Consider the following 56310-nt stretch of genomic DNA (forward strand, 5'->3'; position numbering starts at 1 on the left):
CGAACTGAGACAGTCACCGCTGGCCACCTCGTGAGACAACCGAGAAACATCCAGGTCACGCCGTCGGCATTCGCCACGAATTTTGAGACCCTACACGCACTCTCGAGGAGGCAGAAGCCATTGCGCGTTACCAAGACAGGTCGCGCGGCCGCGCCCACTGTTAACACGGTCACCGCACAAGCGCCCCGAACCCTAGTGCAACCTGCAGCGGTTCCCGACTTACCGACGGAACTCGAGGAGTCCATACAGAAGGGTCTCAGGCACACCACTCTGGCTGACATACCACATTTATCGACTGGGCGCGAATCCTCCACTCCCTGAGCGTGGGCGCAACTTTCCTGTTCGACCTTTACTGGACCTTTTTGCCCGAATGCAGCCGAATACCAACCTATTTCGACGCATACCCGCAACCTGCATACGTGCTGGTAGAGCTTGGTATCCGAACATGCCCGAAGGTGGACCATAGAGGGATGTCATAACCCAGAGGTCGCAGGTTCAAATCCTGTCCCCGCTACAACGAAGACGGCCCGGAACGCACAGTTCCGGGCCGTTTTCTGTGCCGTCAGTAGTTGTCGGCCGACACCGTGAAGTGGTGGGCGGTGATCGCCAGGTGGTGGCGCATATAGAGGCGATGGGCGGGGGCGCGGTCGGGACCGACTCCGGAGTCGAGGTGGACGGCTTCGCAGTTCAGGCGAAGTGCTTCCTGTTTGGCCCAGGTCATGAGGAGGTCGGCGTGGCCGTGACCGCGTGCGGCGGGCGTGGTGATCAGGTCGTCTACGTACAGGTGATGGCCCCACGCGCTGTGCGATGCCTCGCGGAAGCCCAGTACCGAGACCGCCGCGTCGTCGGCCTCGGTGAACACCCCGACGAGGCGGTAGCCGCGCGGGCGCAGGTCGGTGTCGACGAAGTCGACGAGCGCGTCGACCGTGCCCCAGCGGGGGCGCAGCTCGAGCAGCGCCGCCGCGCCCAACTTGGTCTGATCTGCGCTGATTTCGCGAATCTCGGTCATAGTCAGCGACGTTAGCGGCGCTCCTGGCTCCGAGCCGAGGGCCACTTTGCCGCAACTCCGGCAGGCCACCGCACCCCGGCAGCCCTCAGGGCTGGGCGAGTAGTCCGTCGATGATGACGCGCAGTTTCCATGCCGCCCTAGCGCTGCCCCCGCTGGTCAGCAGGGGAGCGAGTTCGCGGATGGTGGGGTAGCTCTCGGCGGGCAGTGCCTGGTAGATCCCGTCGAGACGAGCCGCGGTGGCGTCCACGGGCTCGGTGCCGGTCCGTGCGGCGGTCTCCAGGGCAGCGGAAGCGATGTACTGGCCGAGCAGGTCGACTGCCCAAGCGCTGGCGGCATCCTGGATCCCGCCGAGCCGGAGCAGGCGCAGCATCTCCTCGATGAGCCGCAGCATGTGCGGGCCGGTGGGTGCCTCGGTGAAGCCGACGGCGGCGAGGTCGCGGTGGGTCGCGAGCGTGGCGACGATCCGGTCGACGAGCAGTTCAAGCCGAGCGCGCCAATCGCCGTCCGCGTCGGTCGGCAGCTCGACGGCCGCCACGGCGAGGTCGTGCGTCGAAAGCATCAGCTCACGACGATCGCTCACATAGACATACAGCGACGCAGACCCCGTATCGAGGGCCTGTGCCACCCGCCGCATGCTCACCGCGTCGCAGCCCAACTCGTCGACCAGGTCGAGGGCTGCCGCCACGATCGCGTCGAGGCTCAGCGGCGCCTTCGCGGGGCTGGTACGGGGATTGGGGCGGGGGCTGCCGGGCATGTGCCGAATCCTATCTTGACAAACAGTGCTCGGAGCGACCATCGTTCTGAACGATCAGTGATCGTTACGATCGATGATCGTCCACGATCTAGATCAAGGAGCGGCCATGAAGGTAATCGTGTTCGGAGCGGCCGGGCTGACGGGCCAAGCCATCGTGGCGGAGGCGCTGAGCGCCGGTCACGATGTCACCGCCGCGGTGCGCACTCCGGCAAAGCTGTCATCGGTCGATCGGGAACGGTTCACCGTGGCGCGTGCCGACGTCCGCGACCCGGACAGCGTGCGTGCCGCGGTGGTGGGCCACGACGCGGTGGTGAGCGCGATCGGCCCCGCGGGCAGACACGCAGCGGGCCTGTATTCCGACGGCGCCCGCGCCATGGTCTCGGCGATGCGATCCACCGGAGTGCATCGCCTGATCGCCATCACCTCCAGCGGTGTCCGCCGGGACGACCCGAATCACGCGCTGTGGTACCGACTCGTCGCGCGAACCCTGATGAACGAGCTCTACGGCGACATGCGCCTGATGGAAGCCATCATCAGCGAATCCGCGGTGGACTGGACCTTCGTCCGGCCCACCCGCCTGACCGATGACCCGCCGACCGGCAGCTACCGCGTCGAGGACGGCGAAACCCCAAGCGGCGGTTGGAAAATACCGGTAGCCGAGCTGGCCCGCTTCATCGTCGGAGAACTCGACGACCACCGCTGGTCACATGCCGCGCCCACCCTCGCGCAATAACACTCACACCTCATCCAGTGCGCGTCGGCCGGTGATCGGCCCCCACACGCCGACGAGGGCGACCATGGCGAGCAACGCGACGGTGATCACCGAGAACACCAGCCCCGGCCCGTTCGCGCGATCGAGCAGCGGCAGCAGCAGGAACGGCAGCAGCGCGGTGCTGACCTTAGACAGCGAATAGGTCGCGCCCGATGCGGTGCCGCGCACCGCGGTGGGGAACGACTCCGGGAGGTAGGCGTGAATCGCGTCGGAGAAGACGTTGCTGGCCAGGGTGAAGAGGCCGCCCGACAACAGGATCAGCGGCACACTGGTGGCGAAACCGAAGATCAGGCCGAACAGTGCCATCAGCGTCGCGGTCGCCATCACTAGATATTTGCGCTCGACCCGCTCCATCAACGGGATCGCCAGCAGCGACCCCAGCGGATAGCCGAGATAGGTGATGGCCAAGTAGCTCAACGAGGTCACCACCTCGAATCCCTTGCGGTCCAACACGAGTACCGCGAGGGTGCCGAACCCGTAGTAGCCGAACACCTGCAGGATCATCACGGCGGAGAACAGCGTCGTCTTGCCGCGGTACGGCGGCCGGACGATCGCGCTGAACGGCGTGGTCTCGGTCTTCTTCGCTTGCCGCGCAAGCCAATGCGGCGACTCCGGCATGTCCCGCCGGGCGAAGACCACCACCGCGGCACCGAGCCCGCCGATGACGAACAGCCAGCGCCAGCCGTCGATCCCGAAGGGCTGCAACGGAACCAGCCACTTAGCCAGGAATCCGACGGTCGGCACCGCGCAGAACCCGATCGTGTACGCCATCGCGATCATCCGCCCGCGCACCTGTGGCGGAACCACTTCCGACAGATAGGTATCGGACACCGTCATCTCGGCACCGATGCCGAGCCCGGCCAGGAACCGGGTGGCCATCAGAAAGACGATGTTCGGGCTGAACGCGCCGAGCAGCGTGAATCCGGAATACAACGCGATATTGATCATGAACATCCGCCGACGGCCGAACACATCCGACAGCCGCCCGATCACCAGCGCACCGAGGAACTGCCCGGCGAACGCCGAAGCCAAGATCCCGCTCAGCTGAAACGTGGACAGGTGCATCTCCTGCTTCAGCACCCCGGTGATGGTCCCCGCGAGGAACAGCTCGTACAGATCGAAGAACAGTCCGGCACCGACCAGCGCGACCAACTTGCGATGAATGGGACGAACCGGAAGCTCGTCCAGCCGTAGCGGTTCCCGCCCGACGTCGGATGTGGTGATCATCCCGCCATACTCCTGATCAACCCCCCTTTCGGCAACAAATCGGCGTGGTGTGTCCGCTTCGCGCAGCTTGTGCCGCCGTTGCCGGAACGTGCCCTGCCGGAACCGCGAATCCGCCATGGCCGCCAGGCCTCGGTGGTTGACTTGGCCGCGTGTCGGCCGCGTCCGGCCGCACGTCAATACACCGAGGTCAGGAGGCCACGGATATGCCAACTCATGACGGAAGCTGGCCACAGGGGACACCGTGCTGGGTCGATAGTCAGGTCGACGACACCACCCGCGCCCGCGAGTTCTACGGAGAGCTGTTCGGCTGGGAAATCATGGATAGCCCGCCGGACGCGGGCGGCTATCTGATGACGCTACGCCATGGCAGGCCGGCCGCGGGGATCGGGCCAAAGCCCGAAGGTATGGCGATGCCGTCGGTATGGACCACCTACTTCGCGGCCGACAGCGCCGACGAGATCGCCGAGAAGGTAACGGCGGCAGGCGGTTCGGTAATGATGCCACCGTTCGACGTGCTCGATGTCGGCCGGATGTTCGTCGCCGCCGACCCGGCCGGCGCGATCTTCGGTGTGTGGGAAGCCAAGGCGCACACCGGGGCGGGCATCTACAACGAGGACGGCGCGTACTGCTGGAACGAACTGCACACCGGTCAGTACAAGCAGGCGCAGGAGTTCTACGCGGCCGTATTCGGTTGGCACTACACCGAAATCGGGGACGGCCAGGACTTCGTCTACTCCACCTTCGGCTTGACGCAGGACAGCGGCCCGGTCGGCGGCGTCAACGACGCGAGCAAGACGCCGGGCGACTCCCCATCGTTCTGGTTGAGCTGGTTCCAGGTCGACAACACCGACGCGGCCGTCGCGAAGGCCACCGAGCTGGGCGCGACGGTCCTGATGGGCGTGCACGACAGCGCGTTCGGCCGGATGGGCGTGCTACAGGGTCCGCAAGGCGAGGCGTTCGGCGTCATCGACCCCGCGACGACGGTGAGTGAGCCGCAGGCAGGGGCGTAATCGGGGGAACGGCCACCTCGGCCCGTCGAGTCGTCGCCTTGACGGCCCGGTTCTCCGCGGCCGCCGCGGCGTTGGCCAGTTCGACGTTCTCAGGAGCGGCGGCGGCTTGGTCGGCGGCCCGCGCGGCCCGATCGGCTTCGAACGCACCGAGGAAGCTGTTGGTGGCGTCCTCGGTGGCGAGGACGGCGGTCAAGGCGGCGTGGGCCGCGTCGGCGGCGGCTTGGGCGGCGGTGGCGGCGGATGAGGCGGCCTCCGCCGCTTTCGTCGCGCTGTCGATCCCGGTGTGGATGGTGTCGCGCGGGCTGCCTGCCTTCCCCTTGCGATCGGTCTTCGTGTTCGGGGTCGCGGCGGTGGCGCGCTCACGAGCGCTCGCCGCTCGCTGTCGCGCCTGGTGGATCAGGGCTTGGTGGGTGGGCTGCTCGACCGAACGAGCGCCGGGCGCCTGGCCGCTGGCGTCCTGAGCGCCCGCGACACCGGCTCCGGAAAGGAGCAGCGCCGAACAGGCGAGGACCAGGACACCGACTCGGGGGCGATCCCTACGCATAGTGCTCCATCCTCGAAGAAGACCAGGCAGTCGGATTTACCGTACGTCGCTGCCGCCGGATTCGCGACGACCTCGGGTGGCGCGCCGTGTCGCATCTGTGCTGGTCACCGCCCTGCCGATCGGCGGTGTCCGGGCGGGGTGCGGGTGACAAGTCCGTGCTCATGGGCGTAGACGACCGCATGGATGCGGTCGCGCACACCGAGTTTGGCGAGTACGCGGGAGACATGCGTCTTCACCGTTTCCTCGCCGACGCCGAGCAGCGCGGCGATCTCGGCATTGCTGCGCGCATCGGCGAGCAGGAGCAACACTTCCAGCTCGCGGGCGGTGAGCTGATCGACCTCGGGCGGCGTCTGCGGCGGGGCGAGGGTGGACGCGAAGCGCGCGGCCAGCCGGCGCGTCATCGACGGATCGATCAGGGCATCGCCACGGGCCGCGATGCGGATGGCGGCGACGAGCTCTTCCGGCGGCAGGCTCTTCAGCAGGAAACCGCTCGCCCCGGCCTGCAGCGCGCGATAGAGGTTGGCATCGCTGTCGTAGGTGGTGAGCACCAAGACATGGGTGCCGCCCGCCGCGGCGATGGCCTCGGTGGCGGCGAGCCCGTCCAGTTTCGGCATACGCACGTCGAGGATCGCGACATCCGGTCGCAGCCTTGTGGTTTCGGCGATGGCCGCGCGACCGTCGCTGACCTCGGCGACGCAGTCGAAGTCGGCTTGGCTGTCGACGACCGCGCGCAATCCGGAGCGGAACATGCTGTGGTCGTCGGCGATCAGCACCCGGATCGGCCGGTTCATGAGCCGCCGATCGGGACGGAAACCGTGGTGTGCCAAGATGTTCCGGCCGAATCCGGCCCGTAGTCGAGTTCGCCGTCGAAAAGCTCGGTGCGACGACGGATTCCGCCGAGGCCGCGCGGCACTGCGGTATCACCGGACATCGGCACGGGCGGAATCGGATTGGTAGCCCGGATCACCACCCGCTTCGGCTGGTACACCACCGCGAGCCGGGCATGCGCGCCGTCACCGTGGCGCAGCGCGTTGGTCAGCATCTCCTGCACGATCCGATACACCGTGACATCCAACGACTCCGGCAACTCGACCACCGGACCACGCACCGCGACTTCGACGGTCAATCCGGCGGCCCGCACATGCTCGATCAGGCCGTCGATATCGACCAGCCCGGGCTGGCGCTGCCCCGCGTCGTCGCGGCCGTGCAGCAGATCGAGCTGCCGCCGCAGATCGACCATCGCCGCCCTGCTGCTCGACTCCACCGCCGCCAGCGAACGGGTCGCCGCGCCATTCGTGGTGTCCGCCATGGCCATTCGCGCCGCGCCCGCGTGGATACCGATGGCACTCACATGATGGGAGATGACATCGTGCAGGTCGCGCGCGATGGCCGCCCGCTCCTCGGTCACCGCGCGCTCCAGCGCGACCTGATGCTCCTGTCGTCGCAGCCGCTCCCGCTGCTCCAGGTCGGCGATGTAAGCGCCACGCGCGGCGGTATACCGGCCGACCAGCCACGGCACGCAACCAGCGGCCGTCGTCGACGCGATCAGCAGGAGCCAATCATGTCCGGCGTTGTCGCGGGACAACAGATGAGCGGACGCGACGCCGCCGCACAACAGCAGCATGGTCAGCACCGATTTCGGTCCGGACAGCCACGCGCCGGTGCGGTACCCCGCGACCAGCAGGCCGACGCCCGCGAATTGACCGCCGAAACCGTGCCGGTGCAGCAGCAAGGCGGCGCCGAGCCGGACCACGACCTGGGTCACCGCGACCACGCCCGCGGTACGTGGGGGCGCGGCCAACGCCAGATCGCCGGCTACGACCGCCGCGATCACCGCGCCGGTCTGCCACGGCGCGACCGCGAACACACCGCACAGTCCGAGTACTACGGCATCGATCATCGCCGCGACCGCCGCGACCAACAGCGACTGCCGGGCCAGCGACCTGCTCACGTCCAACAGTTCGCCACCGCCTTCGGGTCGTCGGAGCCGTCGCGGGCGATCCTAGCGAGATCGGCCACCCGGCCCGCTAACTCTGCCCTTCGTCCGGCGCCGTCGCGTCCCCCGCGCGGGGGACGCGGAATCCCTCGGCGGCGCGATGTTTGCGCAGGCCATCGCCCGTAGCGTCGGGTATCGACGACGGACGATCAAGGAGACCTCGTGGACCGTGTGGAGCTGCTGACCTATGCCCTCCCGGCATTCGCGTTGTTCATGCTGGTGGAGTGGATCGCGTATCGCCGCGACCCCGATCGCCCGAAGAACGGCGGGTCGGGGCGCGACACGATGTCCAACGTGGCGACCTTCACCCTCGGCCGGTTCGGCAAACCGCTGACGCAGTACCTGATTCCGTTCTCCGCGGTGGTCGGCGCCGCCGCGATCACCCCGCTGCACCTGTCGGCGAAGTCGTGGTGGGTGTGGGTACTCGGGCTGGTGGTCACCGATTTCTGCTACTACTGGGCGCATCGCGCCGACCACCGGGTCCGCCTGCTGTGGACGTCGCACAGCGTGCACCACTCCAGCGAGCACTTCAACCTGTCCACCGCGATCCGCCTGCCGTGGGTGCACCCGGTAGCCAACGTCCTGCGCGGAATGGCTTGGGTGCCAGCGGCTTTGCTCGGTTTTCCGGTGTGGATGATCTTTCTGCTGCAGAGCATCGGCCTGCTCTACCAGTTCCCGATCCACACCCAGCGGGTCGGCACGCTGGGGCGCCCGATCGAGTTCCTGTTCAACACCCCGGCGCACCACCGCATCCATCATGGCTCCAACCAGCCCTACATCGACCGGAACTACGGCGGCATCCTCATTATCTGGGACCGCATGTTCGGCAGCTTCGCCGCCGAATCCGAGCCCATCCGCTACGGCCTGACCAAGAACATCGGCACCGACAACCCACTGAAGGTCAACTACCACGAGCTGGCCGGACTGGTCCGCGACGTGCGCGGTGCCACCACCTGGCGCGGCCGCCTCGGCTACGTCTTCGGCCCGCCCGGCTGGACCGAGCAGGTCGCGGCAGCATCGGTGCCGCAGGAAGCCAAATCGGTCCAACTCACCTGATTCGCCTATCCGCCAGTCGATTTCAGGCGTTGTCCAGAAAGAACCGCAGGCTGGCGATGCTTGGCGAGCCAGCGGCGAATTCGACGAACGCGACCCCACGGGTATCTCCGAAACGCACCGACGCCGTCACCGTGCGACCGGCCGCGATCAGCTTGCCCCAGCGCATGTTTCGCGCCCGGTTGGTGAACTCCTCCACCGAAATCGGGGTGCCCGCCGGCAATTCGATAACGGCATAGTGCCCGAGCAGCCCGCGGACGCGCACGATATCCGTGCTGCCCGCCGCGGCGAACAATCGGGAGGTGACCCGCCTACCTGTCCGGCCGACCCCGCCGAGCGCCCGCAGCATGCCGAGCGCGCCCTCGACCCCCAGGTTGCTGATCAACTGCGGCCCGAGCCGCATTGCCGCACCGAGCCCGCTCGGCCCGGTTCGCAAGAGCTGCACGATCATCGGGCCGAGCTCCCAGTGTGCGCCCAGCTGCGCGATCTTCCAGTCGCCGTCTTCCTCGGTGAGCTGATAGCGCAGGTGCATCGGGACGGAGACCCTGGCGCCGGTCGACATGGTGGTCTCGATGGTCAGATCGCGCACCACCGTCGGCGGTGTCACGATGTCGCGCTCGACCCGAAAGACGATGTCGTTCGGGCCGATAAAGGTGTCGTAGAAGCTTTCGATGGCGGCCCGGCCCACGTGCGGGCGGGCGCCGACCGGGTCGTTCACCTCGGCGTCGGTCGTGAAGAGGTCGACCCACGCGGACTTGTCGTGCGCGGCGACCGCGCGTGGTGACGCCTGGACGGCCGCCAGCAGCTCCGCGGCCGAGGGTTCCAGCGGCATGACAAATCCTCCGATGTCGGCGATGACTTCGCCCCCATGGTAGAACAAGTTCCAATTGGCCCAGTGTGGCCCGGGCGGACGCATCGGTGATGAAGCAACTCTCCGGTGTGATGGAAGAGTCGGGCAATAACGATGCATGAACGTTGCATTGTCCTGGCGCCTCGCTAGAGTCGAGGTATGGGCATCGAGTGTTCGAGCGTCGTCGCGGCACCCCGGTCCGAGGTCTTCGACTGGTACGCCCGACCAGGCGCGTTCGCGCGGCTCGCGCCGCCGTGGCAACCGGCCTCGGTGCTCGCCGAGGCCGCTTCGCTGGCCGACGGCAAGGCCGTACTCGGGCTGCCGGGCGGGCTGCGCTGGGTGGCTCAGCACGATCCCGCTCGCTACGACCCGCCGCGGCGATTCGTCGACCGGATCGCCGTCGACGGTCTCGGCTCGCTGCCCGCGGGCCTGCTGCTGCGGTGGCGGCACACGCACGATTTCGAGATGGTCGACGAGGCGCACACCAGGGTGCTGGATCGGGTCGAGTCGCCGGTGCCCGCGTTCGTACTGCGCCCGATGTTCGACTACCGCTATCGGCAGCTGGCCGACGATCTGGCCGCGCACGCGGACGCGGCGCGAGCGGGCTTCGCGGCCAAGACAATCGCGGTGACCGGTGCCTCGGGTCTGGTCGGCTCGGCGCTCACCGCGTTCCTGACGACCGGCGGTCACACCGTGCTCCGCCTGGTCCGGCATTCGCCGAAAGACGGTGAAAGGCAGTGGAACCCGGACGATCCCGCACCCGATCTGCTCGACGGGGTAGACGCGGTGGTGCATCTGGCCGGTGCCTCGATCGCGGGCCGATTCACCGACGAACACAAGCAGGCCGTGCTGGACAGCCGGATCGGACCGACCGAGCGGCTCGCCGCGCTTGCCGCAGGCGCGGGCGTGCCGACCTTCGTCAGCGCGTCCGCCGTCGGCTACTACGGTTACGACCGCGGCGACGAACGGCTTCCCGAAACCGCCTCGCGCGGTGCCGGTTTCCTCGCCGACGTGGTCGACGCGTGGGAGGCGGCGGCCGACGCGGCCGACCGGGTCAGAGTCGTCAAGGTGCGCACCGGCATCGTGCAATCGCCGCGCGGCGGCACCCTGCGCCTGCTGCGGCCGCTGTTCGCGACCGGGCTCGGCGGCCGGATCGGCGACGGCGAGCAGTGGCTGTCCTGGATCGGCATCGACGATCTGGTGGACATCTACCACCGCGCCCTGTGGGACACCACCCTGTCCGGTCCGGTGAATGCCGTTGCCCCACAGCCTGTTCGCAACAGCGAGTACACCCACATCCTGGCCGGCGTGCTGCGCAGGCCCGCGCTGGTTCCGGTGCCCGAGTTCGGCCCGGCGCTGCTACTCGGCGAACAGGGCGCGCGCGAGCTCGCCGCCGCCAGTCAACGGGTGGTGCCCGCCGTGCTGGACAAGGCCGGGCATCGGTTCCGCACACCGGATCTCGCCTCGGCGCTGCGCCATCTGCTCGGTCGCGGCCATCGGATCAGCGGGTGAGCAGGATCTGATGCACATCGAGGTAGCCGCAGCGGAACCCGGCCTCGGCGTGCGCCAGATACAACCGCCACATCCGCCGGAAGATCGGATCGAAGCCCAGTTCCGCGACGCGGTCGGCGCGGGCGTTGAACCGTTGCTGCCACAGCCGCAGCGTGTGCGCGTAGTGCTCGCCCATCGACAGTTGTTCGCGGACAACGAGTTCGGTGCGCCGCCCGGCCACATCGGCGAGCAGCCGGGTAGACGGCAGGAAGCCGCCGGGGAAGATGTATTTCTGCACCCAGGTATAGGTGGAGCGGGTGGCGAGCATGCGGTGGTGCGGCATGGTGATCGCCTGGATCACCGCGCGCCCGTCCGGTGCCAGTACCTGGTCGATGGTCTCGAAAAACGTCTCCAGGTATTCGTAGCCGACCGCCTCGATCATCTCCACCGAGACCACCGCGTCGAATTCGCCGGTCACCCGGCGATAGTCGACCAGGTCGATGGTGACGCGCTCGGATAGTCCCGCGGCGGCGATGCGATCCAGCGCGAGCGCGCGCTGCTCCGTGGACAGTGTCACCGAACGCACCGTCGCGCCGCGGGCGGCCGCGCGCAGCGCCAATTCGCCCCAGCCGGTGCCGATTTCGAGCAGCCTGGTGCCTGGTCCGACGCCCGCGCGATCGAGTATCCGATCGATCTTGGCCTGCTGGGCGGCCGCGAGGTCGGCCCAGCGCGGCGGGGGTGCGGTGGCCGGGAACAACGCACTCGAATAGGTCAGTGTCTCGTCGAGGAACAGCTCGAAGAGATTGTTCGACAGGTCGTAATGCCTGGCGATATTGCTCCGGCTGTTCGATTCGCTGTTGCGTTCGGCGGCGGGGTGTTTCGAGACATAGAGGCGGCGGAGGGCACGTACCGGTGCGGGGACGAGTGTGCCGATGTGCGCGGCGAACACGGTGAGCGTCGCGGCCGGATCGGGTGCCGACCAGTCGCCCGCCATATACGACTCGCCGAAGCCGATCAGCCCGCCGACCCCGAGCCTGGCGGTGAAGTCACCCGGGCGGTGCAGGATCAGCCGTGGCGCATCGGCCGCGCCCGCACCGAGGACCGTCCCGTCCGGGTACTCGACTCGGATCGGGAGCCTGCGCACCGCGCGCCGGAACAGCCGGTCCGCCACGGCCGCGGCGATCGTGGCGCGGGTACCGGTCGGCACCCGCTCGACGTCGGGCCAATACGCCGCGGGCGGCGCGGTGACGTGCGGGTGGATACTCACGACTGCGCCGCACTGACGCTCGGTTCCGTCGTACGTACGGGGTGTCTTCGGTTCGCTCGCTGACGCTCGTTCACTGCGAATACTCCTCGAAGTGCTTGGCCGGTCGGAGGACGACAGGCAGGCCGCGCGCCCGGAGATGCGCGCCGTGCCTGCGAATGAGCGCCGAGACCACAAGTGGGGCAAGGGGTACCGCCACTGTCGCGCGCAGGATGGTACGCACGGTGGCCGAATGGCAACGTCCGGTCGTCGAGGCGGCGAAGATCGGCTGGCGGTGGCCGACCGATGGCTACCGCGCCTCAGGTGAGGTGCTTTCCCGCTGCATCGTGCCGCCTACGCGTTGACTCGATTACGCATCGTTTGCGGCAACGGCCACAAAACGATGCGCCGCGGTCCGGTCCGCGTCAGCTCAGATAATCGATGGCTTCGGCCAGGCTCGCGACACGCTCCGCGGCGTCGGGCAGGATCACCGAATCCCAGCCGGGCCCCCCGACGAGCACCCGTGACCCCGCGTTCAGGCAGAGGCGCACTGCCGAGGTCAACGCGGTCGATTCCTGCTGTGACCACAGCATCACCGCGGCAGGCTGATCGTGTCGCGCGAGGCTGTCGGTCAGCGCGCTGGTTGGCACATCCGCGCCGAGCATGTACGCGCTGACGTCGCGCTCGGCCAGTCCCGCGCGCAGCACCTCGAGCGGAAGTGCGTGCGTCTCTCCGCTGGTGCAGGCCAGCACCACCGGGTGTGGCGCGGGCACATCCGGCGGCGGATTGGTGCGATGCAGGACCGAGGTGATGCACCACGACAGCAGGTGTTCCACATCGATGCACCCCTCGCCCGCGCCCTGACGCGCGACGATGTCGGCGAAGGCGGGACGGCACAGCTGATCCCACGTGTCCACCACCCCGAACGCGCGGAAATGCGCCTCCAGATAGCTGGACACCGCGCGCGTCTCGAGCGTGAATGCAGCGGCGAGCAACGGGAATCGGTCGCCGAGGCGCGGTGCGGGCCCGCGCACCGTCGCCGCCGCGCCCGCTGGGCTCGCGCCGTCCTGGATCAGCCTGAACATCCGTCCGAGCAGCGCGATGTCGGCTTCGGTGTAGAGCCGGTGCTTGCCTGGCCGATGCTGTGGCGGCCCGATGTTGTAGCGGCGATTCCAGCTTCGCAGCGTCGCCGTTGGGATGCCGAGGCGCTCGGCAACCGCGCGGACCGTATATCCGGCCGCGTCGGAAGCGGGAGCGGAACCGGCGGACATCGTCCTATTCTGCCTCTTCCGGCTCGCCCGATTCGCCATGCCCTGGCGGCCACGCGTCGGGCGGGCTGTCCGGTGCCGGTGGCACAGCGATCAGCCCCGCACTGTGCGGGTCGCGGTCGCATCGCAACACGGGCCCGATCCAGCCGCGGCCGCGACGGTCTGTTCCGTCTGCGATTCGGGGCAACCAGGGCGAGGTCGCGGGTTCCTCCTTGAATCAGGGCTTTGAATCAATAGTGCATCGTTATGAGCTACCATGGCCAGTGTCGTCGATTTCCGAGGAGTTCGCGTGACATCTCGAAGGAAGCGTTATCCCGTTCGCCTGTTCGTTGCCATGGCCGCATCGGCCGTCGCGATCTCGGCGATGGGGAGCGCGCAAGCGGCCCCCGTCGCCGCGCCCGCGCCGGTGTCGTCGCTCGACCTGAACCGGTACCTGGGTACCTGGAACCAGCTCGCGTCGGTGCCGCAGTACTTCAACCTCGTCTGCGCGCGCGATACGCGGGCAAATTACGCGCTCGACGCGCAGGGCAACGTCGCGGTCCGCAATACCTGCACCACCTGGTCGAACATGAACAACGAAATCGCGGGCACCGCCACGGTCAACGACCGGGTAACGGGCGCGCAGCTGCACGTCAGCTTTCCCGGCGTGCCCACCCAGGAGCAGATCGACGGGCCGACCAACTACATCGTGACGGCTCTCGGGCCGGACTATTCGTGGGCGGTCGTCACCGATCCCGCCCGCACCTCCGGCTTCGTACTTGCCCGCGCGCCGATGCTGGACGCGGCCGTGTGGCCGCGGGTGCGCGCGGGAATCGTTGCGGCAGGCCAAGATCCGTGCCTTTACCTGACCTCGCCGACGACCGGTGGTCTGGCGAACATCGTTCCGCTCTGCACGCTCTGACAAGTGTTCCCGGCGCCTGTGCGGGTCGCGTCGACGGTGCCGGGCTCGAGCCGCCCACGGCACCGTGGCGCCACCCGCATGGCCGCCGGGACATTGTCACTTCACTCAGCGAAGAGGAGTAGATGACCGTCACCATCGCCTTGTTCACCCGTGATCTGCGGGTGCACGACAACCCCGTACTCACCGCGGCGCATCGCGAAGGTGCCGCGGTGGTACCGCTTTTCGTCATCGACGACGCCATCGCGGCGGGCCGTTTCGCCGCGCCGAATCGCGCACGGTTCCTGGCCGCCGCCCTAGGTGAGCTGGACGCCGAGCTACAGGCGATCGGTGGCCGACTGGTGGTACGGCGCGGCGATGTGGTCGCGGAGGTGGCGCGGGTGGCCGCGGAGGTGCACGCCGACGGCGTGCACATCGCCGCCGACGTGAGCCGGTACTCGCAGCGCCGCGAACAGGCGCTGCGGGAACGACTGGGACAGCGCGGATGCCTGCTGCACGCGCATACTTCGTCGATCACCGCCGCCGATCCCGCGGAGCTCGTACCGTCCACCGGGCGAGACCATTTCGCGGTTTTCACGCCATATTTCCGGCGCTGGGCCGAGACGCATCAGCGCAAACCGCTCGGCAAGCCACGCGAGCTGACCACGCCGCCGGTGGCGAGCGACCCGCTGCCGGAAGCCGAGGAACTCTGCGCGGGCCCGAGCTCGCCACAGCTCGCGGTCGGCGGCGCGACGACGGGGCGAAAGCTGATGCGGGACTGGCTGTCCGGGCCGATCGAGGGGTACGAGGACAGCAACGACGACCTCGCCGCCGACGCCACCTCGCACCTGTCGCCGTATCTGCACTTCGGCTGCGTATCGCCGGTGGATCTGGTGCATCGGGTCGACATGTCGACACCCGGCGGTCATGCCTTCGCCAGGCAGCTGGCGTGGCGCGACTTCCATCACCAACTGCTCGCCGCCCGCCCGGACGCCGCATGGTCGGATTACCGGCCACGTTCGATCAGCTGGCGTGCCGATCCCCAAGCCGTGGCGGCCTGGCAGGACGGCCGCACCGGTTATCCGATCATCGACGCGGCCATGCGGCAATTGCGGGCCGAAGGGTGGATGCCGGGGCGCGCCAGGCTGATTGCCGCCAGCTTCCTGGCCAAGTCGCTGCGCGTGGACTGGCGCGTCGGGGCCGAACACTTCCTGCACTGGCTGGTCGACGCCGATCTGGCGAACAATCAACTCAACTGGCAGTGGGTGGCGGGCACCGGTACCGATACCAGGCCGAATCGGGTGCTCAACCCGCTGCGCCAAGCCAAACGCTACGACCAGGACGGCGCTTACGTCCGTCGCTGGCTACCCGAGCTGGCGCACATTTCCGGTGCCGCGGTGCACACGCCGTGGCGGGAAAACGTCGATCCGGCGGTGTACCCCGCGCCGATCATCGAATGTGTCGGTATGTAGCGCACCGATATTGCCGCAGATATCGCTTTGCCCTTCCTAATCCCGGCCGCCAGGTCTTGAATCGATGCATCGAGGCTTTGTCCTGTTCGCGGAAAGGGGCCTTTGATGATGGGCACCGTCGACATCGTGATCACGATCGGTCGGATATTCGACACATTGCAGAAGGCGCTGTCGTTGCTGATCCTGGGTGGTTGACGGCCACGCAGGTGCCCGCCTGGCCGAGCCGATGGCACGATGCCAGACTGATCCGATGGCAACCATCGTGGCCTTTCATGCGCATCCGGACGACGAAACTCTGCTGACGGGCGGCACGTTGGCCGCCGCGGCCGCGGCCGGGCACCGGACGGTGATCGTCGTGGCCACCGACGGGCACATGGCCGCGCTCGATGGGCGAAAAGCTTTGCGGCTGAACGAATTAGCGGCTAGCGCGGCCGCGCTCGGCGTCGCCAGAGTGGCGCATCTCGGCTACGCCGACAGCGGCCACGGCGCCGTGCTGTTCGCGGATCCGCCGGATCGCGTGCGCTTTCTGCGGGCCGAGGTGGACGAGGCCGCCGAGCGGCTCGCCGCGATCCTGCGCGAAGAGAACGCCGAGATCCTGCTGAGCTACGACCGCAACGGCGGTTATGGGCATCGAGACCACGTGCGGGTGCACGAGGTCGGCACCAGGGCCGCCGAGTTGGCCGGTGTGCCACGGGTACTCGACGCCACCATGCCTCGTGAAAACGTCGCGCGCATAGTGCGTTTCCTTCGATCGCTGCGGGGCCGGATCGGCCCCTCGCTCCTCGGATCGCTGTACAGCGCGGGTTCCGAGATCACCCATCGAATCGATGTGAGCGACTACGCGGCGCAGCGCAAAATGGCTGTCGCCGCGCATCGTTCGATCATCGAGGGATCTGGCAGCTTCGCCACGATCGCCAAAGTCATCCAGCGACTGCCGACGCCGATCCTCGGCCGGGTCATGCACTGGGAGTGGTATATCGAAGAGGGCGCGGTGCCGGGAGACGCCCCGCTCGACGACATCTTCAAGCCTGCCCGACGCTGAATTTCGTCGGCTGCCAACCGGTGTCGGTCAGGGTATGCACGTCGACAGCCGACCGCGGGGCAGCGCGACCGTGAAGGTGGCTCCCGCACCGGGTTCGCTGTGCACCGTGACGCGCCCGCCGTGCGCCGTGACCAGTGCGTGCACGATCGAGAGACCGAGCCCGCTGCCGCCGCTCGCCCTGGTTCGTGAGGTGTCCGTGCGATAGAACCGTTCGAAGACGCGGGCGGCGGCATCGGGCGACAGTCCGGGACCGGAGTCGATCACCTCGATGCGGACTTCGTCGCGAGCAGGGGTGAGCCGCACCATGACCGCGGCCTCGGGCGGGGTGTGGGCGAGGGCGTTGCCGAGCAGGTTGGCGAGTACCTGACGCAGTCGCGGCCCGTCGCCGATCACGTCCATGGTGCCCTCGCCGGTGTTCACCACGACGCCGATGCGCCGCTCGGGCGACGTCTGCTGCCGTGCGGCCATGGCTTGGGCGTTGTGTACGGCATCGCCCGCCAACGCGAGCAGATCCACCGGTTTGCGCTCCAGCGGGCGCTTTTCGTCCAACCGCGCCAGCAGCAGCAGATCCTCGACGAGCAACCCCATCCGCTCCGCCTCGGATTCGATCCGGCCGACCACCATGGCGGCATCGGTGCTCGCGCCCTGCCGATACAGCTCGGCGAAGCCGCGGATGGTGGTCAGCGGCGTGCGCAGCTCGTGGCTGGCATCGGCGACGAACTGGCGCATCTTGGCCTCGGAACGGCGCGCCGCCTCCTCCGAAGCCTCGGTCGCGGCCACGCCGTACTGGATCTGGGCGAGCATCTCGTTCAACGAGCGGGCTAGATGATCGACCTCGGTGTCCACGCCGCGCACCGGGACCCTGCTGTGCAGGTCACCGCCCGCGATGGCCGCCGCGGTGTCCTCCACCTCACGCAGCGGCCGCAGGCTGCGCTGGATCACCAGGTAGCCGACCACGCCCAGCGCGACCAAGGCGATGGTGCCGGTGGCGATCTCGAAGAAGATCAAGCGGGACACCGTCTCTCGATTGTCGGTGAGCGGCAATCCGATGGTGGTCGAGCCGTACTGGTTCGAGGTGGTCAGTACCCGCCAGTGCACCGACGAGTCGTCGGCGGAGCCGACCGTCGTCGGGCTGTCGCCGGTCTGCCCGCTGAGATCCGGTACGCCCGAGGCGTTTCCGCCGCCGGGCACCTCGAAGAACACCTGGCCGTCCGCGCTCTTGTGCAGCTCGAAGAACCGGCGCGGCTGTTCGGCCACCGACCGAGGCTGCGGCGGCGGACCCGGGGAGTCGGACGGAACCCATTGCACAGCACCGTCATTCGTGCGCACCTGCTTCATCGGCCGCGGCTGGGCCCACCCGCGCGACGCGTCATAGAGCTGCTCGTCGGTGCGCTGGGTCAACGATTGACTCAACGCCGACGTCACCGCCGCCCCCGAGGCGATCAGCGCCGACGCCGTCAGCACGAGCAACGCGATCACCAGCCCGATCCGCAGCGGCACCGACGCCACCCGCCGCGACAGCCGTGCGCGCGCGTTCATGCCCGGCTCGACTGTGCTGCACGTGGCAGGTGACCAACGCCGATCCCGATTCGCGCGAGAGGTGTGCCGATCATGCCCACATGATCGCGCCGCTACCGCTGTCGGAGCTGCGAGCGGGCTGGGTATCTGCTGTGAGGATCCGACGAGGGGTGCCCGCACCGCGCCGTTGCGCTGCGGACACCCGGGCCGGTTGGCTCGTGCCGATCAGCGGCGATACGGCGTAAAGACCTAGTACCCATTCGGTGCGCCACCCACCCTCTTCTTCGGTGAGTTCGATCGCGCGGGTGAATTCGCCGAATCCGGCCGGGGAGATCTCGCGCACCTGCTCGGTGCCTGCCCACGCAGGATTGACCTACGGCGTCCTGCGCTGATCAGTCACGGTCGCCGGCATGCCTGCCGATCTCCGGCAGCCAGGTCCGGCCGGGTCGAGTCCAGTTGCGGTCCTTGATCATTCGGCGGGCCGCCCGCTGGTTCCGCCCGATCAGCCGCTCGAGGTAGAGGCGGCCCGCGAGGTGGTCGGTCTCGTGCTGCAGGCAGCGCGCCAGGTATCCGGTGGCTTCGACGGCGACCGGCCGCCCGGTCACGTCCACCCCGGTGACCCTCGACCAGTGCGCACGCCCGGTGGGATACCACTCGCCGGGCACCGACAGGCAGCCCTCGAGGTCGTCGTCGGGGTCGGGCATGGTCTCCGGAATATCGGAGGTCTCGAGGATGGGGTTGACGACGCAGCCGCGGTGCCGAACCTCGTTGTCCACCAGGTCGTAGATGAACACCGCCCGGCCGTCGCCGACCTGATTAGCCGCCAGGCCCGCCCCGTTCGCGGCGGTATTGGTCTCGTAGAGATCGTCGACGAAGGCCGCGAGTTCGTCATCAAAAGTGGTGACAAGTGTTGCCGGAGTAGCCAACCGAGGATCGCCCGCGATCAGTATTGGTCGAACAGCCATGCCCACAGAGTACTCAAATCGATCACCGCCGACCGGGTCGGAACATCGTCGACGACCCGATAGCCGACCACGCCAGAATGCGCGTCCAATCCGAAATAGACTGGCAAAAAACACTTCTCGCCAACATCGATAATCTCGATGCCGCCCACTGACGCCCAGCCCCGAATCTTGCCCGCGGTCGGCCGGCGCCACCGTCATGATGGGCGGATGGCTGAATTCTTGGTGTTGGTCAATGGGTTGCCCGGGGCGGGGAAGTCGACATTGGGGCGGCCGTTGGCGGCGGCACTAGGTGGGACGTTCCTGTCGAAGGACGCGGTCAAGGAGGCTTTGGCGGAGTGTGTGGGCGATGACGCCGTGATTCCCGCGTTGGGTGGCATTGCGATGGATGCGGTGTGGGCGTTGGCCCAGGCGGTCTCGGGGACCGTTGTCGTCGACTCGTGGTGGTTCAGGCCTCGGGATTCAGGGTTTGCCAGGGCGGGGATCGAGAAGGCTGGGGCTGATCGGGTTGTGGAGGTCTGGTGTGACATCCCAGCGGACGTGGCGAGACGTCGCTACGTGAGTAGGCGGCGGGGGGCGTCGTACTGCGACGAGCAGCGTCTCACCGATGAATGGGATACCTGGGCCGCGCAGGCCGTGCCGCTCGGGCTTGCGCCCATCGTGTGGGTCGATACGACGCAGCCGGTTCGACTCGCCGACCTGGCCGCGCAGATAGAACGCCTAGCGTGATCGCGCGGCCAGGTTGAGTTGGGCTGTGGGGCAGGTAGGTTTGCGTTCAGTGGCGGCGGATGCGCAGGACATTGTCCTTGCGGACACCGGGCTGACCCTCGGGGCCCGTGTGCTCGCGTTCGGCTAGGCCGTCGACTTCGACTGTCCATTCGGTGGGGTCGAGGTGCAGGCCCTTCAGGACCTCGGCGGTGGTCGGGAAGTGGACGTCGTGGGGTGGGACCGCTACCCAGGAGGGCCATTCGGCGTGGCCGACGATCAGGAGCTGGCCGCCGGGTGCGACTGCCGCGGCCGCGCGGCGGAGGATCTCCTCGCGTTCGTCTGCCTTGGCGACGGGGGAGTGCAGGTATTGGGCGGTGACGAGGTCGAACTGGCCGGTGGGGAAGGTGTTCGCGAGGTCGTGGCGCTGCCAGTCGATGTCGGGGTAGCCCTGTTCGGCGGCGCGGGCTCGGGCGCGGTCGAGCGCGGTCTCGGAGACGTCGACGGCGGTGACCCGCCAGCCGCGTTCGGCGAGCCAGATCGCGTCGGCGCCCTCGGCGCAGCCGAGATCGAGTGCCGAACCCGCCGGTGTCGCATCGATCTCGCGGACCAGGAGGAAGTTGGGCGAGCCGGACCAGACGCGTTCCCGCTCCTGGTAGAAGTTCTCCCAGAACTCGACCGTGGTGCCGTCGGCGTCGTGGGTGTGTGTCTCGGTCATGGACACCACGATCCCGGTGCGGCGCTATAACGGCAAACTTCTTTGCTGCTTCGGCAAAACTATTCGGGCGTCGGCTCGATATCCGGGCGTTTCGCCAGCGACGGCCCGCTCTTCTCCTCGGCAACCGCACGGTCCTCGATGAGCACGGCCGACCGATGCCCGGATCCCCAGCCCCCGTGCGCCTCGGTCCGCATCCGCTCGACCATGTGCGGGTAGTGCAGCTCGAATGCCGGACGCTCGGACCGGATCCGCGGCAGCTCGTAGAAGTTGTGCCGCGGCGGCGGGCAGGTGGTCGCCCATTCCAGGGAGTTGCCGTAACCCCACGGGTCATCGACCGTGACAACCTCGCCGTACCGGAAGCTCTTGAAGACGTTCCAGATGAACGGCAACATCGAGGCACCCAGGATGAACGCCCCGATGGTGGAAATGGTGTTCAGCGTGGTGAAACCGTCGCTGGGCAGGTAGTCGGCATACCGTCGCGGCATGCCCTCGGCACCCAGCCAGTGCTGCACCAGGAACGTGGTGTGGAAGCCGACGAAGGTGGTCCAGAAGTGCCACTTGCCGAGCCGCTCGTCCATCATCCGCCCGGTCATCTTCGGGAACCAGAAGTAGATGCCCGCGAACGTCGCGAACACGATGGTCCCGAACAGCACGTAATGGAAGTGCGCGACAACGAAATACGAGTCGGTGACATGGAAGTCCAGCGGCGGGCTGGCCAGGATGACACCGGACAGCCCACCGAAGAGGAAGGTGGTCAGGAAGCCGAGAGACCACAGCATCGGCGTCTCGAACGTCAGCTGCCCGCGCCACATGGTGAAGATCCAGTTGAAGAACTTCACGCCGGTCGGCACCGCGATCAAGAACGTCATCAGTGAAAAAAACGGCAGCAGAACCGATCCCGTCGCATACATGTGATGCGCCCACACCGCCACCGACAGCGCGCCGATCGAGATCGTCGCGTACACCAGTGTGCTGTAACCGAACAGCGGCTTACGCGAGAACACCGGGAAGATCTCGGTCACGATGCCGAAGAACGGCAACGCCACGATGTACACCTCGGGATGCCCGAAGAACCAGAACAGATGCTGCCAGAGCAGCACACCGCCGTTGGCCGTGTCGTAGATGTGCCCGCCGAGATGCCGGTCGATCGCCAACGCGAACAGCGCCGCGGTGAGGATCGGAAAGGCAAGCAGCACAAGGATGCTGGTGATCAGGATGTTCCAGGTGAAGATCGGCATCCGGAACATGATCATGCCGGGGGCACGCAGGCAGATGATCGTGGTGATCATGTTGACGCCGCCGAGGATGGTGCCGAGTCCGGACAGGATCAGGCCAACGATCCACAGGTCGGGGCCCGCACCGGGCGAGTGCTCGAAGGTGCTCAGCGGGGTGTAGCCGGTCCAGCCGAAGTCGGCGGCGCCGCCGGGGGTGATGAAGCCCGCGGTCGCGATGGTCGCGCCGAACAGATACAGCCAGTAGCTGAACGCGTTGAGGCGCGGGAACGCGACGTCCGGGGCGCCGATCTGCAAGGGCAGCACAGCATTCGCGAAACCGAATACGATCGGCGTCGCGTAGAACAGCAGCATCAGTGTGCCGTGCATGGTGAACAGCTGGTTGTATTGCTCCGTCGACAGGAACTGCATCCCCGGCCTGGCCAGCTCACCGCGCATCAGCAAGGCCATCAGCCCGCCGATGAAGAAAAAGCTCATCGCGGAGACCAGATACATGATCCCGAGCACCTTGGGATCGGTGGTCGTGATCATCTTCCAGAGGTAGGAACCCTTGGGCCCCAACCGTCGCGGATACGGTCGAACCGCCTGAAGTTGTTCGGTCTGCGTCACACTCACAGCCGTCGCCACCTTCCGAACCGCCGGGCAAGTCGCGGCCGGCGCGACCGGCCTGCATCAACCAAACCATGTGACCGCCGTCTCACGCCACCCCTAGATCGACTTTGCCAAAGGTTTGCCCTATCGGCGCGAATGAGCCTTGTCAACTGGGGTTCTCCGGGCGGAGAGGCGTGCTGCGATCTTCGCTGAGTGATACGCCCTGAGTATCAGGGGTATCTGCGACCGGGGACTGATGCGCACCGGCACGCCGATGCGTACCGTGAGGACCTACCGACCATAGGCGGGGGCCGATATGAAGAGCTGGATTCGCTGGGCCACATTGCACGGTGTACCGAGCATCTACCTCAGCAGGCGTGCCCGCCGCGGTGAGCCGCTGTCGGAGATCCTGACGAACTCTCGAGCCGGACAGAATCCTTACCAGTTCGGCGACCGCATTCGCGAGCAAGGCCGACTGGTCCGCACCCCGATCACCTGGGTCACCGCCGACCACGAGGTGTGTCGAACAATTCTGCGCGACAAGAACTTCGGCGCCACCCCGCCGGACGCGCTGAACCTACCCCGGCCGGTGCTGCGGCTGCTGCGAGCGACCGATCTGAAGCTGGCCAACCCCGTCGAACCGCCGTCGATGCTGGTGGTCGACCCGCCGGAACACACCAGATATCGCAAGCTCGTCGCGCAGGAATTCACCCCGCGCGCGGTCGGCAGGCTGCACGACCGCATCGTCGAGGTGACCGACGAGCTGCTCGACAGGCTGGCGGCGCGCCCACACGCCGACCTGATCACCGACTTCGCCAGGCTGCTTCCGGTGGCGATCATCTGCGAAATCCTAGGTGTGCCAAGGCAAGACCAGGACTACATGCTCGAGCTCGGCCACGCGGGCGCACCGCTGCTCGACATCGGCATCTCGTGGCGCACGTTCCGTACCGCTATCGCCGCTTTACGGGCGAGCGAGGAGTTCGTCGAGGGTCACATCGCCCGGCTGCGCGCCGATCCCGGCGACAACATCCTCAGTGAACTGGCCGTGAGCGGCAGCCTGACCATGCCCGAACTGAAGTCGATCGCCACGCTGGTGGCCGGTGCCGGCTTCGAAACCACCGTCAACTTGCTCGGCAACGGCATGATGGCGCTGCACGACCACCCGGACCAACTCGGCCTGCTGCGCGCCGAGCCGGACCGGTGGCCCGCCGCGATCGAGGAGATCCTGCGGTTCGACAGCCCCGTGCAGTTCACGTCTCGAACCGCGTTGTGCGACACCGAGATTGCCGGACAGTCGATCGCCGGGGGCGAGTCGGTCGCGTTGCTGCTCGGCTCGGCCAACCGCGACCCCGCCGTCTTCGCCGACCCCGGCACCTTCGATGTCACCAGGGCCAACGCGCGCGAGCACTTGGCATTCAGCAGCGGTGTACATGCCTGCCTCGGCGCCAGCCTGGCCAGGATGGAGGGCGCCGTCGCCCTGTCCGCGCTGTATGAACGCTTTCCCGAACTGCGGCTCACCGGCACCCCCGAGCGGCGCGGTCTCGTCAATCTCCGTGGCTATCAACGGATACCGGCCGCGCTGGGACTGCCCGCTGTCAGCCGCACCGCTTGAAGCCGCCTCAGTCGAGCGGATCCTGGATGAGCATGCCCTCGACGGCGCGCAGGCGGTCGCTCATGGTGGACAGCAGGTCGATGGAGTCGTGCGAGAGGCCGACCGCGGTGTGCACGAGTCGGCGCAGCCGCGGGCTGTCGAACGAGCTGGCCACGGTCGCGTCGTAGTCGGTCGGTGTGTTGCCTAAAGGTCGGACGAGCTGGTCGAGATCCACGGCGAAGTACTCACAATCGGTCATCTGGCCCCCTTGGACCATTGTGGGCGCGCTGGGTCGCGCGCCTGCGCGATGTGCCGCCGGCGAGTACTGCCTGATGCTGCGACGCACACCGCATTCACTTCGTCGCTGCGCCGGCCCGGAACGTTTCGTGTGTAGTTCTGGACAATACGAACGTAAACGGCAACTTCACGACATGCACGCGTGAAACGATGGGCTCGGCTGAACAAATACCGATCTGGTGAGGGGCCGACATGGGCAATCTCGACGGCAAGGTAGCGGTGATCACCGGCGGCGCCCGAGGTCAAGGGCGTGCGCACGCGGTGGCGCTGGCGGTGGCCGGCGCGGACATCGTGGTGTGCGATATCGCCGAGAAGGTCGCGAGCGTGCCGTATTCGATGAGTTCGGAGTCCGATCTGGCCGAGACGGCGAAGCTGGTCGAGGAAACCGGGCGCCGCTGCGTGCCGCTGCAGGCCGATGTGCGCAGCCAGATGGAGATGAACGCGGTCGCCAAGCGCGCGATCGATGACTTCGGTCACATCGACATCCTGATCGCCAACGCGGGCATCGCCAGCAACTCCGCGATCGCCGAGATGGCCGACGAGATGTGGCAGGACATGATCGACATCAACCTCACCGGTGTCTTCCACAGCTTCCGCGCGGTGGTGCCGCACATGATCGAACGCCAGTGGGGCCGCGTCGTGGCCACCTCCTCCATCGTGGCCAGGATGGGCGTGCGCAACGCAGGGCACTACGCGGCCGCGAAATGGGGCGTAATCGGGCTGGTGAAGTCGTTGTCGCTGGAGGTGGTCGAATACGGCATCACCGTCAACGCGGTACTGCCCGGCGGCGTGGACACCGACATGATCCAGAATCCGGCCATGTATCGAATGATGCTGCCGGACATGGAGAATCCCACCAAAGAGGACGTGATGGCGATGTTCGCCGCCGGCCCGCCGAACGCCGATCTGATCTCGCCCGCCGAGGTCGCCGACGCGGTGCTGCTGCTGGTGTCCGAGCAAGGACGGCACTTCAACGGCGAGGCATTGACGATCTCCGGCGGGCTCAGCGCCAACACCGTGTAAGTCCTGGCTCCACCACCGAATAGAATGTGACCTGCGTCGCAGTCGCCGCGGCACCGGAACTTTCCCGGCACCGCATCCGACCGGTCAGCGAGACCTGGTTCAGGTGCAAACTTTCGTTCTCGAGGATGGTGGACGTCAACGTGCCGGTGAAACGCTCGACAGTCCACCTCGTCTGGCTGGTCGCGGCGGCGGTTCTGCTTGCCCTTGTCATCGGCTCGGTGGTGGAAGCGGGTGACGCGCCCTACCGAGCCGCCGGTACCGCCTACCCCGGTTTCGCGGACGTGCTCGGTTACGTGCTGCTGCGCGTTGTCGCCGCGCTCGCCGGCGCGACCGCGCTCGGCGCGCTGGTCTACGCGGTGTGCTGTACCGCCGTCACCGGTCGCGGCCGCCTCGACGTCGACGGGTATTCCGGGCTGCGGCTCGCCGAGCGGGCCGGCCTGGTCTGGCTGCTGTCGGCGGTGGCGCTGATCCCGGTGACCGCGGCGAATGTGGGCGGGCTGACGGTCTCCGGGCTCTTCCGGATCGGCGCGCTCGGCGCGCTGATCGATGCCAGCGAGAAGCCGAAGGCGTGGATCGTGGTCGCCGTGCTTGCCGGTGTGGTGACGCTGGGTGCCCGAATGTTGTTGTCCTGGAACGGTGCGGCGGTGCTGCTGCTGGTGGCCGCGATCGGCGTGCTGCCGCCCGCGATGGTCGGCAACGCGGGGGAGGGGCCGAATCACGACTACGGCACCGGCGCGATGATCATTTTCCAGCTCGCGGTGTCGGTGCTGCCCGGACTGCTCTGGTGTGTCGCGGAGCACCTGCGCCGCAACGGATCACACGCGCGCACCGCGGTCCGCCGCGGCGCGGTGATCGCGCTGCTGTGCCTGGCGGCGGCCACCCTCAGCGGCCTCGTGCTCTGGCTGATCCTGCTGCCGTGGTCGGCTGTGTTGACCACGGGGTACGGGCGTCTTGCGCTGGTGGTGGTCGCCGTCGCCGCCGACCTCGGGCTGACGATGCGCGCGGTACTGAGACATCGGGAGCCCGGCGCTCGTACCGCCTTCCTGATCGCCTGCGGCGCAGCGCTTTCCGCGATAGCGCTGGCCGCGACCGTGGCCATGGCGGTACAGCCCGCCCCGGCCTTCGCCGACCGCTCGTTCACCGCGCAGGAGGTCTTCCTCGGTTTCGACCTGTTCGATCGGCCCAACCTGCTGCGCCTGATCACGTTGTGGCGCTTCGACATTGTGCTCGGCACCGCCGCGCTGGCCGCGATCGTGCTGTACACGCTCGGCGTGCTGCGCCTGTGGCGGCGCGGCGACGAATGGTCGCGCTGGCGCACCACCTCGTGGATCGGCGGCTGCGTTGCGCTGCTGATCGCGACCTCCTCGGGCATCGGCACCTACGGTTTCGCGATGTTCAGCATGCACATGATCACGCACATGGCCTTGAACATGTTCGTGCCGGTGCTGCTGGTGCTCGGCGCTCCGGTGACCCTGCTGCTGCGCGCCGTGCCCGCGGCCAAGCGCGGCCAGGTGCACGGTGTACGCGAATGGGTGCTGGCCCTGCTGCATTCGCGGCCGACCGCGGTGATCGCGCATCCGGCGACGGCGCTGTCGTTGTTCGTGATCTCGCTCTACGGACTGTATTTCACGCCGCTGTTCGAAAGCCTGATCCGATATCACTGGGGGCACGTGCTGATGAACGTGCACTTCCTGATCGTCGGCTACCTGTACTACTGGGGCATCATCGGCATCGACCCTGGCCCGCGGCGACTGCCGCACCTGGGCAGGCTCGGCGTCCTGTTCGCGGTCATGCCTTTTCACGCCTTCTTCGGTGTCGCGGTGATGTCGATGAACACCGTCATCGGTGCCCGCTTCTACACCAACCTGCAGCTCCCGTGGAACCTAGATCTGCTCGCCGATCAGCGCGTCGGCGGCGGAATCGCCTGGGTCTCCGGCGAAATCCCGATTTTGCTGGTGGTCGGCGCCCTACTCACCCAGTGGGTAGCCCAAGACCGCCGCACCGCGGTACGCACCGACCGCAAAGACGACGACTACGGCGACTCCGACCTAGCCGCCTACAACGCCATGCTGGAACAGCTGGCCCAATCCCGCCGCTGACCCCTTCGGTGGGTCAGCGGTTGAAGTGGACTCGGCGGAGTCGCAGGCTGTTCGAGACTACGAAGAATGACGAGAAGGCCATGGCCGCGCCGGCGATCAGTGGGTTCAGGAAGCCGAGTGCGGCGATCGGAATGGCGATGACGTTGTAGCCGAACGCCCACACCAGGTTTCCCTTGATGGTGCGCAGGGTGGCGTGCGCGAGCTCGATGGCGTCGGCGACCGCGCCGAGATCCTCGCGGACCAGGATGACGTCGGCGGCCGCGATCGCGACGTCGGTGCCCGCGCCGATCGCCATGCCGAGGTCGGCGGTGGCCAGCGCGGCGCCGTCGTTGATGCCGTCGCCGACCATCACCACGCGATGCCCCTGCTCCTGCATGCGGGCGATCAGTTCGACCTTGCCCTCCGGGAGCAGTTCAGCGACAACCTCATCGATGCCGATCTCGTCAGCCACCGACTGCGCCGCGTAAGCGTTGTCGCCGGTGAACATCATGACCCGCAGCCCCAGCCGGTGCAGCCGGGCAATCGCGGCCGCCGCCGTCTCCTTGACGGTGTCGGCGACCGCGATCACCGCGACGACCGCGCCATCGACGGCGACCAGCACGACGGTGCGTCCGGACCGTTCCTGCTGCCGGACAGCACGATTCATGTCCTGCGGGATGTCGATGCCTTGATCGTCGAACAGCCGGGACCGGCCGACCAGCACCGTGCGGCCGTCTACCAGTCCGCGCGCGCCCAATCCTGGTAGCGCTTCGAAGGATTCGACAGAGGGCAGTTCGCCGACCGTCTCGCGCGCGTGGCGGGTGATCGCCGCGGCCACCGCGTGTTCGGAAGCCGACTCCACCGCACCGGCCAGGCGCAGCACCTGCGCCGCGGTGAACGGCTCGCGCTCGGTCACCGCGACCACGCTCATCGCGCCGTTGGTGACCGTGCCGGTCTTGTCCAGTACCACGGTGTCGACGTCGCGGGTGGCTTCCAACGCCTGATGGCCCTTGATGAAAATGCCCAGCTGCGCACCGCGTCCCGAGGCCACCATCAGCGCGGTCGGAATCGCCAGACCCAGCGCACAGGGGCACGCCACGACCAGTACCGCCAGCGCGGCCGCCGCGGCTCGATCCGTACCGGAGCCGGTGGCCAACCAGATCACGAAGGTCACCGCCGTCACCAGGAAGACGAACGGAACGAACACCGCCGCAACCCGATCGGCGATCCGCTGCATCCGCGCCTTACCGGTCTGCGCCTGCTCGACCAGGCGGATCATCCCGGACAGCTTCGTATCCGCCCCTACCGCGGCGGCTTCCACGATCAGCCGCCCGGTGAGCGCGGTGGTGCCGCCGATCACCGCCATGCCCGTCGTCACGTCGACCGGGATGGATTCACCGGTCATCGCGCTGGCGTCGACACTCGAAACGCCGGACACCACAAGGCCATCGGTGGCAATGGTCTCGCCGGGTCGCACCACGAAGCGCTGCCCCTCCACGAGTTCGCCGATGGGCACCCGCATTTCGCGATCGTCGCGGGTCAGCACGGTGACCTCACGCGCACCGAGCGCGGCGAGCGCCCGCAACGCGCTGCCCGCCGACCGCTTGGCCTTCGCCTCGAAATAACGCCCCGCCAACACGAACGCGGTGACGCCCGCGGCCACTTCGAGGTAGATCGCGTCACTGGCCCAGATCGCCGCCCACACCCCGTCGGGTGCGGGCCCGGAACGATCGGGGTGCAAGAACATGGTGTCCAGCGACCATAGCGTCGCGGTGAGCACGCCGACCGAGACCAGCGTGTCCATGCTCGCCGCACCGACCTTGGCATTGGCAAAAGCCTTGCGGTGGAACGGCGCCGCCGACCAGACCACCACCGGCAGCGCAAGCACGGTGAGAATCAGCTGCCAGCCGGTGATCCTGGTGCTCGGGATGGTGGCGAACATCACCGACAGGTCGGCCAGCGGGAAGAACGCCATCAGCGCCACCACCAGCCTGCGCAGCAGGTCGTTGACCGCCGCGTCCTCCGGCGCCGAACTGATCGGCTCGCTGCGGTCGGTGATCGGCGACGCGCCGAAGCCGGTGGCGTCGACCTCGGCGCACAGCTGCTCGGCGGTGATATCGCTGACCGCGTCGATCGTCGCGATCCCGGTGGCATAGTTCACCGACGCGGTGATCCCATCGATCTTGTTGAGCTTGCGTTCCACCCGGGTGGAGCAGGCCGCGCAGCTCATTCCGGTGACTGCCAGGGAGATGCGGTTCGGTTCGGTGCGAGTGATCGAGTCGAGCTCGATGGTCATGAGAGTCCGTTCAGGCGGCGGGATCTTGGGTGGAGCGGAGGTGGCGGGTGCGCCTGCCGAGTTGGGCGCCCGGTGGCAGCACCAGGTCGGTGGGGACGCGGTCGCTGGTCGGCGGCGAGGTTTCCGGGCGGCGCGTCCGGTGCACGACAACGACCAGCGCCAGAGCGACGACGAGCAGTCCGTGTGAGAGGACGCGGGAGATCGGCACCACACCGGAGTACAGATCGGACACCACGAACGCGCTCAACGCGGCGACCAGTACACCGAGCACCGGCAGCACCCCGGCGGCGGCGTGCGGCCGCAGCGCGCAGTAGCTGAACCCGACGCCGATCGCCAGGCTCCACGCGGTGCTCTCGTTGAGCAGGTGGCGGGTCATCTCGGCGCCATGATGATGGCTCATGCCGAAGTCGAGGCCGGCCAGCTGGGCCAGCGCCAACGCGCATTGCAGGAGGCCGAGCACACCGAGCAGGACGCGGGCCAACGCGATCCGCGAGGTCGGCACTGCGGCGCGCAGCCTGGCCAGCGGCGTCGGCCGCGGCCGCTCCAACTCGGCGGCGGCGAAGATCGCATCGGTCAGGTCCGGCGCGTACGACGCGGCGCCGCGCAATCGCTTCGAGGTCTCCACCGCGGCGACGTACCAGGAGCAGCACTCGGCGCACTGCTCCAGGTGCTCGTCAACCCGGGCGGCGGGCACGGTTTCGCGCTCGCCGTCGATCCGCGCCGACAGCGCCGTCCGGCACACTTTGCACTCCACGTCCAGATTGTCGTCTATCGGGACACCGAAGTTCCCAGGCGGTTATTTTTGGTGGCCGCGCTCACTGAAACGGCCGTGGTGACGCACGTTACGGCCGCCGGGCCGGTCGGCTGGCGCCGTGACAGCTGGGGTTATTGTCGACACCATGCCGACGCCCGCCGAGGATGACGAGACGACCCGCCTGGCACTGGCGGCGGCGCGTGGCGACCGGCGGGCGCTGGAGGGTTTCATCCGGGCCACCCAGAAGGATGTGTGGCGGCTGCTCGCCCATCTGACCGAGGTCGGCCGGGCCGACGACCTGACCCAGGAGACCTACCTGCGGGCACTCGGCAGCATCAAGCGTTTCGAGGGCCGGGCCAGCGCGCGCACCTGGCTGCTGTCCATCGCGCGTCGAGTAGTGGTCGATCAGGTGCGGATGGCGGTGGCCCGGCCGAAGATCGCCCACGGCGTCGACTGGGTCGCGGCGGCCGATCGGCAGGTGCCGCGCCGCGACGGGCTCACCGAGATCGTCGAACTCAACCTGCTGCTGGACGATCTCGCGCCGGAGCGGCGGGAGGCCCTGGTGCTCACCCAGGTGCTCGGCCTGTCCTACGCCGAGGCCGCCACGGTCTGCGGTTGCCCGGTCGGCACCGTCCGTTCCCGGGTGGCCCGCGGTCGCGAAGATCTAGTCGCCGCAACCCGATTCGGCATGCGCCGCAGCGCCAACGGCTGACCTGAGCGCCGAAGGCGGCACCCTCGGGTGGGATCCGGCCTGGCACCTTGGTATCGCAAGACCGCGTACCAGGTGGCTCTCGGGGGTGAGGTGTATCCGGCCAGAGCTTCCTAGCATGAGTCCTGCCAACGGTTGGAGGACCAAATGCGAAGGCACAACTATGTTTTCGGTGCTTTATGCGCCACGGCCGCACTGACGCTATGCGCGTGCGGGACCGGGGACCATGCGAATACGCCGGACTCGCCCAGCTATACCGACGTACAAAACATTCTGCAGCGATTGACCACCACTGACGGTGCGCCGGGAGCGCTGCTCGAAGTGAGCGACGCGCGCGGCCGGACGGTACTGAAGAGCGGTGTCGCGGATATCCGGACCCGTGCGCCGATCGCCGACGACAGCCGGTTCCGGATCGGCAGCATGACCAAGATGTTCGTGGCCACCGTGGTGCTGCAACTCGTGGGTGAGCAGCGGGTGGCACTCGACGCGCCGGTCGAGCAGTACCTGCCCGGCATCGTCGAGGGCAATGGCAATGACGGACACGACATCACGGTGCGTCAGCTGCTCCAGCACATCAGCGGACTGCCCGACTACTTGGACTATCTGACCCCGGAGCAGGTCCTGAACGATCCACTCGCGCACCATGATCCACTGGAACTGGTGCGCATTGCCCTGGACCACCCGCCGTTGTTTCCACCGGGAACCAGCTATGCGTACGCCAACACGAATTACCTGCTGGCCGGCCTGCTCATCGAGAAGGTCACCGGCCGACCGTACGCGGCGGCGATCGACCAGCGCATCGTCGAGCCGCTCGGCCTGCGTGCCACGTCGGTTCCCGGGGACGCACCGACCATCGCGGGCGATCATCCACAGGGTTACGGCAAGCAGGGAAACGCCGATCCCCTCGACCTCACGGAGTTCAATCCATCGGTCGCCGGCTCCGCGGGCGGGATGATCTCCAGCGCAACGGACCTGAACCAGTTTCTGGGCGCCTTGCTGAACGGTCGCCTGTTGGGCCCGCCTGAACTGCGGGAGATGATGGCGACCCGGCCGACCGGCAATTCCTACCACGATGCGTACGGGCTGGGTTTCCAGAGCACACCGTTGCCATGCGGCGGCCTGTACTGGGGACACGACGGAGGCATCATGGGCTTCCAGGTGTTGGGCGCGACCACAACCGACGGCCGCAGTGCGACGGTGATGGTCAACATCTACCCGGGCGGCGGCGAAGCACAGGAGGCCGATATTCGTGCCGCCCTTGCCACGGCGTTGTGTGCGAGCAGCCCCGCGAATTCCTGAACACCACGATCGCGCACCACTTCGACACCGCCTGCGCGGCCTCAGCTGGAGGCGTCCATGCGTTGGGTGCCGATGACCGACAGCAGCTGCATGGCGTGCTCGGTCGGTGAGCCCGGCGTAGCGGTGTAGATCACGACCCGCTGATCTCGGTCGGTGATGTCGAGGACATCGCAATTGACGGCGATCGGGCCGACCAGCGGATGTTCGAAGGTCTTGCACAACGCGGGCTCGGCAGTCACATCGTGGGCGGCCCACAGGCGCGCGAACTCCGGGCTTCCGGCGAGGAGTTCGGACACCAGCTCGGCCACCTCCGGATCGTCGGGGTAGCGGGCGGCGGTGGCGCGCAGATCCTGGGCCGCGCTTCGGGCGAATGTGTCCGCGTCCGACACTCCGTACAACCGTCGCCCGTGCAGGCGCGGGCCGAGAAAGGTGCGCCGCACCAGATTTCGGTCGCGTCGGGACAGCGCGGAGAAGTCCTCCATCAACGCGGCGGCCAGCTCGTTCCAGGCGATGACCTCCCAGGTAGCCGACGTCACGATCGCGGCGGCCTGCGGCAGCCGATGCAGCAGGTCGAGGATGCTCTGCCGCACCTCGTGGGACGGTCCGGCGGGTGGACCGGGTGGTGCGCCGGCGAGGTGGTGCAAATGGCCGCGTTCTGCGTCCGAAAGGCGCAGTGCGCGAGTCAAACCGCTCAATACTTCGCGCGACGGACGCGGACCGCGAGCCTGCTCCAGCCGCGTGTAGTACTCGGTCGAGATGAAAGCCAGCTGTGCTACCTCCTCGCGGCGCAATCCCGGGGTGCGGCGGCGTGGTCCTGCCGGCAGCCCGACGTCGGCCGGGGTGATCCGCTCGCGCCTGCTGCGCAGGAAGCCCGCCAGTTCTCGTCTGTCCACACCTTCAGTGTGCTCGGCGGTCGCGGAACCGAGCCAGGTACAGCCGGTACCTGGCTCGGCTCGGCGTTCGAGCCGAGGCTCGCAACCATGGAAAACACACTGACTACGCAGGCGGGGTTACTTGCGGACAAGGTCGCCTTCATCACCGGTGCCGGCCGCGGTATCGGCGCCGCCGCGGCCCGGCTGTTCGCCACAGAGGGTGCCCGGGTAATGCTCGCCGCACGAACGGAAGCGCAGCTGAAGGGGGTGACCGAGGAGGTAAGGGCGGCGGGCGGCACGGCGGACTACGTGCTGTGTGACCTGGCCGATCCGGATAGCGTGCGCGCTGCCGTCGACCACACCGTCGACCGGTACGGACGCCTCGATATCGCCTTCAACAACGGTGCGGCATTGGTGCCGCCCGGTCCGATGGATCGGGTGCGGGAGGCCGATTTCGACTACGTCTACGCCGTGAACCTCAAGGGCGCGTGGCTGGCCATGGTCGCCGAGATCGCGGCCATCCGGGCGAGCGCGGGCACCGGCGCCATCGTCAACACCTCCAGTGTCGGCAGCCTGATGGGCAACTCGGAACTGCCCGCCTACGGAGCGATGAAGCGGGCGCTCAACAGCCTCACCGAATCGGCCGCTGTCACCTACGGCCCGGAGGGTATCCGGGTGAACGCGATCGCGCCGGGCAGCACGCTGACCGAGATGATCCAGGACTGGGAAGCGGACTCGCCGGGCGTTATCGAGCGACTGAACGCGCGCACACCGCTTGGCCGGGTGGCCGACCCGGACGAAATCGCCCAGGCCGCCGCCTGGCTGCTCAGCGACCGCTCCTCCTATGTGACCGGCACCGTCCTTCGGGTCGACGGCGGCCTGGGCGCGTGAAGTCAGGAATCCGCCAAAGGCTTTGCGGCGTAATGCAACCGGATGATGCAGTCGTCGTGGCGGGTTGCGGTGGCGTGCACACCGAACACCTTGCGGAGTAGTTCGGGCGTCATCACCTCGAGCACCTCGCCCGCCGCGACGACGCTGCCGTGGTCGAGGACCACCAGCCGGTCGCAGCAGCGCACCGCGAGGTCGAGTTCGTGCAGCACCGCGAGGGTGGTGATGCCGGTCGTGCGGATCAGCTCGAGTAGTTCGAAGCGGGCTCGGACGTCGAGATGGTTGGTCAGTTCGTCGAGCACGAGTAGGCGCGGCTGTTGGGCCAGTGCCCTGGCGAGCAGCACGCGCTGGCGTTCGCCGCCGGACAGCGAGCCGATGGTGCGGTCGGCGTAGGCGGTGCTGCCGGTCCGCGCCATGGCGTCGTCGACGGCCTGATGGTCGGTCGCGGAGTCCCGGCCGAACAGGCCGTGGTGCGGATTGCGGCCGAGCCCGACCACCTCGGCGACGGTGAGTTCTGGTGAGCCGGAACCATTCTGGAGAACGGCCGCGGTCGTGCGTGCCGCCGCGCGGATCGACATCCCGGAGATGTCGGCACCATCGATCGCCACGATTCCGGTGGCCGGTTGGAGCGACCGATAGATGGTGCGCAGCAGGGTGGTCTTCCCGCTGCCGTTCGGACCGACGATGCCGACGACCGTGCCCGGCGGTGCGTGCAGGGTCACCTTGTCGAGGACCGGGGCATCGCCGAATGTGACACTGACTCCGGCAACGGACAATTCGGCCGAGGACATCACGTGAGCCCACCGTTTCGGCGCAGCAGCCAAAGGAAGAACGGGGCGCCGAAGGCGGCGGTGAAGATGCCGAGGGGCAGTTCGTTCGGTGCGTCGATGGTGCGCGAAAGCAGGTCGACCGCAACCAGATACGCGGCACCGATCAGCGCGGACAGCGGCAGCACCCGCCGGTGATCCAGGCCGAACGCGAGGCGGACCAGGTGCGGAATCATCAAGCCGACGAAGCCGATGCCACCCGCCACCGCGATCAGCACGCCGGTCAGCAGCGAGGCGAGCACAAGCAGCACGATCCGCAGCGTGCGCACGTCGACGCCGAGCGCGGTGGCCTGTTCATCGCCGGTGCCGAGCACATTGAGGCGACGACCGAAGGCGAGCACCACGGCGACGGTCACCAGCACCACCACGGTGACGGTGCCGAGCCGATCCCAACTCGCCCCGGCGACGCTGCCCATCGTCCAGAACATCACCGCCCGTAGCTCATTCGGGGTCGCGCGCAACTGCAGATAGTTCGTCGCGGCGAGCAGCAGATAGCCCACCGCGACACCGGCCAGTACCAACCGAGTCGGCACCAGGGTGCCGCGTTGCTGCCCGAGCAGGAACACCACCGCGATGGTCGCGATCGCGCCGCAGAAGGCCGCGGCGGTAACCCCGACGCCACCGAGAACGCCACCCGCGGTGACGATCACGGTCACCGCGCCGAGCGAAGCGCCGGAGGACAGCCCGAGCACATACGGGTCGGCCAGCGGATTGTTCACCAGCGCTTGCAGAATCACGCCGGCCACCGCGAGACCGCAGCCGCACAGCGCGGCCAGGATCACCCGGGGCAGCCGGTAGTTCCAGACGATCTGGTCGACGGTGAAGCCGACATCCGGTGTCTTCCCGGACAAATGGGCAAGAATCACCCGGCCGGTGTCGGCGGCGGACACGGTGACCGAGCCCGCGGCGATCGACAGCAGCAGCACGGCGAGCAGTACCGCCGCCGACGCGGCAAGCACGATCGGCAGCGGCGCCGCCGCGAGTGGTGGCCGGGCGGTACTGCGACTGGTGGTCGCCGCGCTCCTACGGGTCATCGGAACTGCTCGGGGTGCACGAGTTTCGCGATGCGCCGCACCGCGACGTCGTTGCTCGGGCCGAGATAGATCGAGTCCGCAAGCACCGCATAGTTATTGGTCTTCGTCGCGGTCCACTGGGGGAACTGCGCGAGGATTCGCTTGGCGACCGCGTCGATGTCGGGGCTGCGGTAGTTGATTACCACGAGTCCGTCGATCGGCGTCACCGCGAGCTGCTCCTTGCTGATCGTGACGAAGGTGGTGCCGTCGTCACGGTTGAACGGGTTCGCCGCGCCCGCCTTGTCGATCACGTCATTCCAGATGCCGCCCGCCGCGATGGCGGAGAAATCCGAGGCGTCGCCCATGCCCATGCCGGGGAAGACGAGCAGCACATTCTTCTTCGGTTGCCCGGCGACTCGGCCCGCGGTGTCGGCGTTGGCGCGTTGCGAGTCGGCGATGAGGCGTTCGGCTCGGCCTGGCACGTCGAAGATGGTGCCGAGATCGCGCAGCAGGGCGTAGCTGTCCTCGATCGTCGGTGTGCCGGTGACGGCACCGGTCACGCCGCAGTTCGCCCGGGGCACATAGGTATTGGCGCCCGCTGCGGCCAGTTCCTCGCGGGTCGCGAAGCCCTGGTCGGCGGCGAAACCGCCGCCACCGGTGGAGATCACCAGGTCGGGGTGCTGGCCGAGCATCGCCTCGCGGGGTATGTCCTGCAGGCTGTTCGGCGTGAACTGGCCGGTCGGGATGGCCTCGATCGCGGCGGCGCGGTCCGGTACGTCGGAGGCGCCGTAGGACTGCGCGTTGGCCACCACCCGGTCGGCGACACCGAGCGCGATGAGCGAGGACACCTCGCCGACCGAACCGCCGTTCATCACGACGACACGTTTCGGTGCTTCGGTGAACGTGTAGGTTTTGCCGCAATTCTCCAGCGATACCGGATATTTGGTGACGCCTTCGGTAGCCGCCGACGGTTTGGCGTCGTGGGTTTCGGTCACCGAGGTGCTGCACCCGGTGACGGCGAGGGTGCTTGCCGCGAGTGTCAGTAGCAGCGCGCGTTTGATCAGCATGGGTGCCTCTTCGATAGTTGCGCCAGCGCCGGGACGGCCGGTGGCGCGGGAAGGAATCGGGTCTCGATCAGGTAGTCGATCCCGGCGGTCAGCGCGGTGGCGGAATCCGGCTGTGGGAGAGCCGAATCGGTGAGTGCCGCGAGCAAGTTGTCGCGTCCGTAAGTGACCGCGTCATCCGGGGGAGCCAAATGTGCGGTGTGCGCGCGGGCGATAGTCAGCGAGTGGTCGCCCTGTGCGGACGCTCGATCCGCCATGGCGGTCAACCGGGCGCGCCAGATCGAGGACGGGACGGCCGCGACCGGATAACCGCGCTCACGCAGCGCGTCGACGATGGTGGCGAACGGCAGCGGATGGTCGCTGGTCAGGTGCAAGGTCATGGCCGTCGGCCGGTGCGCGACCAGGTGTGCGATGGTGGCGGCGACCCAATTCACCGGCACCATGTCGATGCTGCCCGCGTCGTAGATCTCCGCCGGGACGGCCTCGAGCACGATCATCGCGCGAATCAGGCTCCAGAACGCGTCATCCGGGCCGGACGCTCCGGTCCGGGAGTGACCGCCGATGCGACCGGGCCGGTAGACGGTGACCGGCACGCCGCGGTGTGCGGCGGCGTACACCAGACCTTCCGCGACCCACTTGCTCGCGACGTATCCGTTGTGCGGCAACGAAGTCGCGGCCACGCGCCGGTCTTCGGTGAGGGTCAGCGGATTGCCGTCGACGGCGAACGCGGTGTCGACGGAGGAGACGAAGTGGACCGGTTTGGGCGTGCCGGTGGCCGCGAGGCGCAGAATGCGTTCGGTGCCTTCGACATTCGCCGGGCGCAGCCGAGCGTACGGCTCGAAATGATGCACTCTGGCGCCGTTGTGCACGATCGCATCGACGGCGTCGGCCAGCTCCTGGTAGCGCGTGTGCGACAGGCCGAACCGGGGGAGGGCGAGATCGCCCGCGATCACGGTGATCCGGCGCGTGCGGCCAATTGTCGGTGTGCTGTCGAGACGGTAACGGGCGAACGCGAATTGTATGCGATGTAGCGCGGCAGGATCATCATTCGCGCGCACCAGGCAGTACACGTGCAGGTCGGTACGTTCGAGCAGCGCCGCAAGCAGGAACGCTCCGAGGAATCCGGTGGCTCCGGTGAGTAACACCGCGCGCGTCTTCGCCGGTGGTTCGGCCGTTGCGCGAATGGTGCCGTCGAGCTGCGTATCCGCGTCTAGATCCGTTGCTGTCCAGGATAATTCGTCACTATCCCGGCCGGATTCGAGGCGCTCCGCGAGCCCGGCGACGGTGGGTGCGTCGAACATGGCACGCAGATCCCACCGCACCCCGAAGGCCGCCCTGACCCCGTTCAGCACCCGCGCCGCGCGCAGCGAATGCCCACCGCGCGCGAAGAAGTCGTCGTCGATGCCGACCGACTCGACCTCGAGCGCCTCGGCGAACAGCCGGGCCAGCGCGTGCTCGGTGGCGGTACGCGCGGGCCGTTCGGTGAACTCGGCGTCCGGTGGGCCGGGCAGTGCCGCTCGATCCAGCTTCCCGTTCGCGGTGTGCGGCAGCCGATCCAGCGCGACGTACACCGACGGCACCATGTAGTCGGGCAGCCGTTCGGCCATGTGCACGCGCAGGGACTGCGCCGCCGGTGCACCCGCGCCGGGTGTTGGCACGACATACGCGACCAAGACCTCCGCATCGACACGCACCGCGCCCGCGTCGACCTGAGGATGGGCGACCAGCGCGCCCTCCACCTCACCGACCTCGATCCGGTAGCCGCGCAACGACATCTGGCTGTCGCCGCGGCCCAGATACTCGAGGTGGCCGTTCTTGTGCCACCGCACCAGATCGCCGGTGCGGTAGAGGCGGCTGCCGTTCGCGTCGAACGGGTCGGCAACGAATCTTCCCACGGTCGCCGCCGACTGGCCGAGATATCGCTGACCGACCGGTGTTCCGCCGACATACAGTTCGCCGACGACTCCCGGTGGTACCGGGCGCAGCGCGCGATCCAGCACATGGCAGCGGCCATTGGCGACCGGAACCCCGATGGATGGCGCGGTATGCGCGGCGATGCCGGTCCAGGTGGCGTCGACAGTGCATTCCGTTGGGCCGTACAGGTTGTAGACCGAGACCCCCGGCTCAGCGCGCAGCGTGGTCCACAACGCCGGATCGGCGGCCTCACCGCCGAGCGCGATCACCGTCGGGCGGTGCGCTCCGGCGAACAACCCGGCGGCCAGCAGCTCTCGCGCGAAAGTCGGTGTCACGTCGAGAAAGTCGACGCGCTGGTCCTGGATGTAGCGCACCAGACGATGCGGATCGCGTCGCAGCTCATCATCGATGAAATGCAGCTCATGCCCGGCGAGCAACCAGAGCAGACCTTCCCACGCGGTATCGAAGGTCATCGACGCGGTGAGCGCCGCCCGCATCCGCCGCCCGCCCTGCGCCGCGACCGCGGGCTCGATCAGATGTTCACGATGGTGGTGGTACAGGTTCACCACCGACCGATGCGAAATCACTACGGCCTTAGGTGTTCCTGTGGTTCCTGAAGTGTGGATCACCCACGCTGGGTGCTCGGGGTGCAGCCGGACCGGCGGACGCGGGTGCTCGGTTGATTGTGCTGTGGTACTTGGGGTTTTATCGAGTTCGATGGCGCGGTCACGCAATTCGGCGGGAATCAGCCCTGCCAGGGCGGTCGTGGTGATGACCGCGGCTAGTGGTGCTCTGTCGGCGAGGTCCGCTAGGAGTAGCGCCAATCGGGACGCAGGCTGCCCGGGATCGAGCGGGACATAGGTTGCACCGCAGGTGAGTACGGCGAAGAGTGCGGCGATGGCGTCGCTGGTGCGAGGAAGTAATACCGCCACGGCGTCACCGCGGTGCGTACCCGCCGATGTCAGCGCGGCACTCACTCGCCGTGTCCGCAGCGCGAGTTCGCCATAGGTGAGAGCGTGTTTCGTCCCGCCCGCATTCGTGGCGACGAGTGCGGTAGCCGTCGTGGTGCGGGCGACTTGGGCGGCCAGCAGATCGTGCACCGTGCTGTCCGGCCGAGGGCGTTCCGGGCCGCGACTGTTGGTGCGCAACCACTCTCGTTCGCCAGGTAAGAAGAGATCGGCGGCATCGAGCGGTTGATCCGGTGCGTCCAGAACGCGGCGGAGGAACGTGGTGAATCGCCTCAGGTGGGTGGCCAACTCGGTCGACGTGTACGAGCTCGGGTGACCGTCGAGATACAGCGCGGGACCGGTGCCGTCGATCCGGTCGTACAGATTGAAGACCAGGTCGTCGATCATCCCCGCGGTGACATTGCGCACCACACTGGTGCAGTCGCCGAAGCGTAGGTCGTAGTCGAACAGCATGATGTTGACCGACGGGCCGTACATGCCGCGATCGCTGCCGACCAGACCGAGGTCACGACGGACCTGTTCGCTGCGGTAGCGCTGATGGCGCCGGCCGCGGACCAGGTGCCGCGCCACCCGGCCGGTCAGCTCCGTCAGCGTCGGATCGTCCGCGAAGTCGGTCCACAGGGCGACTCCGTTGAGCGTCATGCACGGAACCCGCAGCGCCGGTGTGCCGGTCCGCAGCATGACCGGAAGCGCGAGACACACCTCGCGTGCTCCGGTCATCCGGTGCACGTACCCGGCGATCGCGGCGGTGAGCACGTCGGTCCAGTTGGCGCGGGAAGTCTCCGCGACGTTCCGTAGCAGCGCGACGGTATCGGGATCCAGTGCGGTGTACTCCCGAAGTGTCTGCCCGGCAACTGATGTCGAGCGCGGCGCCGCATCGGACAGGGTCACCGGAGCGGGCCGATCGCGGAGGTAGTCGAGCCAGAACGCGCGGTCGTGTTCGAGATCCGCGGAATCGGCGTACGCGACATCCGCGTCGACCACGGCGTCCCACGACCCGAATGCGTAAGGCGGCTGTGCTGTTCCGGCCACCCTCGCCGTGTACAGCTCGGCAACACGTCGCGCGATCAGTGCCATCCCATAGCCATCGAGCAGGATGTGATGCACCCGGTGGTACCAGAGTGTCCGCCGCGTATCGAGCCGGAACACGATGTGCGCGAACAGGATGTCGCTGGTCAGGTCGACCGGCCGCGAAACGTCTCGACCCATCAGATCCAGCGCGGCACGCAGCGGATCCGGTTCTCCCGAAACATCCACCACGCGGACCGCCCAGACGGGCGACTCCGCAACCTGCCGTGGACCATCATCGATGAACCGAACGTGCAGCGCCGCAGCCTCATCGATGGCCGCGTGGATGGCGGTCACCAGAGCGTCCACCACGACCGGTCCGGAAATATCCACGTATTCCGCGATATTGAAGACCGGCGACGCCGGGTCGAGCTGCTGACCGAGCCAGACGCCCAACTGCGCGGAGGTCAGCGGCCGCCCCGAACTCACGACCGCGCCGCGCTGAGGCTCGCTCACGGCGCGGGCCGGGGCGCGAGCAACCGCCACCATGCGGCCAGCGTCGGATTCTCGGCCAGGTCGACGAAAGCCGGTGCGGCGCCGCGCGACTTCCAGCGTTCGATCAAGCCGATCAACCGCACCGAATCCAGTCCGGCGGCGAACAGGTCGTCGGTGTCGGTCAATTCGTGCGGCTCCAGATAGAGCACATCGGCGATGTCCGCCCGCACGGTGTCGTAGGTGAGTGGTTCCATCGCGCTCAGTTGACCTGTCTGTCCCGGTCGGCCCAGAACCGGTCGCGCAGCTGCCAGCGCAGGATCTTGCCGCTGGGATTGCGCGGGATGCGGTCGACGAATTCGAATCGCACCGGAATCTTGAACCAGGCCAGGTGCTCCCGGCAGAACGTCATCAGCTCGCGCACCCGGACCTGCTCGCCCGGCCGGCACGCGACGAACGCGTGCACCGATTCGCCGAGCGCGTCGTCCGGCACGCCGATCACCGCCGAATCCGCCACGGCGGGATGCCGGGCGAGGGCGTTCTCGATCTCGGCGGGATAGATGTTCTCGCCGCCGACAATGATCATGTCTTTCAACCGGTCTCGGATATACAGGTAGCCGTCGGCATCGACGTATCCGGCGTCCCCGGTGTGGATCCAGCCATTGATGAGCGTTTCCGCTGTCGCGTCCGGCAGATTCCAGTAGCCGAGCATGGCGGCGGGCGAGTGCAGGCAGATCTCGCCGACCTCGCCGGGCCGCCGCGGCGTGCCTGCCGCGTCGATGATCCGCACGGACACACCGGGATACGGGCGGCCCGCCGCGGCCAGCCGATGATTGCCCGGCACGTGTTCGGTGGGCGGCAGGCAGATCGCGGTGTTGCCGGTTTCGGTCAGGCCGTAGATCTGGGCGAACTCGGCACCGAAGAGCTCCAACGCTTCTCGGAGCAGCGTCTCCGAAATCGGCGATCCGCCATAGACGACCTTGCGCACCGAACCGACCGCTTCTGGCGTCACCCGCGGTTCACCGAGGATCAGTCGCAGCATCGACGGAACGACACACATGGTGGTGATCCGAGCCTCTTCGATGATGGCCACCGCGGTAGTGCTGTCGAATTGCGGCATCGCCACATTGGTGATCCCCGCCGCGAAACCCTGCATGGCCCACCAGATTCCACCGACGTGAAAGCCTGGGATGCCGATCAGATTTCGGTCGCCGTCGCGGAACTCGAGCCAGTCCAGCCCGGCCTCGTCGAGCGCGTCCGCGATGGCGAAGAAGCTGCGCTGCGCCAGCACAACACCTTTGGGCAGCCCGGTGGTTCCGCTGGTGTACAGCTGGATCAGGGCGTCATCGCGCCCCGAGGGCCGCTCGCCGGGATCGGGGTCGGCGACACCGGCCAGCCATTCGGTGAACTCGTCGCCGTCCATCCGGACCGACCGCACTTGCGGTGCGGCCGACCGGGCGATGTCGGCGGTATCGGCATCGACCAGCACGAGCTCGCTACCCGAATCGCCAATGATGTGCTCGACCTCCGGCGCGGTGAGCCGGAAATTGATGGGCACCAGCACCGCGCCGAGCCGCGCGCAGGCGAAGAACAGGCCGTAGTAATAGACGGACTCCTTGCCCAGGTATGCCACCCGCGCGCCGTTGTCGATCCCGGCGGCACGCAGCGCACGGGACAGCCGGATGCTGTCGGCGCGCAGCCCCGCGTAGTCGAGTCCCACCCCGGCGCACGCGATGGCGAGGGTGTCCGGACGATTCCGCGCGTGCTCGGCCAGCATCGACGTCACGGTGCGCGTTCTCAAAGTACCGCTCCCAGCGGTCGGGCCGCGGCAACAATGGCCAGGCGAACGGTGCCTGAGCAGTGCCCGCCGTTGTCGTCCCAGCACCGAAACGACGTGTCCAGCGAGGTGAACGGCGCACCGTCGACCGAGCTCGTGCGCTCCTGGCTACCGCCGAGGGCGAACTCGCCGTAGAACCGCCGTGGATCGATCGGCCGTCGATATTCGCTGTCGAGCCGGGTGATCAGGATGTCGGGTAGCTGGCGCCGCCAATAGTCCGCCATCGTCCAGTGGCCGAACAGCGCACCGACGCGGTGCCGTACCAGCACCGCGATGGTCTGATACAGCATCTGGTTGTAGCAGATGTTCACCTCGACCGAATTGAGGTGACCGGTCGCGTCGATATAGCAGGACTCGGGAATCTCGAATGTTCCCGTGGCACTGGCTTGTTCGCCCAGCGCCTCGACCGTGAGTTCGCGCAGATACCTGCAGTGTGGCTTGTAGCAGCGCAGTACCTCCGACAGCAGCAACGGATCGTTCGGGAACACCTCGCCGGTCATGCCGGGATGCCCTCGTCGTCGTACACGGTGACCCGGTGCGAGACCGCGGGTTCGCAGGTGGTGTTGTGCAGCGCCCGGTGCACCAGGCTGCGGTTGTCCCAAATGAGCAGATCACCCCGCTCGAAGGTCTGCAACCGGATCGCCGGATGCTCGAAGGTGTCATCGAGCTGCCCGGTGGTGGAAAGCAATTCGTGCAGGAGATCCGGTCGGTCGGTGCCATCGGCCGCGGTGATGGATTCGGTGAGACCCTCGCTGACGTACACGACAGGCTCACCGGTGTGCGGGTGCGGGTGCACCGTCGGCAGCCGCACCGGCGGCGTCTTGCGGTCGATCTCGGCAAGCACCTCCGAGATCGGCCGGTAGACGTCGCTCGGGCGGATCTTGAAGTAGCGGCGGACGCTGTGCGTCGCCACCGTGTCGGCCACCGATCGCCGCAATTCGAGGCTGAGCTGCTGGTAGGCGCGGGCGAGGTCGATGAAATAGGTGCCGCGGCTGTGCGCGGGCACCACCTGGGTGTGGGTGAAGGTCAGGTCGAACGGGCGCGCCATGAACTGGTAGTCCGAATGCCAGAACTTGCCGGTCTTGGGCACCCCGACTCGCTGCTTACCGGTGTCGACATTGGACGACACGAACACTTCCGGCACGTCCGGGTGGTGGTAGATCGGCTCGTAGTACCGGATCGGCTCGCCGAAACCACTTGCCAGCGCGACGAATTGGCGCGGATCGAGCTCGATGCCCTTGATCACCGCGATCCGCTCGCGGTACACGGCGCGCTTGACCGTACGGATGTCCTCGCGCGATGTGGGATCGAAGTCCTCGACCACCACACCGAAATCTCCCTGCGGGCTGATCCGCATGGCTGTTCGCTGCATAACCACTTAGTCGGCCCACTACGCGCTGTAGTTCCCGGCAATTTTGGGTGGTTTGTCCGTGCCGGGGCGGTCGCTGTGAGCTAGCCGACACTCGGCGAGTAGTGGTTGCACGGTGCGCCCGACTGGGGCTAGCGTCCTTCCGCGGTACCGAGTACCGCTCCGCACGGCGACCCGAAAAGTCTCGGACGATTCGCCAATAACGCCTCTGTGCAACAACTTTCGTACTCATTCGGGCGCTATGGGCGCACGAGAGACCGCGCGCCCGGATTGTGCCGAGGCGAGAAGATGAGGAATCCCCATGGGTAGAACAACATTGGTGACGCTGGCCGCCTGCACGGTTGCCGCACTCGTCGGTGCCGCGGGCACGTCACATGCCGATCCCGCGACGCCCGAAATGCACTACACCGCAAGCATGGTCGACAGGTCGGTGGTGCTGACCATCGACGCGGGCACGCTGACCACCGGCGACGGGAAGTTTCTGGTCAACGATCCTAGCGGGCGCCTGCTGGTCTCGATGCCACTCAGCTATCAACAAGGCAACGCAGTGTGGCCGATCACAGCGAAGATCGTTGGCAACACGGCCACCCTGATCCCGAGCATCGATCCGGCAGCCGCCCATCCCGCCCCCGCTGAGCTGCGTGACGTCGCCATCGATCCGCAATCCGCCGATTTCAACACCGCCGTAATGAACTTCGCCACCGTCGCGGGTCTCGGCGTCGCGCTCGGCACCTTGATCGGCACGGCCGTCGGCGCGGGCATCGGCTGCATTGCGGGCGGTGCGCTGGCCGGTGCGGCGACGGCGGTCCCGACCATCGGCGTCCTGGCCGTCCCCGGTTTCCTCGGCGGCTGCCTGGTAACCGGCGCCGCCGCGGCTCCGATCGGCGCGATCATCGGCACCATCGCGCTCGGCGTGCCCGCTGCCGTCATCGGCGGCCTGCTGTTCGCGGGAGCGATGGGCAAACAGGCGACGAGCTGAGCGACTCGGGCCGCTGTACAGACCTGACCTGCCATGCTTCACTTGGTAGAGAGGTCTGTCCCGTGTGGTGGCAGGCCGAGGAGTCGGCATATGTCCCGCAACGACGACGACCGGTTCGCTGCCCCACCTTTGGACCGGTCGGTACTGGAAGTCACTGACGTCCTTCGTTTTTCGGTGTGCCGTCCGCGTCGCAATACCGCCATGATGCTGGTCGATGGCGAGATCGATCTGCGGACCGCGCCGACCTTCCGCGACCAGCTCTGCCGGCTGTTCGGCGGCGGTGCGGTCACGGTCGTCATCGACCTGTCACCGGTCACCTTCCTGGGTGCCGCTGGGCTCCGAGTATTGGTCGACGCTCAGGCACAAGCCGAAAAGAGCAGGCGCCGCCTGATATTGATCACCACGGCGCGCTGTGTCGATCGCGCGCTCGAGGTGACCGGCTTGGCGCCCAGCTTCCATCGGGTGAGGTCGCTGGACGCCGCACTGGCCGACACCGCCGTCGGATACGAAGAAACGGCCTGACTTTCGGCTCAGTTCAGCCTTTTTTCGACACGGTGCCGCGCGGTATCGGCGAACCGGCCACCCCGCTTGCGGGCGGTGTCGGCGAGCTCGGGACCACGCTCCCGTGCGGTGTCCGCCAACTCGGCACTGCGTTCCTTGGCGACCTCCGCGAACTCGGCGCCGCGCTCCTTGGCGAGTTCGGCCCACTCGGCCCCACGGTGTTTGGCCACATCGGCGAGTTCCGCGCCGCGTTCCCTGGCGAGCTCAGCCAGCTCGGCGCCGCGTTCGCGGGCGAACTCGGCCCACTTCGGTCCGCGTTCCCGCGCGAGCTCGGCCCATTCGGCGCCGCGGTGCTTGGCCACATCGGCCAGTTCCGCGCCGCGCTCCTTGGCGGTCTCCGCCAGCGGCGCGGCGTGTTCCTTTGCGGCAGCGGCCCATTCGGGGCTGTGCTGCTGCACGGTCTCGGCGAGCTCGGAACCCTTGGCGGCGGCTGCGCTACCGAAACTTCCTGCCGCGGAGGCGACTTCGTGGGCGCGACGCTTCAGCACCTCGCCGGTGGCACCGTCCGAGGAGCCGGTGAACGGCAGCGCGGCGGTGACCGTCGCGGCCGCATCGCGGGCGGCCCGCTTGCCGCGCCAGCCGAGCGACGGCTTGCCCTCGGTATCCGCCGCGGCGATCATCAACCCGCCGAGCAGACCGAGATCCTTGAGGAACGCGTTGCGCTTGGTCGCCTTCTGCGCCGGGTCCGGTTCGTTCCAGAAGTCCTGCTCGGTGACCGTGGCCGGGATGACGGTCGCGGCCAACACCAGTGCGGCCAGGCGTGGCGCCTTGCCGAGCGCCAACAGCACACCACCAGCTACCTGGGCGCCCGCATTGATCCGAACGACAGTTCCTGGATCGTTCGGCAACTTCGCGGCGTATTCCTCGGGCAGCTGACGCTGGCCTCGCTGCACCAGCTCGGTCGCCGCCTTGACGCGCGTTTCCGGGTGCCGCAACGTATCGACACCCTCCACGACAAAGACAGTGGCCAAAAGCGGGCGGGCAAGTCGGCGTAACAACATGACGGATCCCTTTCCTCGACGGCTCTATTCGACCGGGTTCCCGGAAGGTCTCGCATCAAACCCGGTGGGCGGGGAGTAGCGGGCGTATCGGACACAGAATCTACACCCAGTAACGGCAAATATTGAGCGAACGATCAGCAGTGTGTGGATCCGAGGGAGATCCGCCCGACATGGCCCGCGATGCGCCGCCGGAAGGTACCGCCGATGAACTCCACCACGGCCCCAACGACATTCGAGGCGATCGTTGCCCCGCTCCCGGCCGCCCCTGGTTGCACTTTCCGCTTCGATACCGTCCCCTGCCGACATCGCGCCGAATGGTTCATCCGCAAGCGGCCGTGCTGCCATGCCGAGGGCGTCGACTTCATGTGCGACACGTGTCACATCCGGGTCCACTGGCTGCTCACCCTCGGCATCGAATTCGAGTGCGCCGGTTGCGGTTCCCGTTCCGACAGCTTCGCCGCGCTGTACCCGACGGCGGCGCCGCTCTGAGGCGAGGCGGTCAGGAACCGCCGACGGCCTTCGGGACGGTGGCCGGGTTCGTCGTCGCCAGGAAGTCAGTGATGATCGAGGTGACCGTGTCCGGGTCCTCCACCATCGGAAGGTGGCCGCAGTCCGGCAGCTCGACCGCGGTATGGGCGTGCAACATGCGATTGAGGCGGGTACCGGCGCGGGCCGAGAGGATGCGGTTCTGCCTGCCCCAGATCGTGCAGATCGGCGGGAAGTCGGCCGGCGGGTCGAACCGGTCGAGGGCGGCGTAGGCGGGAAAGCCCTGGACGAGCTCGTGCAGCGCGTGCAGGCGGCCGCGATCGGACCAGTGCGCGCGCAGGCGCGGGGAATGCTGCAGCCGCTGGCGCTTGCCGCGGGCTCCGAGCTGGTTGGCGACGATCAGTGAGACGGCCCGGCCGGGCAGCGCGAGCCTGCGGGCCAGCGGTCCCAGTGGCAGCCTGGCGTCCGCCCATGCCATCGGCGCGGACTGGCCCGAGCTGACGGTGTCCCAGGTCAGCGGGTTGATCAGGACGAGGGCCCGCACTCGGTCCGGATGGTCGATGGCGTAGCTCAGCGAGGTGGCACTGCCGAGGCAGTTGCCGACCAGCACGACGTCGGTGAGCCGGTGGGTGTCCAGGAAGGCGCCGAGCATGCGCGCGTAGTCGGCGAGGCGATAGCCGTCCGCGGGCTGGTCGGATTGACCGTAACCGGGCAGGTCGAGGGCGAAGACCTGATGGTCGCGCCGCAGCACCGCCAGCTGGTCGTCCCAGATGTGGCGTTGGGTGCCCGCGTTGTGCAGGAACACCACCGGTGGGCCGCTACCGGCGCGGTCGAAGGCCACCGCCCTGCCCTGATGCTCGAAAATGTCCACATTGACTCCCTGCGAGCGGCCGGGCGAAACACGTCACCCGATCCGTCCCGATCTTACGATGTTGTCAAGCGGTGAGCTGGGGCTTTGGCGATACCGCGCGGGCAGGCCCTCGGTCACACCTCGATGCCGGTGCGCACCACCTTGCCGGTGGCGTTGCGCGGTAGCGCCGTGCTGGTGAGCCGCCAGCGAGCAGGCACCTTGTAGTAGGCGATTCGCTCGGCGGCGAAAGCGCGTAGCTCCTCTTCCGTTGTCGCCGAGGCATTGTCGACGACCACCAAGGCGGCGACCTGCTGACCGAGGTCGGGGTGCGGCACGCCGATGACCGCGCATTCGCGCACCGCGGGGTGCTCCTCCAGGCACTGTTCGATCTCGGTGGGATAGACGTTCTCACCGCCGCGCAGGATGAGATCCGAACGCCGACCGGACAATCGGAGCCTGCCGTCGGTCAGCACGCCGATATCACCGGTACGCAGCCATCGGTCCGCGGTGATCGCGGCCGCGGTGGCCGCCTCGTCGTCCCAGTAGCCGAGCATCACGTACTGGCTGCGCACGCAGATCTCGCCTGCGGTGCCGTCCGCAACGGCGTTGCCCGCGCTGTCGCGGATCTGCACGGTGACCCCGATGACGGGACGGCCAACGGTATCCGGGAACGCGGCGAGCTCGGCGGGACTCGCCAGGGTGGCCGCGGTGCTGCACTCGGTGAGCCCGTAGCTGGTCACCAGCGCCGTCTTGGCCACTGGAAGTTGTTCGCGCAGTTGGTGTTGCAGCGCCGCCGAGGACGGCGCCGAGTTCAGCGAGAACGACGCCAGCGAGGACAGGTCGTACCGGGACAGCTCCCGCTCCAGCAGCCGGGTGGCCATGGTCGGCATGGCGCCCCAGTTGGTGATGCGTTCGCGCTCGATCAGGCGCAGCACCCGATCCGCGTCGTAGGAGCCCTGGTAGAGCACTGAGGTATCGCCGGTCACCAGCCTGGGCACCACCAGGTTGTGCAGGCTGGCGATGTGGAACAGCGGCGAGGTGAGCAGGAACCGCCTGCCGCTCGGCGGTTCGCTCGCACCGGCGAACTCGGCGGCCAACGCGTCGTTGAATTGGTGATACCCGATGACCGCCAGCAGGTTTCGGTGGGAATGCACCGCGCCCTTCGGCCGTCCGCTGGTCCCGCTCGTATACAGGACCACCGCCGGGTCGTCCTCTTCGATCTCCGTGAGCGGCATTGCGCCGCTGGCGAATTCAGAGCTGAGCGCGGGCAGATCGTGCTCCATGGTGAGCACGGGCACGCGAATATCCAGCTCCGCCACCAGCGCCGCGCGTTTCGCGTCGACGACCAGCACGGCAGGCTTGGTGTGCTCGACGCCGTAGGCGATTTCGCGCGGCGTCCACCAGGCGTTGTAGCCCACCGCGATCGCACCGAGGCATTGCGCGGCCCAGAACGTCATCACCCATTCCGCGGTGTTCGCGGCCAAAATGCCGACCCGGTCGCCCTTTTCGATGCCGTACCGGTCGCGCAGCGCCCTGGCCAGCGCGCCGACCGCGGCCGCGTGCTCGGTGAACGACATCCGGCGGTCCTCGGTGACGAGATAATCGCGGTCACCCCAGGTGATCGAGGCGGCCAGCACCGCACCGAGCGACTTCCCGCGCTGCCGAAACACCGGCACCTGCGCGCCGAGCACGTCCTCGACCACCATCTCGAACCGCCCACCGGGGCCGGTCAGCCGGGCCACCGCCGCGGCAGCGAACGCCTGCGCGTCGAAAGGCTTTGTCATCTACCGCCACACTCTCTCTGTCTATGGAACCAATACCGCGCGGCCGGTGACCAGACCACGCTCCAGCCGGTCGAGCGCGTCGCGGCCTGCCGCCAGGTCGTAGCGCTCGACCTCGACCCTGAGCTTGCCCGAGCGGGCCAGGGCGACGGACTCGATCAGGTCGGATTTGGTGCCGCCGTACGACTTTCGAACGGAGGCGCCCCACGGCCAGCCCGGTCCGCCCGCCGGGCCCGCCGTGATCTCCGGTGCGCCGCCGCCGAGGCCGATCATCCGGTAGGCGCCGTTGGGTGCCACCGATTCCACGGCCAGTGTCGCGGTCTGGTCGACGCCGACGAAGTCGAAGACCGCGTCGGCCCCGCGACCGTCGGTGCGGTCGAGAATCTCCCGCGCGGTGTCGGCGCCGGCGAGCAGGCCCTCGGCGGCGCCGCAGCGGGCCGCCAATTCGAGCTTGTCGGTGCCGATGTCGACGGCGATCACCCGGGTCGCGCTGGTCGCGGCGAGAATCTGCACCGCGACATGGCCGAGCCCGCCGATGCCGATCACCACCGCGACCGAGTCGGGCCGAAGATGTTCGCGGGCACCGCGAATCGCGTGATAGCTGGACAGCGCCGCGTCCGCGAGCGGGGCGGCCTGCATGAAGTCGAGGTCACCGATCGGCACGAAAGAGCTTGCCGGAATGCGGATGTACTCGGCCATGCCGCCGTCCGGGCCGAGCCCGGGGCACGGCGGCATCGCGGTCCGGCCCGCGGCCAGGCAGACATTCTCGTTGCCGCGCACGCATTCCCGGCACACGCCGCACGACCAGCACAGGTAGACGATGCCGCGCTCACCGGCGGCGCGCCCGTCGACCTCGGCGCCGACCGCCTCGATGGTGCCCGCGACCTCGTGGCCGAGGGTCAGCGGCTCGTCGCGCATGCGAAACGGAATGTGCAGCACATGTAGATCGGAATGGCAGATCCCGGCCGCGCCGACCCGCAGCAGCAGATCGGTGCGGCCGATCTCGGGGATCGGCACCTTGCGCAGCTCCAGCACGCCTGGCTCGGTCAGTTGCAGCGCCCGCATCATGCGCGGACTCCGGCGGCGGTGAAGACCGAGCGCAGGTAGGCGTCGGCGCGCGCGGACCCGATCAGCCCGGGTGCCATCTTGTTCATGGTGTAGGCGAAGGTGATTCGACGATCGAGGTCGTTGACGACGATCGCGCCGCCGAGCCCGGCCCACCAGCAGACTCGGCCGTCGGGGACCTGCGGCGCGGTCTGTGGCTGGGGGAGCCCGTAGCCGATGCCGAAGCGCAGCGGCACCAGCAGCGCCAAGTCGGCGCCGTCCGACTGCTGCTCGAAGATCAGGTCGATCGTCTTCTCCGACAACATCCTTCGCCCATCCAGCACGCCGCCGCCGGAGACGAGCGCCTGGACCCGCGCCACCGAGCGGGCATTGCCGTGGCCGTTCACGGCGCCGATCTCGGCCTGTCGCCACGCGGCGCTATTGGCCTCCTGGAGGTCGAGCAGGGGACTGGTGAGGGTCTTGACCAGAATGCTCGTCTGATCGAGCGAGGCCATGTCGAATTCCAGCATCGGCGGCGGGACCAGCGGCGCGATCCGGTGATGATGCTCGGCGCCGGTGCCGATGTGGAAGTCCGCGCCCAGCGGACCGGCGAGCTCCTCGGCGAAGAACTGCCCTAGGCCACGGCCGGTGATGCGGCGGATCACCGCGCCGACCAGATGCCCGTAGTTCAGCGCGTGATAGCCCGACGCGGTGCCCGGCGCCCACCATGGCGGTTGCGCCGCGAGGCGGGCGCTGGCCGCTTCGGTATCGTAGATATCGGCGAGCTCGATCGGTCGCTCCCAGCCGGAGACGCCGGAGGTGTGGCCGAGAATGTGCCGAATCTCGATGTCGCCCTTGCCGTTTGCCGCGAACTCCGGCCAGTAGTGGCCGACCCGCTGCCGCAGGTCCAGCTCGCCGCGATCGACAAGCAGCAGTGCGCAGAGCGCCGTCATCGTCTTGCTGATCGAGAAGACGTTGACCAGGGTGTCCTCGGTCCACGGCACGGTGCGCTCGATATCGCGGTAGCCGCCCCAGAGGTCGACGACGGGTTCGCCGTCGACGGTCACGCAGATGGCCGCGCCGAGTTCCTCACCCGAGGCCAGTTGGTTCGCCAATTCTTCTCGCACACCGGCGAATTGGTCGGTGCAGAAGCCCGAAGTCGTCATCGTCTCACGCGTTCTCGAGCGCCCTGGCAGGCACCGGCAGCGCGTAGCCGTTCGCGGCGGCGCGTTTCGCACCGCGCGCCATCTCCTTGTTCAAGTCCCGCACGTACGGCTCGAACTCGATCTGGATGGTGTGCCGCGGTGAGTTGTAGTAGCGCCCACTCCGACGCTCCTCGGCTACCCGGATCGCCTCGTGCATCTCCGGCTCCGACGGCGGCAGATACTTGCCGGTCAGATAGGCGGCGACCAGCTTGCTCTGTTGCTCAGCGAAATTCACCAGCGTCGGCAGCGGCTGCGCCAGGCCCATGAAGAACAGGTTGTCCACGCCGGGCTTCATCATCTGCTTGAACAGCGGGATGCGGTTCTGCTCGTCCGGCACCAGGTTCGGATCCGAGAAGAACGGGAAGCTGATGTGATACCCGGTGGCACAGACGATCACGTCCACCTCCTCGGTGCTGCCGTCGGCGAAGCGCACGCGCGGGCCCTCCAGCGCCGTGATGGCGGGCTTGAACGAGATATCGCCGCAGCCCGCGCGGTGCAGGAATTCCTCGCTTGCCGACGGATGTGCCTCGAACGGCCGGTGATCGGGCTTGGGCAGCCCGTAGAACTCCATGTCGCCGCGGAACTTGCGGACGAAGCGCTGCTTGAGTTTCATGCTGACCTTGCGTGGAATCCACGCGGGCACACTCTGCTTGTCGCCGACCTTGCCGTTCACGTATTTCGGCAGCACCCAGACCCCGCGCCGGGCGGAGACGGTGAGCTTTTCCGCGACGAAACGCTGAGACAGTTCCGAGGCGATGTCCAGCCCGGAATTTCCCATGCCGACCACGACGACCTTCTTGCCGCGCATATCGACCGGGTCGAACGGGTCGTTGTAGGCATGGCTGTGGATCAGCACACCGTCGAATTCGCCGGGATAATCGGGGGTGCGCGGATCCCAGTGGTGCCCGTTGCACACGATCAAAACGTCGTAATCGCGGGTGCGGCCGTCGCTGGCGGTGATCAGCCAGCGGCCGTCGGCGTGCCGTTCGGCCGCGGTGACTTTGGTGCTGAAGAGGATCTTGTCCCGGAAGCCGAAATGGTCGACGTAATCCTTGAAGTACTGGAACAGCTGCGAATGGTGCGGGAAGTCCGGCCAGCCCGCCGGCGCCGGATAGTCCTCGAAGGCCAGCCGGAACTTGCTGGTATCGATGTGCAGGGACTGGTAGCAGGCCGACATGCCATTGGGATTCTTGAAGTACCAGTTGCCGCCGACCTCGTCGGAGGCCTCGAACAGGTCGAACGGAATTCCGAAGTCCTGCAGCCGTTTCGCGGTGGTGATCCCGGAGGGGCCCGCGCCGATGAGGCAGACCTTGGGCAGAGTGGGTTGGGTCAATTCACTTGTCCTCGTGCTGGGAGGGCGGTCACCTGCCTGCGGCGGCGCGCCCGGCGCCGAAACCGTCCGTAGCCGTGTGGCTTCCGGAGTGACGTAGGCAACAACGTAACATTGGCTAGACAGCGTGTCTAGTGAATGACGTATTGTCTAGTAAAGGCCGCGGACGGCGCGGCCATCAGTAGACTGCCACCGAAAGTCGCACGTCAGCAGAACTTTCGACCGACACGAGGTAGCCGTTGCGTACGAACCCGAATCCGGCGGGCCCCAGCCTGCGGGACGAGCAGAAGCAGCAGACCAGGACCAGGCTGATGGCCGGTGCCAAGGAGCTGTTCAGCACGCGCGGTTACGCGGCGGTGCGGGTCGACGACATCGCCGCAGCCGTCGGCTGCAGCCGCGCCACCTTCTATTTGCACTTCGCCAGCAAGCTCGAGGTGCTGCGCGCGATCGCCGAGCAGAGCACCGCCCCCAGCGCGCTGCATTTCTACGAGGACCTGGATCGGGTGCTGGACACCGGCTCCCGTGCCGAGTTCGTCGCCTGGATGACCCGCGCCATCGAGTGGTTCCACGAATACCGCGACCTGCTGCCCGCCTGGGACGAGGCCACCGCGATCGAACCGGAATTCCGCGAGATCGCCCGCAACGGGATCATCGCCCTGCCCAACGCGATGACCTCATACCTCGCCCGCTGGCCCGCCGACCGCGCCGACGAGGCGCGGCTACGGGTGGAACTGCTTGTCGCCCAACTCGAGCGCTTTTTCACCCGCTGGGCGGTCCAGGGCACCATCAATGTCTCCGCCGAGCGGGCCGCCGAGGTGCTCACCGATATCTGGTTCCCCGCGTTGCGCGCGCCGGTCGAACAGGGCTGAGTGTCGCGGCGATTCGCGCTCACCCCGGCATAGCTCGATATTCGCTGGCCGCGCGGGAATCGTGTTCTGGGACTCGATTTGGAAGCGGAGTGTAAATCTGTCGGTGCGGTGCGGCATCATCTGTGCACGCAGCCATCCACGAATATTGCTCGGAGTCACCATGCCGTCGCCTAAAACCAAGCCCAAGCCATTGTCGGACAGCGAGATTCAGCGGATCGCCACGGATATCGCCGGCGGCCGCCCGCCCATGGTGTGGTTCACCGCTGCCGCGGTGGGCGTGCCGGAAGGACGGTCGGGAAAGGTGATCTCCCTCGGCGATCCGGCCGATGGAGACTTCCTGCAGGTCCGGCCCACCGGATCGAAGGATGTACTGTCCTTTTCTCCGACAGAAGTGACGTTGACCAAGCCGCCACGAGGGGCGGCAACCGTTTCCACTGCCCAGCCGAAGTCGACAACCAGGAAGGAATCACCCGTGACCCAGCCGTCGACCTTGACGAGCACTGCGACACCAACCACACCCAGTTCTGTCACGCCGCCACCGGTCGTCCCGAAACCCGTTGCGAGCACACCGGAATCGGACGAACAAGACAGCGGCGCGAGCAAGCCCGCGCCCAAGCCTGCCACCGCGGGCGCCGCTAAGGCGGCGAAGGCCCCCGCGCGGCCGAAGGCGAAGACGCCCGAGGTCACCGTCACGCTCACCGGCACCGCCGACGGCGAATGGTCCGTCGACGTGGTCAGCGGCAAGAAGCGCGCCGTGCGTGGTCTCGCGGTGCCGAGTTCCGCCGTGGCCCAGGCCGCCAAGATTCTGCACCCCGAGGTGGCCGAAGTGGTGGCGGGCATCCTGGACGCGGCCAGGGAAGCGCAGGAGGCCAAGGTGCAGCAGTTGCAGGCCGAGCTGGAAGCGGCCCGGCGACTGCTCGACGAGCTGGTCGACTAGGTCAGACCGCGGTGCTGGTGGATCTGGTGCCCGCGCGCCAGATCCGCCGGCCCGTCTCGTTCGCGTTGTGCCGAGCCGGGTCGTTCGCCATGTGCCGCACGGTGTCCGGCGCGTGCCGCGCGTCGTCGTGGAACGCGTAGCCGAGCGAGTATTCCTTCGCGTGGTACATGGCCGAATCGGCGTCCCGGATGAGGTCGTAGACGGTGGACTCGGTGCTGCGCGGGCCACCGCAGGCGATCCCGATGCTCGCGGTGATCGGGATCTCGCCCGCGCTCAACTCGAACGGCCGGACGAACGCCCCGAGCAGCTGTTCGGCGAGCGTCGCCGCCTCCTGCCGACCCAGCGGGGAAAGCACCACGAATTCGTCGCCGCCATACCGCGCGACCACGTCGTCGCGCAGCACCACCCGCCGAATCCGCGAGGCCGCGTTCGCGATCAGCTCATCACCGACCGCGTGCCCGTAACTGTCGTTGACCATCTTGAAGCCGTCCAGGTCGATGAACAGCAGACTCACCGGCCGCTCCGCCCACCGCTCATTGTTGAGGTTCAGCGTGCGAAGCAGCGCCGACCGATTCAACAACCCACTGAGCATGTCGTGATCCGCCTGATACTGCGCCCGCCGCTCGCTACGAGA

54 protein-coding genes (1 of these 54 only partly in view) are annotated in these 56310 nt (G+C 67.7%); 19 read left to right on the top strand and 35 right to left on the bottom strand.

Annotated features, from left to right (window positions below):
* Positions 1 to 562: 562 nt before the first annotated feature.
* Both ACIA8C_RS35820 and ACIA8C_RS35825 read right to left on the bottom strand, forming a co-directional pair.
* Positions 563 to 1009: a GNAT family N-acetyltransferase gene (locus ACIA8C_RS35820; RefSeq protein ID WP_397142591.1), complete on the bottom strand. Its 447-nt coding sequence runs from the start codon at positions 1007 to 1009 to the stop codon at positions 563 to 565.
* Between the two features lie 85 nt (positions 1010 to 1094).
* A complete protein-coding gene (locus ACIA8C_RS35825) occupies positions 1095 to 1763 on the bottom strand; it encodes a TetR/AcrR family transcriptional regulator (protein WP_397142593.1) in 669 nt (222 codons plus the stop codon).
* Positions 1764 to 1869: 106 nt separating this feature from the next.
* On the opposite strand from ACIA8C_RS35825, the gene ACIA8C_RS35830 reads away from it, so the two are divergent.
* Complete coding sequence (locus tag ACIA8C_RS35830) at positions 1870 to 2496, top strand: NAD(P)-dependent oxidoreductase (protein ID WP_397142595.1); 627 nt, start codon at positions 1870 to 1872, stop codon at positions 2494 to 2496.
* A 3-nt stretch (positions 2497 to 2499) separates the two neighbouring features.
* Here the strand turns inward: ACIA8C_RS35830 and ACIA8C_RS35835 are convergent, their stop codons facing one another.
* Positions 2500 to 3762, bottom strand: coding sequence for an MFS transporter (locus ACIA8C_RS35835; RefSeq protein WP_397142597.1), 1263 nt, complete (start codon positions 3760 to 3762; stop codon positions 2500 to 2502).
* A gap of 203 nt (positions 3763 to 3965) precedes the next feature.
* Here ACIA8C_RS35835 and ACIA8C_RS35840 point away from each other — a divergent pair, with 203 nt between their 5' ends.
* A complete protein-coding gene (locus tag ACIA8C_RS35840; protein WP_397142600.1) occupies positions 3966 to 4772 on the top strand; it encodes a VOC family protein in 807 nt (268 codons plus the stop codon).
* On the opposite strand, the gene ACIA8C_RS35845 is transcribed toward ACIA8C_RS35840, so the two are convergent.
* From ACIA8C_RS35845 to ACIA8C_RS35855, 3 genes are all read right to left on the bottom strand, one after another.
* Entirely contained in the window at positions 4726 to 5316 is a 591-nt protein-coding gene (locus ACIA8C_RS35845; RefSeq protein WP_397142601.1) for a hypothetical protein, read from the bottom strand. The two genes, ACIA8C_RS35840 and ACIA8C_RS35845, sit on opposite strands and share 47 nt — an antisense overlap.
* Before the next feature lie 104 nt (positions 5317 to 5420).
* Positions 5421 to 6107: a response regulator gene (locus ACIA8C_RS35850; RefSeq protein WP_397142603.1), complete on the bottom strand. Its 687-nt coding sequence runs from the start codon at positions 6105 to 6107 to the stop codon at positions 5421 to 5423.
* Positions 6104 to 7267, bottom strand: coding sequence for a sensor histidine kinase (locus tag ACIA8C_RS35855; RefSeq protein WP_397142606.1), 1164 nt, complete (start codon positions 7265 to 7267; stop codon positions 6104 to 6106). Before ACIA8C_RS35855 ends, ACIA8C_RS35850 begins: the two co-directional genes overlap by 4 nt.
* Positions 7268 to 7483: 216 nt before the next feature.
* On the opposite strand from ACIA8C_RS35855, the gene ACIA8C_RS35860 reads away from it, so the two are divergent.
* A complete protein-coding gene (locus ACIA8C_RS35860; protein WP_397142927.1) occupies positions 7484 to 8368 on the top strand; it encodes a sterol desaturase family protein in 885 nt (294 codons plus the stop codon).
* A gap of 22 nt (positions 8369 to 8390) precedes the next feature.
* Here ACIA8C_RS35860 and ACIA8C_RS35865 read toward each other — a convergent pair whose 3' ends face one another.
* Positions 8391 to 9197, bottom strand: a complete 807-nt coding sequence (locus ACIA8C_RS35865; RefSeq protein WP_397142608.1) for a nuclear transport factor 2 family protein — start codon at positions 9195 to 9197, stop codon at positions 8391 to 8393.
* 177 nt (positions 9198 to 9374) lie between these two features.
* Between ACIA8C_RS35865 and ACIA8C_RS35870 the strand changes: the two genes are divergently transcribed.
* Entirely contained in the window at positions 9375 to 10727 is a 1353-nt protein-coding gene (locus ACIA8C_RS35870) for a TIGR01777 family oxidoreductase (RefSeq protein ID WP_397142610.1), read from the top strand.
* On the opposite strand, the gene ACIA8C_RS35875 is transcribed toward ACIA8C_RS35870, so the two are convergent.
* The 3 genes from ACIA8C_RS35875 to ACIA8C_RS35885 all read right to left on the bottom strand — a co-directional run bounded on the left by ACIA8C_RS35875 (position 10717) and on the right by ACIA8C_RS35885 (position 13220).
* Entirely contained in the window at positions 10717 to 11973 is a 1257-nt protein-coding gene (locus ACIA8C_RS35875; RefSeq protein ID WP_397142612.1) for a class I SAM-dependent methyltransferase, read from the bottom strand. The genes ACIA8C_RS35870 and ACIA8C_RS35875 overlap by 11 nt on opposite strands.
* 70 nt (positions 11974 to 12043) lie before the next feature.
* Complete coding sequence (locus ACIA8C_RS35880) at positions 12044 to 12193, bottom strand: hypothetical protein (RefSeq protein WP_397142614.1); 150 nt, start codon at positions 12191 to 12193, stop codon at positions 12044 to 12046.
* 181 nt (positions 12194 to 12374) lie between these two features.
* Entirely contained in the window at positions 12375 to 13220 is an 846-nt protein-coding gene (locus ACIA8C_RS35885; RefSeq protein WP_397142616.1) for a MerR family transcriptional regulator, read from the bottom strand.
* 331 nt (positions 13221 to 13551) lie between these two features.
* On the opposite strand from ACIA8C_RS35885, the gene ACIA8C_RS35890 reads away from it, so the two are divergent.
* The 3 genes from ACIA8C_RS35890 (at position 13552) to ACIA8C_RS35900 (ending at position 16608) form a co-directional block, all read left to right on the top strand.
* Complete coding sequence (locus ACIA8C_RS35890; RefSeq protein WP_397142929.1) at positions 13552 to 14118, top strand: lipocalin family protein; 567 nt, start codon at positions 13552 to 13554, stop codon at positions 14116 to 14118.
* Between the two features lie 122 nt (positions 14119 to 14240).
* On the top strand, positions 14241 to 15566 hold the full coding sequence (locus ACIA8C_RS35895; protein ID WP_397142618.1) for a cryptochrome/photolyase family protein: 1326 nt from the start codon (positions 14241 to 14243) through the stop codon (positions 15564 to 15566).
* Positions 15567 to 15816: 250 nt separating this feature from the next.
* Positions 15817 to 16608: a PIG-L deacetylase family protein gene (locus ACIA8C_RS35900; protein WP_397142620.1), complete on the top strand. Its 792-nt coding sequence runs from the start codon at positions 15817 to 15819 to the stop codon at positions 16606 to 16608.
* A gap of 27 nt (positions 16609 to 16635) precedes the next feature.
* Here ACIA8C_RS35900 and ACIA8C_RS35905 read toward each other — a convergent pair whose 3' ends face one another.
* From ACIA8C_RS35905 to ACIA8C_RS35920, 4 genes are all read right to left on the bottom strand, one after another.
* A complete protein-coding gene (locus ACIA8C_RS35905) occupies positions 16636 to 18147 on the bottom strand; it encodes a sensor histidine kinase (protein ID WP_397142622.1) in 1512 nt (503 codons plus the stop codon).
* A 70-nt stretch (positions 18148 to 18217) separates the two neighbouring features.
* The gene (locus ACIA8C_RS35910; protein WP_397142624.1) at positions 18218 to 18469 is read right to left on the bottom strand and encodes a hypothetical protein; all 252 of its coding nucleotides are present in this window, start codon (positions 18467 to 18469) and stop codon (positions 18218 to 18220) included.
* 49 nt (positions 18470 to 18518) lie between these two features.
* Complete coding sequence (locus ACIA8C_RS35915) at positions 18519 to 19091, bottom strand: peptide deformylase (protein ID WP_397142626.1); 573 nt, start codon at positions 19089 to 19091, stop codon at positions 18519 to 18521.
* Positions 19070 to 19240 carry a hypothetical protein gene (locus ACIA8C_RS35920; RefSeq protein WP_397142629.1) on the bottom strand — a complete coding sequence of 57 codons (171 nt, stop codon included), beginning with the start codon at positions 19238 to 19240 and terminating at the stop codon, positions 19070 to 19072. Before ACIA8C_RS35920 ends, ACIA8C_RS35915 begins: the two co-directional genes overlap by 22 nt.
* Before the next feature lie 58 nt (positions 19241 to 19298).
* On the opposite strand from ACIA8C_RS35920, the gene ACIA8C_RS35925 reads away from it, so the two are divergent.
* Positions 19299 to 19817: an AAA family ATPase gene (locus ACIA8C_RS35925; RefSeq protein WP_397142631.1), complete on the top strand. Its 519-nt coding sequence runs from the start codon at positions 19299 to 19301 to the stop codon at positions 19815 to 19817.
* 46 nt (positions 19818 to 19863) lie between these two features.
* On the opposite strand, the gene ACIA8C_RS35930 is transcribed toward ACIA8C_RS35925, so the two are convergent.
* Entirely contained in the window at positions 19864 to 20511 is a 648-nt protein-coding gene (locus ACIA8C_RS35930; protein ID WP_397142633.1) for a class I SAM-dependent methyltransferase, read from the bottom strand.
* 59 nt (positions 20512 to 20570) lie between these two features.
* Positions 20571 to 22358 (bottom strand): cytochrome c oxidase subunit I, encoded by a 1788-nt coding sequence (ctaD, locus tag ACIA8C_RS35935; RefSeq protein WP_397142635.1) that lies wholly within the window; start codon positions 22356 to 22358, stop codon positions 20571 to 20573.
* A gap of 292 nt (positions 22359 to 22650) precedes the next feature.
* Here ctaD and ACIA8C_RS35940 point away from each other — a divergent pair, with 292 nt between their 5' ends.
* Positions 22651 to 23946, top strand: a complete 1296-nt coding sequence (locus ACIA8C_RS35940; RefSeq protein ID WP_397142637.1) for a cytochrome P450 — start codon at positions 22651 to 22653, stop codon at positions 23944 to 23946.
* A 7-nt stretch (positions 23947 to 23953) separates the two neighbouring features.
* Here the strand turns inward: ACIA8C_RS35940 and ACIA8C_RS35945 are convergent, their stop codons facing one another.
* Positions 23954 to 24184 carry a hypothetical protein gene (locus ACIA8C_RS35945; protein ID WP_397142638.1) on the bottom strand — a complete coding sequence of 77 codons (231 nt, stop codon included), beginning with the start codon at positions 24182 to 24184 and terminating at the stop codon, positions 23954 to 23956.
* Positions 24185 to 24414: 230 nt separating this feature from the next.
* Here ACIA8C_RS35945 and ACIA8C_RS35950 point away from each other — a divergent pair, with 230 nt between their 5' ends.
* Positions 24415 to 25245, top strand: a complete 831-nt coding sequence (locus ACIA8C_RS35950) for a mycofactocin-coupled SDR family oxidoreductase (protein ID WP_397142640.1) — start codon at positions 24415 to 24417, stop codon at positions 25243 to 25245.
* 125 nt (positions 25246 to 25370) lie between these two features.
* Positions 25371 to 27344, top strand: a complete 1974-nt coding sequence (locus ACIA8C_RS35955; RefSeq protein ID WP_397142642.1) for a cytochrome c oxidase assembly protein — start codon at positions 25371 to 25373, stop codon at positions 27342 to 27344.
* Positions 27345 to 27357: 13 nt separating this feature from the next.
* Here ACIA8C_RS35955 and ACIA8C_RS35960 read toward each other — a convergent pair whose 3' ends face one another.
* Positions 27358 to 29619: a heavy metal translocating P-type ATPase gene (locus tag ACIA8C_RS35960; protein WP_397142644.1), complete on the bottom strand. Its 2262-nt coding sequence runs from the start codon at positions 29617 to 29619 to the stop codon at positions 27358 to 27360.
* A gap of 10 nt (positions 29620 to 29629) precedes the next feature.
* Positions 29630 to 30373: a zf-HC2 domain-containing protein gene (locus tag ACIA8C_RS35965; RefSeq protein WP_397142646.1), complete on the bottom strand. Its 744-nt coding sequence runs from the start codon at positions 30371 to 30373 to the stop codon at positions 29630 to 29632.
* Positions 30374 to 30518: 145 nt separating this feature from the next.
* On the opposite strand from ACIA8C_RS35965, the gene sigC reads away from it, so the two are divergent.
* Both sigC and ACIA8C_RS35975 read left to right on the top strand, forming a co-directional pair.
* A complete protein-coding gene (gene sigC / locus ACIA8C_RS35970) occupies positions 30519 to 31085 on the top strand; it encodes an RNA polymerase sigma factor SigC (RefSeq protein WP_396993309.1) in 567 nt (188 codons plus the stop codon).
* Positions 31086 to 31229: 144 nt separating this feature from the next.
* Entirely contained in the window at positions 31230 to 32381 is a 1152-nt protein-coding gene (locus ACIA8C_RS35975) for a serine hydrolase domain-containing protein (protein ID WP_397142648.1), read from the top strand.
* Positions 32382 to 32422: 41 nt separating this feature from the next.
* Here the strand turns inward: ACIA8C_RS35975 and ACIA8C_RS35980 are convergent, their stop codons facing one another.
* A complete protein-coding gene (locus ACIA8C_RS35980) occupies positions 32423 to 33274 on the bottom strand; it encodes a helix-turn-helix transcriptional regulator (protein ID WP_397142650.1) in 852 nt (283 codons plus the stop codon).
* Between the two features lie 87 nt (positions 33275 to 33361).
* Between ACIA8C_RS35980 and ACIA8C_RS35985 the strand changes: the two genes are divergently transcribed.
* Complete coding sequence (locus tag ACIA8C_RS35985) at positions 33362 to 34144, top strand: SDR family NAD(P)-dependent oxidoreductase (RefSeq protein ID WP_397142652.1); 783 nt, start codon at positions 33362 to 33364, stop codon at positions 34142 to 34144.
* A 2-nt stretch (positions 34145 to 34146) separates the two neighbouring features.
* Here ACIA8C_RS35985 and ACIA8C_RS35990 read toward each other — a convergent pair whose 3' ends face one another.
* Genes ACIA8C_RS35990 through ACIA8C_RS36025 form a run of 8 tightly spaced genes read right to left on the bottom strand, consistent with a single transcriptional unit; the run spans position 34147 to position 44636 of the window.
* A complete protein-coding gene (locus ACIA8C_RS35990) occupies positions 34147 to 34932 on the bottom strand; it encodes an ABC transporter ATP-binding protein (protein ID WP_397142654.1) in 786 nt (261 codons plus the stop codon).
* Entirely contained in the window at positions 34932 to 36002 is a 1071-nt protein-coding gene (locus ACIA8C_RS35995; protein ID WP_397142656.1) for a FecCD family ABC transporter permease, read from the bottom strand. Before ACIA8C_RS35995 ends, ACIA8C_RS35990 begins: the two co-directional genes overlap by 1 nt.
* Positions 35999 to 37048 carry an ABC transporter substrate-binding protein gene (locus tag ACIA8C_RS36000; protein ID WP_397142658.1) on the bottom strand — a complete coding sequence of 350 codons (1050 nt, stop codon included), beginning with the start codon at positions 37046 to 37048 and terminating at the stop codon, positions 35999 to 36001. The genes ACIA8C_RS35995 and ACIA8C_RS36000 overlap by 4 nt, the downstream gene beginning before the upstream one ends.
* Positions 37042 to 41484, bottom strand: coding sequence for an amino acid adenylation domain-containing protein (locus ACIA8C_RS36005; protein WP_397142660.1), 4443 nt, complete (start codon positions 41482 to 41484; stop codon positions 37042 to 37044). The genes ACIA8C_RS36000 and ACIA8C_RS36005 overlap by 7 nt, the downstream gene beginning before the upstream one ends.
* Entirely contained in the window at positions 41448 to 41684 is a 237-nt protein-coding gene (locus ACIA8C_RS36010; protein ID WP_397142662.1) for a phosphopantetheine-binding protein, read from the bottom strand. Before ACIA8C_RS36010 ends, ACIA8C_RS36005 begins: the two co-directional genes overlap by 37 nt.
* A 5-nt stretch (positions 41685 to 41689) precedes the next feature.
* A complete protein-coding gene (locus ACIA8C_RS36015) occupies positions 41690 to 43228 on the bottom strand; it encodes a long-chain-fatty-acid--CoA ligase (RefSeq protein ID WP_397142664.1) in 1539 nt (512 codons plus the stop codon).
* Positions 43225 to 43764, bottom strand: a complete 540-nt coding sequence (locus ACIA8C_RS36020) for an FcoT family thioesterase (protein ID WP_397142666.1) — start codon at positions 43762 to 43764, stop codon at positions 43225 to 43227. Before ACIA8C_RS36020 ends, ACIA8C_RS36015 begins: the two co-directional genes overlap by 4 nt.
* Complete coding sequence (locus ACIA8C_RS36025) at positions 43761 to 44636, bottom strand: TauD/TfdA dioxygenase family protein (protein WP_397142668.1); 876 nt, start codon at positions 44634 to 44636, stop codon at positions 43761 to 43763. Before ACIA8C_RS36025 ends, ACIA8C_RS36020 begins: the two co-directional genes overlap by 4 nt.
* Positions 44637 to 44934: 298 nt before the next feature.
* Here ACIA8C_RS36025 and ACIA8C_RS36030 point away from each other — a divergent pair, with 298 nt between their 5' ends.
* Together ACIA8C_RS36030 and ACIA8C_RS36035 are read left to right on the top strand one after the other, a co-directional pair.
* Complete coding sequence (locus tag ACIA8C_RS36030; RefSeq protein WP_397142670.1) at positions 44935 to 45612, top strand: hypothetical protein; 678 nt, start codon at positions 44935 to 44937, stop codon at positions 45610 to 45612.
* A gap of 90 nt (positions 45613 to 45702) precedes the next feature.
* Complete coding sequence (locus ACIA8C_RS36035; protein ID WP_397142672.1) at positions 45703 to 46134, top strand: STAS domain-containing protein; 432 nt, start codon at positions 45703 to 45705, stop codon at positions 46132 to 46134.
* Between the two features lie 8 nt (positions 46135 to 46142).
* Here ACIA8C_RS36035 and ACIA8C_RS36040 read toward each other — a convergent pair whose 3' ends face one another.
* The gene (locus ACIA8C_RS36040; protein ID WP_397142674.1) at positions 46143 to 47174 is read right to left on the bottom strand and encodes a DoxX family protein; all 1032 of its coding nucleotides are present in this window, start codon (positions 47172 to 47174) and stop codon (positions 46143 to 46145) included.
* Positions 47175 to 47378: 204 nt separating this feature from the next.
* Here ACIA8C_RS36040 and ACIA8C_RS36045 point away from each other — a divergent pair, with 204 nt between their 5' ends.
* Positions 47379 to 47663: a hypothetical protein gene (locus ACIA8C_RS36045; protein ID WP_397142676.1), complete on the top strand. Its 285-nt coding sequence runs from the start codon at positions 47379 to 47381 to the stop codon at positions 47661 to 47663.
* 10 nt (positions 47664 to 47673) lie between these two features.
* Here ACIA8C_RS36045 and ACIA8C_RS36050 read toward each other — a convergent pair whose 3' ends face one another.
* The 5 genes from ACIA8C_RS36050 to ACIA8C_RS36070 form a co-directional block, all read right to left on the bottom strand.
* Positions 47674 to 48531: an alpha/beta fold hydrolase gene (locus tag ACIA8C_RS36050; RefSeq protein ID WP_397142678.1), complete on the bottom strand. Its 858-nt coding sequence runs from the start codon at positions 48529 to 48531 to the stop codon at positions 47674 to 47676.
* 113 nt (positions 48532 to 48644) lie between these two features.
* A complete protein-coding gene (locus tag ACIA8C_RS36055; protein ID WP_397142680.1) occupies positions 48645 to 50294 on the bottom strand; it encodes a class I adenylate-forming enzyme family protein in 1650 nt (549 codons plus the stop codon).
* 21 nt (positions 50295 to 50315) lie between these two features.
* A complete protein-coding gene (locus ACIA8C_RS36060) occupies positions 50316 to 51356 on the bottom strand; it encodes an NAD(P)-dependent alcohol dehydrogenase (protein ID WP_397142931.1) in 1041 nt (346 codons plus the stop codon).
* Positions 51356 to 52501, bottom strand: a complete 1146-nt coding sequence (locus tag ACIA8C_RS36065) for a serine hydrolase domain-containing protein (RefSeq protein WP_397142682.1) — start codon at positions 52499 to 52501, stop codon at positions 51356 to 51358. The genes ACIA8C_RS36060 and ACIA8C_RS36065 overlap by 1 nt, the downstream gene beginning before the upstream one ends.
* Before the next feature lie 4 nt (positions 52502 to 52505).
* Complete coding sequence (locus ACIA8C_RS36070) at positions 52506 to 53873, bottom strand: flavin-containing monooxygenase (protein ID WP_397142684.1); 1368 nt, start codon at positions 53871 to 53873, stop codon at positions 52506 to 52508.
* Between the two features lie 236 nt (positions 53874 to 54109).
* Between ACIA8C_RS36070 and ACIA8C_RS36075 the strand changes: the two genes are divergently transcribed.
* Both ACIA8C_RS36075 and ACIA8C_RS36080 read left to right on the top strand, forming a co-directional pair.
* Positions 54110 to 54739, top strand: a complete 630-nt coding sequence (locus tag ACIA8C_RS36075; RefSeq protein WP_397142686.1) for a TetR/AcrR family transcriptional regulator — start codon at positions 54110 to 54112, stop codon at positions 54737 to 54739.
* Between the two features lie 160 nt (positions 54740 to 54899).
* Positions 54900 to 55676, top strand: coding sequence for a DUF6319 family protein (locus ACIA8C_RS36080; protein ID WP_397142688.1), 777 nt, complete (start codon positions 54900 to 54902; stop codon positions 55674 to 55676).
* Position 55677: 1 nt separating this feature from the next.
* Here ACIA8C_RS36080 and ACIA8C_RS36085 read toward each other — a convergent pair whose 3' ends face one another.
* Positions 55678 to 56310, bottom strand: the 3' end of a protein-coding gene (locus ACIA8C_RS36085; protein ID WP_397142690.1) for a diguanylate cyclase domain-containing protein. Its footprint extends 930 nt past the window's final position; the window shows 633 of its 1563 coding nt (coding positions 931-1563); the start codon falls outside the window, past its right edge; its stop codon occupies positions 55678 to 55680.

The sequence above is a fragment of the Nocardia sp. NPDC051321 genome (genome assembly GCF_044455225.1).
In the GTDB taxonomy this organism is placed as follows: Bacteria; Actinomycetota; Actinomycetes; order Mycobacteriales; family Mycobacteriaceae; genus Nocardia.

Coding starts and splice junctions, on each gene's coding strand:
- ACIA8C_RS35820 (WP_397142591.1), bottom strand. CDS start 1,009: ATGACCGAGATTCGCGAAATCAGCGCAGATCAGACCAAGTTGGGCGCG.
- ACIA8C_RS35825 (WP_397142593.1), bottom strand. CDS start 1,763: ATGCCCGGCAGCCCCCGCCCCAATCCCCGTACCAGCCCCGCGAAGGCG.
- ACIA8C_RS35830 (WP_397142595.1), top strand. CDS start 1,870: ATGAAGGTAATCGTGTTCGGAGCGGCCGGGCTGACGGGCCAAGCCATC.
- ACIA8C_RS35835 (WP_397142597.1), bottom strand. CDS start 3,762: ATGATCACCACATCCGACGTCGGGCGGGAACCGCTACGGCTGGACGAG.
- ACIA8C_RS35840 (WP_397142600.1), top strand. CDS start 3,966: ATGCCAACTCATGACGGAAGCTGGCCACAGGGGACACCGTGCTGGGTC.
- ACIA8C_RS35845 (WP_397142601.1), bottom strand. CDS start 5,316: ATGCGTAGGGATCGCCCCCGAGTCGGTGTCCTGGTCCTCGCCTGTTCG.
- ACIA8C_RS35850 (WP_397142603.1), bottom strand. CDS start 6,107: ATGAACCGGCCGATCCGGGTGCTGATCGCCGACGACCACAGCATGTTC.
- ACIA8C_RS35865 (WP_397142608.1), bottom strand. CDS start 9,197: ATGCCGCTGGAACCCTCGGCCGCGGAGCTGCTGGCGGCCGTCCAGGCG.
- ACIA8C_RS35870 (WP_397142610.1), top strand. CDS start 9,375: ATGGGCATCGAGTGTTCGAGCGTCGTCGCGGCACCCCGGTCCGAGGTC.
- ACIA8C_RS35885 (WP_397142616.1), bottom strand. CDS start 13,220: ATGTCCGCCGGTTCCGCTCCCGCTTCCGACGCGGCCGGATATACGGTC.
- ACIA8C_RS35890 (WP_397142929.1), top strand. CDS start 13,552: ATGGCCGCATCGGCCGTCGCGATCTCGGCGATGGGGAGCGCGCAAGCG.
- ACIA8C_RS35895 (WP_397142618.1), top strand. CDS start 14,241: ATGACCGTCACCATCGCCTTGTTCACCCGTGATCTGCGGGTGCACGAC.
- ACIA8C_RS35900 (WP_397142620.1), top strand. CDS start 15,817: ATGGCAACCATCGTGGCCTTTCATGCGCATCCGGACGACGAAACTCTG.
- ACIA8C_RS35905 (WP_397142622.1), bottom strand. CDS start 18,147: ATGAACGCGCGCGCACGGCTGTCGCGGCGGGTGGCGTCGGTGCCGCTG.
- ACIA8C_RS35915 (WP_397142626.1), bottom strand. CDS start 19,091: ATGGCTGTTCGACCAATACTGATCGCGGGCGATCCTCGGTTGGCTACT.
- ACIA8C_RS35925 (WP_397142631.1), top strand. CDS start 19,299: ATGGCTGAATTCTTGGTGTTGGTCAATGGGTTGCCCGGGGCGGGGAAG.
- ACIA8C_RS35930 (WP_397142633.1), bottom strand. CDS start 20,511: ATGACCGAGACACACACCCACGACGCCGACGGCACCACGGTCGAGTTC.
- ACIA8C_RS35940 (WP_397142637.1), top strand. CDS start 22,651: ATGAAGAGCTGGATTCGCTGGGCCACATTGCACGGTGTACCGAGCATC.
- ACIA8C_RS35945 (WP_397142638.1), bottom strand. CDS start 24,184: ATGACCGATTGTGAGTACTTCGCCGTGGATCTCGACCAGCTCGTCCGA.
- ACIA8C_RS35950 (WP_397142640.1), top strand. CDS start 24,415: ATGGGCAATCTCGACGGCAAGGTAGCGGTGATCACCGGCGGCGCCCGA.
- ACIA8C_RS35955 (WP_397142642.1), top strand. CDS start 25,371: ATGGTGGACGTCAACGTGCCGGTGAAACGCTCGACAGTCCACCTCGTC.
- ACIA8C_RS35960 (WP_397142644.1), bottom strand. CDS start 29,619: ATGACCATCGAGCTCGACTCGATCACTCGCACCGAACCGAACCGCATC.
- sigC (WP_396993309.1), top strand. CDS start 30,519: ATGCCGACGCCCGCCGAGGATGACGAGACGACCCGCCTGGCACTGGCG.
- ACIA8C_RS35975 (WP_397142648.1), top strand. CDS start 31,230: ATGCGAAGGCACAACTATGTTTTCGGTGCTTTATGCGCCACGGCCGCA.
- ACIA8C_RS35985 (WP_397142652.1), top strand. CDS start 33,362: ATGGAAAACACACTGACTACGCAGGCGGGGTTACTTGCGGACAAGGTC.
- ACIA8C_RS35990 (WP_397142654.1), bottom strand. CDS start 34,932: ATGTCCTCGGCCGAATTGTCCGTTGCCGGAGTCAGTGTCACATTCGGC.
- ACIA8C_RS35995 (WP_397142656.1), bottom strand. CDS start 36,002: ATGACCCGTAGGAGCGCGGCGACCACCAGTCGCAGTACCGCCCGGCCA.
- ACIA8C_RS36000 (WP_397142658.1), bottom strand. CDS start 37,048: ATGCTGATCAAACGCGCGCTGCTACTGACACTCGCGGCAAGCACCCTC.
- ACIA8C_RS36005 (WP_397142660.1), bottom strand. CDS start 41,484: ATGGTGGCGGTTGCTCGCGCCCCGGCCCGCGCCGTGAGCGAGCCTCAG.
- ACIA8C_RS36010 (WP_397142662.1), bottom strand. CDS start 41,684: ATGGAACCACTCACCTACGACACCGTGCGGGCGGACATCGCCGATGTG.
- ACIA8C_RS36020 (WP_397142666.1), bottom strand. CDS start 43,764: ATGACCGGCGAGGTGTTCCCGAACGATCCGTTGCTGCTGTCGGAGGTA.
- ACIA8C_RS36025 (WP_397142668.1), bottom strand. CDS start 44,636: ATGCAGCGAACAGCCATGCGGATCAGCCCGCAGGGAGATTTCGGTGTG.
- ACIA8C_RS36030 (WP_397142670.1), top strand. CDS start 44,935: ATGGGTAGAACAACATTGGTGACGCTGGCCGCCTGCACGGTTGCCGCA.
- ACIA8C_RS36035 (WP_397142672.1), top strand. CDS start 45,703: ATGTCCCGCAACGACGACGACCGGTTCGCTGCCCCACCTTTGGACCGG.
- ACIA8C_RS36040 (WP_397142674.1), bottom strand. CDS start 47,174: ATGTTGTTACGCCGACTTGCCCGCCCGCTTTTGGCCACTGTCTTTGTC.
- ACIA8C_RS36045 (WP_397142676.1), top strand. CDS start 47,379: ATGAACTCCACCACGGCCCCAACGACATTCGAGGCGATCGTTGCCCCG.
- ACIA8C_RS36055 (WP_397142680.1), bottom strand. CDS start 50,294: ATGACAAAGCCTTTCGACGCGCAGGCGTTCGCTGCCGCGGCGGTGGCC.
- ACIA8C_RS36060 (WP_397142931.1), bottom strand. CDS start 51,356: ATGCGGGCGCTGCAACTGACCGAGCCAGGCGTGCTGGAGCTGCGCAAG.
- ACIA8C_RS36065 (WP_397142682.1), bottom strand. CDS start 52,501: ATGACGACTTCGGGCTTCTGCACCGACCAATTCGCCGGTGTGCGAGAA.
- ACIA8C_RS36080 (WP_397142688.1), top strand. CDS start 54,900: ATGCCGTCGCCTAAAACCAAGCCCAAGCCATTGTCGGACAGCGAGATT.